The following is a 57,671-nucleotide window of genomic DNA, read 5'->3' as shown; positions in this document are numbered from 1 at the left end:
AGGCTCAGCCTGCTCCCGAACTGATTTGGACGCCCGACCGCTAATCCGCCGACAGGACTTCACACATGAATCAATTAAAAGTAGCCATTGCCGGCGCCAACGGCCGCATGGGCAAAGTATTGGTTGAAGCAGTAAGCAACAATCCGGCCACCGTTTTGAGCGGCGCATTGGAACATGCAGGTTCCGATTCATTGGGGTTGGATGCAGGCCATGCGGTGGGCATCAAAACCGGTGTAACCATTTCTGCCGATATCGACGCTGTGCTTGAGGCCAGCGATGTTTTGATAGACTTTACCCGCCCCGAGCCTACGTTGAATCATTTGCACAAATGCATGGAAAAAGGTGTGAACCTTATCATCGGCACAACCGGGTTCGATGAAGCCGGTAAAGCCGCCATTGCTGCCGCCTCCGAGAAAACCGGCATCGTGTTTGCCGCCAATTTCAGCGTGGGCGTCAACCTAACGTTTCACATCCTCGACACCGTTGCACGCGTATTAAACGAAGGCTACGACATCGAAATCATCGAAGCGCACCACCGTCACAAAGTTGACGCGCCCAGCGGAACCGCGTTGCGTATGGGCGAAGTGATAGCCGATGCCTTAGGGCGTGATTTGAAAACATGCGCCGTTTACGGCCGTGAAGGCCATACAGGCGAACGCGATCCGCAAACCATCGGCTTTGCCACCGTTCGCGGCGGTGATATTGTGGGCGACCACACCGCACTGTTTGCCACGGAAGGCGAACGCGTAGAGATCACGCATAAAGCATCCAGCCGCATGACTTTTGCTGCCGGCGCCGTGCGCGCTGCTGTGTGGTTACAAGGCAGAAAAGGTTTGTTTGATATGCAGGATGTTTTGGGTTTGAAAAACAAATAAGCATGTTGTAGCGGTAATATTGCCGCATTTTAAAAAGCAGGCCGTATAGCCTGCTTTTTTGTTCGATGCCTGTCTGAAAATCTTAAACGAGCCGTGAAACCTAATTACACATAATGAATCAATAAAAAACATATACGTTAGTCGAAAAATATAACCGTTCAGTTGTAAGGATGAGACAGCGTTTTTACATGGTTTTGTTATCTTAAACCTCATGTGTATCCATAAATCATTATTTAAAACAACAAATTAAGTGAAAAAAATCTCTCGAATCGCATTTTTTTGCCAATTGTTTCGATTTTTCAAAAAATGCAATTTGTGTATTAATTCGTAAAAATAAGTTTTGCCAACGTTTTCAAGGTTGTTTAAGGACTAAAATTCATCAAAATTTTAACGCGCAGGGAAAACTGACATGATTAAGCACCAAATCCGCAATATCGCTTTATTTTCAACCGCATCCAGCATCATGCTGGCGCCTGTTTTATTGATGGTTGCAGGCACTGCGTATCTTAATCAAATGCTGGCTGTGAATTGTATTTTGGCTGCTGTTTTATCCGCATTGTTGGTTCAATCCGCTCAAGTCCGAGCCATAACCGGTTTGATTTTATTCGGAATTGCTTTATCTTTATTGATGCCTGCCATGCCGTTTATCTATGTTTTAGCCGGTTCCGCAGCAGGCGGTTTCTTAACATGGTCTGCGCCTTTCCTGTTCAGACAGGAGGAAGAAACCGTTGGCTGATAATGCAGTTTACCGTATCCGCCTGATCGGATTTAAGTGAAAGAACACACAATGCCTGCCTGAAAAGTTTGGTTATTACCGGCTTTTTTCAGACAGGCATTAAAAATTAAGCTGTATCGTTAAATCGCTTTAAAACAGTTAACTCTGCGAACGTACCGAAAACTTGTTGTTTGCAGTATGCTGCTTAGTGACTGCTTTGAATGGTTTAACCATAACAACCACATAAATAAATAACGGGACAATTCATATGGAAAATGCTGTAACTTACAACTTTAACAGTTGGTCAGACTACGAAACATATCTAAAAAACAATGGAATAGGTTGTGAGCAAGTCATTCGTGTGCTTGCTGGGGCCGGTTTGTTGGGTGACAAAGCAGATGTCGATCCAACAACTGAAAGCGCCACCTTTCAACAAGCAGAAAGCATACTTGATCAATTAACCGCCTCACCGAATTACCAATATTTCTGGTTAAATGAGGATGTGTACCACGATGGCAATTGTGGTGAGATTTTCGCTCAAATGCTTTCTTTTGCTGCCCCAGAATGGCAGGTTAGCTGGCAGGCAGGCAGCACAGGCAGCAATGTTGTCGAGTTAAATCCTTTACCTGAGTGGGCCGGCAAGGTTGCAACTACTCCCATACTGATTCAGACAGGCCGTCAAACTTATTTAATCAATGTTTTTTCTGCCAATTGCAAATTCTCCTATAAAGCCATTGCGCAAGAGCTGGTTTATTGGGTAAATGAGCTTTTGGCACACGAGCAAAATTCTACACGCTTATATATCTTCTGCCTTGAAGACGAGGGCGAAGAGGTCGTTCAATTAATCAGAGCGGATAAAGCGCAACAGCAAAATATGGATATTTCATTTCCGTTGAGCCTGCCGCAGTTTGAAATTGAAGCATTCAAGCCCGTTGATATTGCTGCGCAATTGGCCGATATCCGTACCATATACGATACTTGGGTGGCGCAAGGCAGTTATCCGAAGTTGGCAGGCAGCCGCGTACCTTTGCTGAAAACCCATTTCAACATCAGCCGAGAAGCTTACACATGGCTGCGTGATGCGCGTGACGATATGTATGAAATGATGTTGGCCGACAGCAATCGGCTGCCGGAAGCTTTTGCGCCGCTGCGCGGATTATCGGAGCTTGAGCGCATTCGTGAAATTCATAATCTTTTTGTGGCGGTTGCCCGGCAATTTATTTTTGATCAAGATGCCTTTGCATACCGATACAAGCTTTGCCCTTTGTTTACCGCAGAGCAAATGCAGCTTTTGCGCGGGCAGTATGCGAGCGATGAGCAGATGATTGACGCTTTGCTGTCTGACGAAAACCTATACGCTCAAACCAGCCACGGCGCAGAACCTTATTTGCACAAATTGCTGCCGGCAGCTTCCGCATAATCAGGTTTGCGATATTTAAAGTGGAAATGCCTGTCTGAAAATTTTTCAGACAGGCATTTTGCTGTGTGCGTTAAACAATATTGCTGACTCTAAAAAATACTTGGGTCAACTGCGGGTATGCCGAGGGTGCTGTTTTTGAGTGGTATTCCCAATCCAATCACTCAGGCAATTCTGCCGAGCCCATCCGCCGCAATACAATATTTGCCTTGCCGCGTAAGCGTTTGCTTTTGGGATTGTCGGCATAAAACAGCGGTGCGGGTACACGGGCGGTTAGTAGGGCGGCTTGCTGCTTGGTAAGGTTTGCTGCGCTTTTTTTGAAAAAATGTTGCGAGGCAGCTTCCGCGCCGAAGATGCCGTGCCCCCATTCGATTACGTTTAAGTAAATTTCGAAAATGCGGTCTTTATCCGTTGTGGCTTCCATCATGGCGGTAATAGCCGCTTCTTCGCCTTTGCGGATATAACTTTGCCAATCGTTGAGAAACAGGTTTTTCGACAGCTGCTGGCTGATGGTTGAACCGCCGCCTTTAATCCTACCGCTTTGCTGGTTGCGTTTCATGGCGTGGCGGATGCCGCTCCAGTCGAAACCGTCGTGAGCGGCGAATTTGGCGTCTTCAGAGGCAATCAGGGCTTTTTTCAGGTTGGTGGAAATCTGGTTGTAAGGCACCCAGCGGTAGTCTAAAGCCACTTCTTTTCCGATGCTTCGGTATTCGCTCATCCGCATTTTCATAAAGGCGGTTTGGCTGGGCGCGACGGCGCGGTAAGTTAAAATGTTGCCGTACACATAAGCATTGAAGAGAATGAAAGCCATAAAAGGCAAGGCAATCAGCCATTTAATCGCGCCCATGTTTCATCCATTCGATAACGGGGCGGATTTCGGGGGAGAAGCCGCGCCAGAGTTCATAGGAAAATGCAGCTTGTGCCACCAGCATGCCGAGGCCGTCGGCAATGTGCTGCGCGCCAGCATTTTGAGCGAAGGTAAGAAAAGCAGTAGGTTCGCTGCCATACACCATATCGTAGGCCAAAATGCACCGGCCAAACACATCGGGTTGAATATCAGGCACTTGGCCGCTCAGGCTGCCGGATGTGCCGTTAATGATGATGTCGTAATGATTGGGTGGCAGTTTGCCGAATTCTACTGCTTCGATACCGAATTCATCTGCTAAAGCTTGTGCTTTGCTGAATGTGCGGTTGGCAATGGTCAGGCTGTGCGGCGACTGGTCAAGCAATGGGCGGATAACGCCGTGTACGGCGCCGCCTGCGCCCAATAACAGTATTTTTTTGCCCGTAAGCCCGACGGCGTGGTTTTCAACAATGTCTTTAACCAAACCGATACCGTCGGTGTTATCACCTCGGATGCGGCCATCGGGCAGTCGGATTAAGGTGTTGACCGCGCCGGCGGCTGATGCGCGTTCGGAAAGCTCGTTTGCCCAATGATAAGCATCGGTTTTAAACGGCACGGTAACGTTGGCTCCTTGGCCGCCTTGTGCGAAAAATTCGGCGGCCGCTTCGGCAAATGCGTTGGGCTCGGCCAAAATCCGCCGGTATTCGATGCAGGCGCCTTCTTGAGCGGCAAATCGCCCGTGGATTTCGGGCGATTTGCTGTGTGCAATCGGATTGCCGAACACGGCATAATGTGCGGTTGTCATGATATTTCTGCGTTAAGTCGATTTTCGTTATTATGGGGCAAACATTGTATAAGATGAAGCCTGTCTGAAAAGGTTTAACGTGTTCTTTCAGACAGGCATGGTTATCAACCCAAACACCACACATTGATCTGCTACATTCCGTGTAAAATTATCCTTTTGTTTTTGAAAAATTAAAAAAGCTGCCGATTCGGCAAATATGATTTATATTGACGGCGCAAATATGCTCTGAAACAATCCGAGGATAACCGGAATACTTAATGGATGCTGCGGGCAGATTCAAACGCAGCGGAAAAAATATTATTTTACTGAATTTAATGATTTGAGTTTATGGAGAACAACAACATGTCTATCAAAGATGTTGTGCGGTTAATTGAAGAAAACGAAGCTCGCTTCGTTGATTTACGTTTTACGGATACCAAAGGCAAACAACACCATTTTACGATACCTGCCAGCGTTGTTTTGGATGATCCTGAAGAATGGTTTGAAAACGGTCAGGCGTTTGACGGCTCTTCTATCGGCGGCTGGAAAGGCATTCAAGCTTCCGATATGCAGCTGCGCCCAGACGCTTCCACTGCGTATCTTGACCCTTTTTTCGACGATGCCACCGTGGTGCTCACTTGTGACGTTATCGACCCGGCAAATGGCCAAGGCTATGACCGTGATCCGCGCTCCATTGCCCGCCGTGCAGAAGCCTATCTGAAATCTTCCGGTATCGGTGACACCGCCTTTTTCGGCCCCGAACCGGAATTTTTTGTGTTTGACGGCATTGCTTTCGAAACCCATATGCACAAAGCCCGTTTTGAAATCACGTCTGAAAGCGGCGCCTGGAGCAGCGGCCTGCACTTAGACGGTCAAAACACCGGCCACCGCCCGACAGTGAAAGGCGGTTATGCCCCCGTAGCGCCGGTTGATTCCGGCCAAGACTTGCGCTCTGCGATGGTAACGGTTTTGGAAGATATCGGTATTCCGGTTGAAGTGCACCATGCCGAAGTGGGCACCGGTACGCAAATGGAAATCGGCACCAAGTTCAGCACCTTACTCAAACGCGCCGACTGGACGCAAGACATGAAATATGTGATTTGGAACGTGGCACACAATTTCGGCAAAACCGCCACCTTCATGCCCAAACCGATTATGGGCGATAACGGCAGCGGCATGCACGTTCACCAATCCATCTGGAAAGACGGGCAAAACCTGTTTGCCGGTGACGGTTACGCAGGCCTGTCTGAAACCGCGCTTTATTATATCGGCGGCATCATCAAGCATGCCAAAGCCTTGAACGCGATTACCAATCCTTCCACCAACTCTTACAAGCGTTTGGTGCCGCATTTTGAAGCGCCTACCAAATTAGCTTATTCGGCGAAAAACCGCTCTGCTTCCATCCGCATTCCTGCCGTAAACAGCAGCAAAGCGCGCCGCATCGAAGCCCGTTTCCCTGATCCGATGGCCAATCCGTATTTGTGTTTCGCCGCTTTGCTGATGGCAGGTTTGGATGGCATTCAAAACAAAATCCATCCGGGCGATCCGGCAGATAAAAACCTTTACGACTTACCGCCGGAAGAAGATGCACTGGTGCCAACCGTATGCGCCTCGCTGGAAGAAGCACTGGAAGCCTTAAAAGCCGATCATGAATTCTTGCTGCGCGGCGGCGTGTTCAGCAAAGATTGGATTGACAGCTACATTGCATTTAAATCAGAAGATGTGAAGCGTATCCGCATGGCGCCGCATCCGCTTGAGTTTGAAATGTATTACTCACTCTAAAAATATCATCTGAAAAATAATCACACATCAAATAAGCACTTAGGCCCGGATAGTTATCTGTCCGGGCTTTTTTCAGACAGGCATTGGGTTCGTCGGTTTATTTAGAAATCTGATGAGCTTTCATAGCGAAACAATTTAAAAATTGTATGTTCGCCATCCTCGTGCTTGAAAAAATTTACAATGCCTGTCTGAAATATTTCTGCTATAAACCTTTTGATTTTATTTTCATTTTAATAAAAAACGCCCAAAAAACCTGTTTGCTGAAATAAAAATATCAAAGTGCTTTGACAATTTTTAACTCTTCCCCTAATATTCTGCCTTTCGGGCTTTTGTCTTAAAAAGTTCTCAAAAAAACATCAACTAAGGAAAGAAAAAACTTATGGAATGGGTATTCAACAGCTACTATACGCTGATTGCCGCGACCATTGTTTTACTGTTTGGTAAGTTAATGGTTAATAAAATCAAATTCTTAAGAGATTTCAATATTCCCGAGCCGGTAGCGGGCGGTTTGGTGGCCGCTGCGATTCTTTATGCTTTGCATGCATTTTACGGCGTCAGCTTCAAGTTTGAGAAACCGCTGCAAGATGCTTTTATGTTGATTTTCTTTATCTCCATTGGTTTGAGCGCGGATTTCTCACGCTTGAAAGCAGGCGGATTCCCGCTGGTTTTGTTTACTATCGTTGTCGGTTTCTACATCATTGTGCAAAACGTAGTAGGCGTCGGCATGGCCAGCGCATTTGGTTTGGATCCGCTGCTCGGTTTGATTACCGGCTCCATTACATTAACCGGCGGTCATGGTACGGCGGGTGCGTGGGGGCCTTTGTTTGAAAAAGAACATGGGGTGGTGGGTGCGACCGGTTTGGGTATCGCCAGCGCGACATTCGGTTTGGTGTTCGGCGGTTTGATCGGTGGCCCGGTTGCCCGCCGTTTGCTGAATAAAATGGGGCGTAAACCCCAAGGCGACGCCGAGCTGAAGGCCGCGATTCATGCACAAATTGCTGGAGGTGCAGACCAAAATACAGATGATGTGTTCGAGCACCCCGACCAATCACGCCTGATTACGGCCAGTTCAGCCATTGAAACATTGGCTATGTTTGCTGCCTGTTTGGCATTTGCCGAAGTGATGGACGGCATTGACAAGGATTATTTATTCGACTTGCCGAAATTCGTGTGGGCTTTGGGTGGCGGTGTAATCCTGCGCAATATTTTGACCATCGGTTTCAAATTTAACATGTTTGACCGCGCCATCGACGTGTTTGGTAATGCATCTTTGTCGCTCTTCTTGGCCATGGCTTTGCTGAATTTGAAACTGTGGGAGTTGACCGGTTTGGCCGGCCCGGTAACGGCCATCTTGGTGGTGCAAACCATCGTGATGATTTTGTTTGCCTATTTCGTTACCTATAATGTTATGGGGCGTAACTATGATTCAGCTGTTTTGGCGGCCGGTCATTGCGGTTTCGGCTTGGGTGCTACGCCGACTGCGGTTGCCAATATGCAGTCCATTACCGAGCGCTTCGGTCCTTCACACAAAGCTTTCCTGATTGTGCCGATGGTGGGCGCGTTCTTCGTTGACTTGATTAACGTTGTTATCCTGCAGACTTTCGTTAGCTTCCTCAAATAATCAGCAAGCAAACTGAAAAGCACTTGAAACTAGTTACCTGTTTCAAGTGCTTTTTGCTATGATAGCGCTTACTTTTCGATAAATGGAAGCCAGAACATGTATAAAAAACTGCTGACCTTAACTTTTGTTGCCGCATCATTGGCTGCCTGCGGTGACGACAAGCCTAAGCAGAATGTCCAACTCTCATGTAAAGACCCTGCGGTTTTGCAAAACGTGCGTACTTTGATGCAGGACTCGATCAAACAAAAAGCACGCCATTATTCTCAAAATGACAACCGCCAATATGTTGATGCCGATAAAGTTATTGCGGCCGGTAGCGAATTGGATATTAAATTAGAAAATGCCGCCGCCACTAATGAAACCCATCCCGTGTGTTCGGCTCAGCTAAATGTGACCGTACCTTACCAAGTTTTACAGACTGCTTATAACAATGCGCCTTTGATTTACGGGCAGCAGGATATGAATAGCATTCTTCAGCGTCATACGGGCAGCGGCAAAACGGCTTACAATGGCAGCGGCGTGTTCAGCCAAACTTTGCGTTATAAAGCTATTCCGGGTGAAGGTGGTGTGAGTATCAGTTTGGTGGACGACTTGAACAATACGGCTGACGCCGTATCTGCCTTGCTGCTGCCCTATGGTGTAAAAAACCATGTATTGATTAACGGCAAGCCCGTTTCCAAAGAAGAAGCCTTAAAACAGTTACGCAGCGAAGTCAAAGATGCTGATGAACAGCAGCCATCGCCGTTTGAACGTGATCCGCAAAGTATCTTGGAAGATAACAGCGCATCATCTGTGTTTGATTTTTCTGATCATCAGCAGCCTGCCGAAACCATTTCACCCGCAGATACGCACAATACCCCGGGCCTTTCTGCTGCAGAGCTCGATCAGGCGCGCAATAACTATGATGCGGCAGATGGTGAAATCAACCGTATCTGGAACAATATGGATCAAACCGTGCGTAAAGAGCTGGTTGATGAGCAGCGCGACTGGATTAATCAGAAAAACAACAGCTGCCGCCGGGCAGCCGCACGTGCCGGTGATCCGCAGCAGGCGGAATATCTGCAATTGCAATGCAGCACCCGTATGACGCGCGAGCGCATCCAGTATTTGAAGGGATACAGTATCCAGTAAAAAGGGTGTTTGACTGAATGCCTGTCTGAAAAATTGTCAGACAGGCATTCTTATATCTACACTATATAGGCTTTATTGCTTGCAGCTACCGGTTTTCATACCGCTTTTTAAAGAGTAGATATCGCAGTCTTCGGCAAAAGAAAGCGGCCCTTTATAGCTTTGGCGGATGGCTGAGGTGGTGGACGGTTTCGCATTTTCCGTGCGGTGCATAAAATGTGAAAGCACCAAGCTGCGGCTTTTGGTTTTCCGGGCAATTCTGCCGATTTCAGAAGGCGGCATATGCAGTTTTAAAGCAATCGAGTCTTTGCTGCTTTCAGGTACGGCATTGTGGGCGATAAATATGTCGGTGTTTTCAGCTAAAATATCCAGCGTTTTGCCCGTATTGCTGGTGTCGCCCGATACGGTAACGGAACAGCCGTTTTTCTCAATGCGCCAGCCTAAAGAAGGCAGCAGGCCGTGTTCTACCGGAATGGCTTTCAGGGTAAAGCCGCCGATTTGGGTTTCAAACAGTTGGGGCTGGGCTTTGTCTGCATTTACCGCAATGGGTTTTAAAGAAAAGGCAGCATCTCCGGTAAGAAAGTCGGAAAGATAGGGATAAACACCCTGTTCGCCGAAATGGCGCTCGATAAATTCAGGTGTGGTGGGAATGGTGTGGTTGCCGGTAGGGCCGTAGATCGGCAGGTCGCGTTCGCGCTCGGAGAAGAAAGACGCTTTAACCAAAGCAGGCAGATCGTTAGAGTGGTCGACATGGAAGTGGGTGAATAAAAGAGCTTCCAGATCTTTTATGCTGCCGCCGACCCGTTCGAAATTGAGGGAAGCGCCCGCACCGAAATCAATAATAAAGCGGGCTTTGCCGTTTTCCCGCACCAAATAACCTGTGGATGCACGTTTGTCGCTCAATTCCGGCCCGCCCGACCCAAGTACGACCACATCTAAATCGGTATAGTTGCACTGGGCAGCTTGGGCACCTGCGGGCACGATAACCAAGCCGAGTAACATTTTCAGTAATAAATAGGGTTTTAATAAAATAGAGAGCATTTTCCAACCTGTGTTGTTTAAGTTTTCAAAATGAAGAAAAAGGGATGTTTCGACATTTGAAGTCAGATGCCAAAGCGCATCCAAAATTTGCAGATTATATCGGATACAGGATTGCAATACTAAAGGATAATTAGTTGGATTGATGATGGTTGGCGAGATACTAATGCCTGTCTGAAATATTGTTCAGACAGGCAGTTTCGTGATTCTAAAAAACCATACCACCCGCTGTTTCAGGCAACGGGTGGTATGGTTTTTCGGTTTTGAGTATTCGAGGTAAGGGAATTGTTTTAGCTAATAGGCATTCTCCAAAAAGCAGTTTAAAACAAAAAAAGGGAATAGATGTTTGGATGTTTAATGGCTCTCAGCTATGGATAACTGAGTGGTTTTTATTATACACAAACGATAATAATTATCAATACATAAATTAAATAAATTTACTGTATTTTTATAGTGTTTTGAAAAATATAAGAAAAAAATAAATTTAAGTAGTGGGTAATCGATAAAATTTCCGTATCCGGTGTATTTAACAAATTTAAGCAGCGTGTCAAAGCACGTTTAAATCCAGTATAATTATCTATTAATTCAAATCTTTAAATGCGCTCAAACAATATGCAGAATACTTATCAAACCGTTGTGCAAGACCTGCTTGCTGCCAATCAGCTTTCTCCCGAAAGCTTGGCGAAAAGCCTCGGCATTATCGGTGCCAACAAGGTGGATTACGCCGATATTTATTGCCAGCGGATGGCTTTTGAAAGCTGGCATCTGGAAGAAGGAATGGTGAAATCCGGCAGCTTTCAGATCGATCAGGGCGTGGGGGTGCGTGCGGTTTCGGGTGAGAAAACGGCATTTGCTTATGCGGATGATCTAAGTGTGGAAAGCATTGCACGCTCGGCTAATGCAGTGCGCGTGATCGGTTCTAGCGGCGGGGAAGGGCGTGTACATGTGCCTGCTCCTGCTTCGGGCAAAAACGTGCACCAAGCCATCAATCCGATGCACAGCTTGGATTCGGCAGCCAAAGTTGCCCTGCTTAATAAAGTCGAGGCATTAGCCAAAGCGGCTGATCCGCGTATTGTGCAAGTGATGGCCGGGCTGACTTGCGAGCATGACCTGATTTATATCGCCCGTTTGGACGGTAAACATGCTGCCGATATCCGCCCGCTGGTGCGCTTGAGCGTAACGGTTATCGCCAAACAGGGCGATCGCCGTGAAATGGGCAGTTGCGGCGGTGGCGGGCGTTTTGATTTAACGTATTTCAGCGATGAGGTGGTAAAAAGCTATGTCGATACGGCCGTGAAGCAAGCGCTGATTAATTTAGAGGCGCGCCCTGCGCCTGCCGGCGCCATGAAAGTGGTGTTGGGCAGCGGCTGGCCGGGTGTGCTGCTGCACGAAGCGGTGGGGCATGGTTTGGAAGGCGACTTCAACCGCAAAGAAACCAGCGCTTTTTCCGGCCGAATTGGCGAGCGCGTGGCGGCAAAAGGTGTTACCGTGATTGATCAGGGCGATATTGCTGATCGGCGCGGTTCACTCAATATCGACGACGAGGGCAACGAAACCAAACGCAACATTCTGATTGAAGACGGTATTTTGGTAGGCTATCTGCAAGACGAAACCAATGCCCGACTGATGGGTGTGCCGGTTACCGGCAACGGTCGGCGCGAGAGTTATTCTGCCGCACCTATGCCGCGTATGACTAATACGTTTATGGAAAGCGGCGGCCACGATCCTGAAGAAATCATTGCTTCGGTGGACAAAGGCATTTATGCGGCGAACTTCGGCGGCGGGCAAGTGGATATTACCAGCGGCAAGTTTGTGTTTAGCGCTTCGGAAGCGTGGTGGGTCGAAAAAGGCAAGCTGCAATATCCGGTAAAAGGCGCTACCATTGTCGGTAACGGCCCCGAAGTGTTGAAACATGTGAGCATGATTGGCAACGATATGGCTTTAGATAAAGGTATAGGCGTGTGTGGCAAAGACGGCCAAAGCGTGCCGGTGGGCGTAGGCCAGCCGACGTTGCGGATTGATGCAGGATTGACCGTGGGCGGCAGCGAGATGTAACCGAATCAACCGGCTACTCCGACAAAATAAAATGCCTGTCTGAAAAGATGTTTTGGCTTCGCATAAACCTGCGTAGCTCGTTTTCAGACAGGCATTGTGTTTCACCATACAATACAAGTACATCCATAAAGATAACACTCATTATGCACAACACATTCCAATTACACGAAACAGATTTCGCCAAATTACCCGATATTTTTTACACCCGAGTTAACACCGAGCCTTTGGGCGATCCTTATTGGGTGGCGCAAAATCACGATTTAGCCGCAGCGTTAAATTTGCCCAACGACTTTTTCAACGCTCCCGAAACGCTCGACATGCTGGCCGGCAGCGCGAAAAAATATGTGCCGCAGCCCTTGGCAAGCGTGTACAGCGGCCATCAATTCGGCGTGTATGTGCCGCAATTGGGCGACGGCCGCGCCGTGTTGCTGGGCCAAAGCGAAGACGCGCAAGGCAAGGCATGGGAATGGCAGCTCAAAGGCGCGGGCAAAACCCCGTTCTCCCGCTTTGCCGACGGCCGCGCCGTGTTGCGCTCCTCCATCCGCGAATACCTCTGCTCCGAAGCCATGCACGGCTTGGGCATTCCTACCACGCGCGCGCTGTGCATTGCCGGCAGCAATGATGCCGTGTTCCGCGAAACGCCGGAAACCGCCGCCGTGGTTACCCGTATTTCGCCGAGCTTTATTCGCTTCGGTCACTTCGAATATTTCTATCACAAAGGCCTCCACGAATATCTGCAACCTTTGGCCGATTTTTTAATCCGACACCATTTCCCTGAATGCACGCAAGCGGATCAACCCTATCTTGCCCTGTTGCAAACCATTTCCGAGCGTACTGCCGACTTGGTGGCCGCATGGCAGGCGGTGGGCTTTTGTCACGGCGTGTTGAATACCGACAATATGTCGGCGCTGGGGCTGACGATTGATTACGGCCCGTTTGGTTTTCTCGATGCCTACGACCGCCGCCATGTGTGCAACCATTCCGATTCGGGCGGGCGTTATGCTTATAACGAGCAGCCTTATGTGGTGCATTGGAACCTTTCGCGGCTGGCATCCTGTTTCTTGCCTTTGTGCGAAGAAGCCGATTTGGTGGCAGTGTTGGATGCTTTCCCCGACCTTTACCGCAATGCCTATCTGAAAAACATACGCGCCAAGCTGGGTTTGCAAACCGAGCGCAAAGAAGACGAAGAATTAATCACCGATATGTTTAACGTGCTGCAAGGCCGACGCGTCGATTTCACATTATTCTTCAGGCATTTGAGTGAAACGGGCAATATACACGGCGCACCCGTTCCGCCCAAACTCGCCGCTTTGTTCGGCCAACAAGATATGGAAGCGTTCACTTTGTGGCTGGGCGGCTACCGCACCCGCTTGCGGGCGGAAAACAGCGATCTGCAAGCGCGCGCCGTGCGAATGAATAGCGTGAACCCGCTTTATGTGTTGCGCAATTATCTGGCCGAGCAGGCGATTGAACAGGCCAAACAAGGACACTTCGGCGAAATCGAACGCCTGCGCCGCTGTCTGGCCAACCCATTTGAAGAACGTGCGGAGTTTGCCGATTTCGCCGAACCCGCGCCGGAATGGGCAGCAGGTATTTGCGTGAGCTGCTCGAGCTGATGTTTTCAGACAGGCATTGGATTGGTAAGCCAGAATGCCTGTCTGAAACCTTAACCGCCAACCCAACCCCACAATCATGACCGATATTTTCAACGCCTTTTTATTCGCACTCGGCGTGACGCTGCCGAACTTTCTGTTGCTGGTGTTCGGCTGGTATCTGCGCCGCAGTGGGCAGGTGGATGCACATTTTTGCGCGCAGGCAGCCAAGCTGGTCTTCCGCTACGGTCTGCCTTGTGTTTTGTTTGTCAGCCTGATGAAAAGCGAAGTACATTATCGGGAGCAGTTTATGCTGGTGGCGGCAGGCGCGGTTTCGGCGCTGGTGCTGTTTCTGGCCGCCGAGCTTTATGCTTGGCAACGGGTGCCGCAAATCCGCGACAAAGGTGTGTTTGTGCAAGGCGTGTTCCGCAGCAATCTTGCCATCATCGGACTGGCGTTTGTGTCCAATGCTTATGGCAATGAGGGTCTGGCCGCAGGTGCGGTGTACACGGGCGCGATAACCATTCTGTATAACATTCTGGCGGTGGTTACTTTGAGCCGTTCGGCCGAAAGCTCGATCGGGCAGCGGATGAAAGATACTGCTAAAAAGTTATGACCAACCCGCTGATTCTGGCCATTGTGGCCGCTATGTTGTTGCAGCAGCTTCATATCGCTATGCCGCAAACGGTGATGCGAACGGGCGGCTATCTGGCGGATATCGCTCTGCCGCTGGCTTTGATTTGCGCGGGCGCGACATTCGATATCCGGTCCGTTATCCATGCTTCGGATGTTTCGATGCAGGCGAGCATAGGGCGTTTAATTGTGGCGCCAGCCGTGGCAGTGGCGGTCGGGTTGGCTTTCGGCTTCCGCGGCATTCCTATGGGCGTGCTCTTTCTGATGACTGCCACACCGGTAGCGTCGGCCAGCTATGTGATGGCGAAATCGATGGGCGGCAATGATGTGGCGGCAGCCAATATCACCGGTATCACCACGGCAGGCGCTATTTTTTCCGCCGTGGCAGGGATGGTATGGCTGCGTTCGGCCGGTTTGATGTGAGCGGGTTCATTAAAAATGCCTGTCTGAAAATGTTCAGACAGGCATGGTTTTATTCTTCTTCTGTTTGCGCTTCTTCATTTTGAGGCTTGGGCAGGCGCGCAAACCATTTGGCTACCGTTTCATTTACCTCCTCAATGCCTTGTTTTTTCAGGCTCGAAAACAGCTGAACGCTCACTTCTTGACGTTCCATAAACGGTTTTAACGCTTTTTTGACAGAAGACAAGGTTTTAATTTGGTCGTTTTTAGATAATTTATCGGCTTTAGACAATAAAATATGCACCGGCCGGCCGGTTGCTTCAAAAAAATCAAGCATCTGCATATCCAGCGGTTTGAGCGGATGGCGGCAGTCCATAATCAGCACCAGCCCGATAAGTTCTTTGCGGGTTTGCAGATAGTTGCCTAAAAGTTGCACCCAATGTTTGCGTACCGCTTCGGGCACTTCGGCATAGCCGTAACCCGGCAGATCGACCATAAAATTGCCGTCGGAGAGCTCGAAAAAATTGATATGTTGCGTGCGCCCCGGTGTTTTGGAAACATAAGCCAGCCGCACATGGTTGCATAATGTGTTGATAGCGCTCGATTTGCCGGCGTTACTGCGGCCCACAAAAGCTATTTCGGCCGGTGTGTCGGGCAAATCTTTCAAGTGGTTTACGGTTGTGAAGAATTTTGCATTTTGAAATAAATTCATGGCTATGGAAAAATACTGTAAATTTGGTATAGAATATCATATTTAAGATTAGTCGGTTTGATTCGGGCGTAAATAAGCCCGTTGAGTATAGAATAAAAGGGTATTGCGGTTTGCAATGCTGTAATCAGGAGCACTTCCATGAAACGAATTACTTTGTTGGCATTGTCGGTATTGGCATGTGGGGTTACTGCCGCACCTAAAGCCGACGTTGCCAAAGGTAAAGAGATCGCAGCTACTTTGTGTTCGTCGTGCCACGCGACCGACGGTAACAGCGGCATTGCAACCTATCCGCGTCTGGCGGCACAGATGCCGAATTATATTGAAAAACACGCACGAGATATCCGTGATGGCAAACGCACTTGGGGTAATGCCGAGCAAATGCGTGTGTCTCCCGGCATTTCTACGCTGACCGATGAGCAAATCCGCGATGTGGCCGCTTTCTTTGCTACGCAATATCCGAAAGCCGGTGAGGTGCATCCGAAAGAAAATCCCGAGCTGGGCGCGAAGCTGTTCCGCGGCGGTTTGGCTGAAAAAGGCATTCCGGCATGTATGTCGTGCCACGGCCCGAACGGTGCAGGTATGCCGGCGGGCGGCACCGATACTTTGGCTTTCCCGCGCATCGGCGGCCAACACAAAGAATATGTGGTGGAGCAGTTGAAAGCTTATCAAAGCGGTGTTCGTAAAAATGCTATGATGGAAGATATTGCCAAGCGCTTGTCGGCAGAAGAAATGAATGCCGTGGGTAACTTCATCCAAGGCTTACATTAATTTTTAATGGGATAGGCAGGCTGCCTGTGCGGTTTTTCCGTGCGGGCAGCCTGTTTTGTAGTAAAATCGAATTGCTTAATCCACAATATTTTGATGTTGCAAAATATTTCAGACAGGCATAAGTTGCAAGAAATCAAATGCCTGTCTGAAACCTATTTTTCAGATTGTTTCCCGCTACCAATCATATGAACACGCCCAAAAAAACACCACTTATCCGCCGACCATGGTTTGCTTTTCTCAGCTCCATGCGCTTTGCCGTGGCGCTGTTGAGCGTGTTGGGTATTGCTTCGATTATCGGTACGGTGTTGCAGCAGAATCAACAGGCCACAGATTATGTGGTGAAATTCGGCCCGTTTTGGTCGGAAATTTTCCGATTCTTGGGCTTGCATGATGTGTATACTTCAAGCTGGTTTGTGTTGATTATGCTTTTTTTGGTAATCAGCACGGGCTTGTGTTTGTGGCGCAACATCCCGCCGTTTATGCGGGAAATGAAATCGTTCCGCCTTCAAGCTAAAGCCCAGTCGCTGGCAGCCATGCGCCATAGTGTGGAATTGAACCATAATCTCTCGCCGGATGTGGCGGCGCGTTATTTGGAAGTGCAGGGCTTTGTCAGCAAAACCGCCGAGCGTGAAGACGGCTCGGTAATCGTGGCGGCTAAAAAAGGTTCTGCCAATAAGTGGGGCTATATCTGCGCACACGTTGCGCTGATTGTGATTTGCATGGGCGGTTTGATCGATAGCAACCTGCTTTTGAAAATGGGTATGCTTACAGGCCGTATCGTGGCCGATGAAACTTCCATGTTCGCGAAAGATTTCAAACCTGAAAGTGTGATGGGGGAAAACAATATTTCCTTTCGAGGTAATGTAAACGTTATTGAGGGGCAAACGGCGGATGTGGTGTTTCTCAATGCCGATAAAGGCATGCTGGTACAAGATCTGCCTTTCAGCGTTACTCTCAAAAAATTCCATATTGATTTTTACAACACCGGCATGCCGAAAGATTTTGCCAGTGATTTAATCGTAACCGACCGTAAAACCGGTGCCAAATCAGAGCACACTATCCGCGTGAACCACCCGCTTACCGTTGACGGCATCACAATTTACCAAGCCAGCTTTGCCGACGGCGGCTCGGATTTGAAATTCAAAGCATGGGATTTGGGCAATCCAAGCAATCAGTTTGCCGAACTAAATGCCAAATCGATGGCGGCATTTCCGCTGAATCTGGCGGCGCAAAAATATCAGATTGAGTTTGATCAATTTTCAGCCATGAATGTGGAAGATATGAGCGCACCTGCGGAAGCGCAAAAGGATTTTCGCAGTAAATTAAACGATGTGCGTGCCGTGAAGCAGGAAAAGCGCTTTACCAATATCGGCCCTTCCATTATCTACCGATTGCGCGATAGCGCCGGACAAGCTGTTGAATATAAAAACTATATGCTGCCGATTGATCAGGGCGGATCGTATTTCTTTATCACAGGTACGCGCCAAGCTTTGGATGAGCAATACCGTTGGTTGCGCATTCCCGCAGACAATCAGGGCAAAATCGACACATTCATGACGCTGCGCGAGTTAATCAATAATCACGAAGAACGCAGCAAGATTGTGGCGCGTGCCGCAGAAGCCGCGCCGCAAGATGTGCGCCGGCAGTTCGGCCAGGCGGTAAACAATACGTTGGAATTGTTTGCCCGCAAAGGCTTCCCGGGTATCGAAGAATTTATTACCCAAGCATTTCCGGCTGAGCAGCGGGATAAAATGCGGGAATATTATTATAAGATTGTGTATGGCGCGGTAAACGCGACACTGGAACAAGCTGTTGCGGATGGCAAACTGGCGGCTTGGGCGCCGGATAATGCGCGGGATCTTTTTGTGGCACATGTTTTGGAAGCATATTCCGGCTTGAAAGAATATCCCGCTCCGGTGTTGCTGCAGCTAAACGGTTTCAAAGAAGTGCGCTCTTCCGGCTTACAGATGACCCGTTCTCCCGGCGCTTCGCTGGTTTATCTGGGTTCTGTGTTGCTGGTGTTGGGCACGATTTTTATGTTTTATGTAAGAGAAAAACGTGCTTGGGTACTGTTTGACAAAGGCAAGGTACGCTTTGCCATGTCATCCAGCCGCAATGAGCGCGATTTAGAAAAAGAATTTCCCGAACACACTCGACATTTACAAGAATTGGCCGAGGATTTAAACCATGAATAATGCTACCAAAACAGTCAAACTGCCGCAGCATCATTTGCTGCAAGAGCGTTCCTTTTGGCGCAGCCTGAATATTGCCGATTGGTTGTTTGCTGCTTTTATCGTATTAGTTGCGGTGATGGCGCAATTTAAAGTGCCGCACCAGATGGATGTTTATGAGGTAAGCATCTTGTGGGGCAGTGCCGTGGCAACTATTTTATTAGGCTGGTTTTTCAAGCCCATGCGCTGGTTTGTGCCTGTTGCTATTGGTTTGGCTTATGGCGCGGTAATGCTGTATGCCGGTAATTTCGACAACCATAATAAATTTTTGCTGCGCTACTTTTTAAGCAGCCAGTCGGCAATTATGTGGCAATGTGCCACCGTATTTTTGGCATGGTTCTGCTATATAGCCGGCGCGCTGGTGGCTGCCAAGCAGCAACGTAGCACCAACACTTTGCTCGGTATGGGCACTGCATTGGGCTGGGTTTCTGCGCTAGCGGGATTTGCCGGCCTGTTGGTGCGCTGGCATGAAAGCTATCTTTTGCGCCCGGATGCAGGGCACATACCTGTGTCTAACCTTTACGAAGTGTTTATTCTGTTTATGGTCATCACGGCGCTGATGTATCTTTACTATGAAGCCAAGTTTTCCCTGCAGCGGGCCGGGGCGTTTGTGTTTACGTTTATGGCCGGTGTGGTGTGTTTTATCTTGTGGTACAGCATTGCACGCGAGGCGCATCAGATTCAGCCATTGATTCCGGCTTTGCAGTCGTGGTGGATGAAAATCCATGTGCCGGCAAACTTTATCGGCTATGGTGCGTTCTGTATGGCGGCGATGCTGGGCATTGCCGAGCTCGTGGTATTACGTAAAAACGGTGTGAGGTGGCTGCCGGATGCGCAAACCATTGAAGAAGCGATGTATAAGGCGATTGCGGTGGGCTTTCTGTTTTTTACGATTGCCACGATTCTCGGCGCTTTGTGGGCGGCAGACGCATGGGGGCGCTATTGGAGCTGGGATCCGAAGGAAACTTGGGCGTTTATCGTGTGGCTGAACTATGCCGTGTGGCTGCACTTGCGTTTGGTGGCGGGCTGGCGCGGTAAAGTGCTGGCTTGGTGGGCGATTATCGGTTTGTTCATTACGGCTTTCGCTTTTGTGGGCGTGAACATGTTTTTAAGCGGTCTGCATTCTTACGGTACGCTGTAATAAAAACGAAGGGAAAAAATGCCTGTCTGAAACTTTGGGCTGAGCAGCAACTTGCCCTGCCTTTTCAGACAGGCATTTTCTTTTTTGCCTTATCTTGCCCAAACTGTTAAACTCATATCTATTCAATCAACCCAAAGGCATACTTTACATTATGAAAGACGGAGAGCAGAGCAGTATCATACGCGCCTTCGTATATGCCCGATTCAGGCAGCCTGATTTCTTCAGGCTGCTTTTCGTTGTTTAAAAAAGGATATCAAATATCATGGATTTCAGTTGGTTGGCCGATCCGGTAACCTGGCTGGGCTTTGCGACCCTGATTGTGTTGGAAGTGGTGCTCGGCATCGACAATTTGGTATTTGTGGCGATTCTCGCCAATAAGGTAAAACCCGCACACCGCGACCGCGCGCGCGTAACCGGCTTGGTGCTGGCTGTGATGATGCGTTTGGTGATGCTGGGCTTTATGGTGCAGATGATGCGGCTGACCACGCCTTTGTTTGAGATCAGCGGCCATTCCGTGTCGGGCAAAGACATGATTATGTTTTTCGGCGGTTTGTTTCTGCTTTATAAAGCCACCACCGAGCTGCATGAGCGGCTGGAAGGTATAAACCATTATGCCGTAGCCGAGCATCATAAAATTCATGCGCCGTTTTGGGGTGTTGTGGTGCAGATTCTGATATTGGATGCTGTGTTTTCGCTTGATGCAGTAATCACGGCGGTGGCTATGGTGCAGCATATTGAAGTGGCTATGGCTGCCGTGGTGGTGGCAATGAGCATGATGATTTGGGCCAGCAAACCGCTGACCGAATTTGTTGACAAGCATCCTACCGTGGTGATGCTGTGCTTGGGCTTCCTACTGATGATCGGTTTCTCGCTGATTGCCGAAGCGTTTCACGTTGAGATTCCGAAAGGCTATTTGTACGCGGCGATCGGCTTCTCGATTTTGATTGAAATTTTCAACCAAATCGCCAGCCGCAATACCGACAAAAACGCATACAGCGGCCGTTCATGGCGGCAACGTACGGCTGAGAATGTGTTGGGTATGATGGGCATACGCGAAAGCGTGCTGGCCAAAGCAGGCAGTGAATCGGAAGACGACACGCATTTTGAAGAAAATGAAAAATCCATGATTCGCAGCGTGCTCACGCTGGCCGAGCGCCCGATTATGGGTGTGATGATTCCGCGCCGCGACATCGAGCGGCTGGATATTTCGCAAAGCAAAGAAGAGCAACGGGTTAAATTGCAGGAAACGCCGTATTCGCGTTTGCTGGTGGTGGGCAAAGCCGGGGTGGACGAGCCTTTAGGCTATATCAACAGAAAAGATTTGCTCAGTCAGATTTTGGAAAGCGGCGAAATCAATATTCAGGCTGCCATACGCCAGCCGCTGATTCTGCCCGACAGCACCACGGCGCTGGATGCTATCGAACTTTTCCGCAAAAGCAGCGCCGATTATGCTTTGGTGGTGGATGAGTTTGGGGCTGTGCTCGGTATGGTAACCATGAAAGACTTGCTTGAAACCATCGCTGGCGAATTTCCCGAAGAATTTGAACGCGAAGAAGAGCCGGCTTTGCAAGAGAATGCAGACGAAAGCTTTACTGTTGACGGCTCGCTTGAATATGTGGAACTTGTACCGCAACTCAACCTGCCGCCGCAGGATGAAGATACCGAATACCACACGGTGGCCGGCCTGATTATGGAAGAGCTGCACACCATTCCCGACGTGGGCGACTTTATCAGTTTCCACGGCTGGCGCTTTGAGGTGATTGAAAAAGAAGGGCAGCGGATTGAGCGTGTGAAAATTACTAAGTTGCCGGAAGAATAAATGCAAGGCTGAATAAACCATGCCTGTCTGAAACTCACTTTCAGACAGGCATGGTTCATTTTTTGTATCGTCAATCAACTTAAGAAAAAGTACGCACGTCATACTCGGGCTTGACTCGAGTATCCCTAAATTTACTAAAACTCAAGATATTCGGGTCAAGTCCGAGTATGACGGCAAGGTTACCATGTAAGTGGTTTTACTATGTAGGACAGAAAAAGTCGGGATTACAGAAATGCCTGTCTGAAAAGTGGCTTTCAGACAGGCATAGGTTTACCTGTTCAAACAATCAGCACACGTCAACCAACCAGCCGTGTTTGTCTTCGACCACGCCGTATTGGATGTCGGTAACGGCTTTGCGGATGGCGTAGCCGCGTTCCTGACTTTGCACGGGGATTTCTTGGCCGTTGATGACAAACGAGGTGACCGGGGAAATCACGGCTGCGGTGCCGGTGAGGATGGCTTCTGCTCCGTTTTCCACGGCGGCTTTCAGCTCGTCTACGGTGAAGTTGCGCTCGCTTACGGTGTAGCCCAAATCTTTGGCTACGGTCAACACGGAATCGCGGGTCACGCCGTGCAGAAATTCATCGGTAAGTGGTTTGGTGATGATTTCGTTGCCGTTAATCAGGGCGAAGTTGGATGCGCCGGTTTCCTGCACATCGCCGTTGGGGCAGAACAAGACTTGGTTGGCACCGTATTCTTCTTTGGCTTTGAGCACCCAGGGCAGGGCTGAGGCGTAGTTGCCGCCGCATTTCACGCGGCCCATGTGCGGTGCGCAACGCATGTGTTCGGTTTCCACCAAAAGCTTCATGGGGGAACCGACTTTGAAATAGTCGCCCACGGGCGAGGCAAGGATGTAGAGCAAGGCGGTTTCGGAGGGTGTGCCGGCTTTGCCGATAACGGGGTCGGTGCCGATCAGGGTGGGGCGCAGATAGAGGGCGGCAGGTGCGTCGGGAACTTCGTCTGCCGCGCGTTTAACCAGCTCTACCAACGCGTTCAGATAGGCTTCGCTGTCGGGCACGGGCAGGTGCAGCAGGCGGGCGCTTTGGCGCATGCGTTCGATGTTGGCCTGCGGGCGGAATAAAACGATGCGGCCGTTTTGCTGGCGGAAGGCTTTGAGCCCTTCAAAACATTCGCTGCCGTAGTGGATGGCGTGTGCGCCGGGGGATAAGGTGAGATCGTGTGCGGACTGCCAGCGCACGGGTTGCCATGCGCCGTTTTCATAAGCCAATACCGGCATTTCTTGGTGAAAGACGCTGCCGAATACGGCTGGAACGGTTCTGCTCATTGTGTGTAACCCTTAATCGGAAATTCTCAAAGCTATAAAGATACGCTTTCAGACAGGGGTTTGGCAAGGGCTTGCTTGTAATTGGGGTGGGTGTGTGTAGTCGGTTGTAGCCAAGAGGGGTAAAATGCCTGTCTGAAAGGTAGTTTGATTGTTAATGAATGCCTCGCGGCACGTTGCCGGAAGAGGAGAAACCGGCTTTAAATCCGGTTAGCCAAGTGCCGTGGGAATTATAGTTAATATATAAATGTGAATTTTGGTGTGTGGCAAGCCGAGGATATGGATAGTGAAGCGGGCGGCCGTAAATGCCTGTCTGAAAGAATGATATGAAACCTTTTAGCCGTTTGTTGGGTGCTGCCGTTTTTCTGGTGGGCGTGTTTGCGTTTTTGCAAGTGTATGCCGTGCAGGCGATTCTGCCTTTGTTGGTGCGGGATTTGCAGGCAACGGAAGTGCAAGCCGGATTGGCTGTGGGGGCGACTGTGTTCGGTGTAGCTTTGATGTCGCCGTTTATGGGCATGCTTTCTGATGCCGTCGGCCGTAAGGTGTTTATTGTGGGTTCGCTGATTTTTCTGGCGCTGCCTACTGCGCTGCTGGCTGGTGTGCAGTCGATTGAGCAAATGATGGCTTTCCGCTTTTTGCAGGGCTTGGCGGTGCCGGGGATTACGGTGGTGCTGATTGCCTATATCGGTGAAGAGTTTAAAACGGCAACCATGACGCGCTTGATGTCGTTTTATGTGGCGGGCACGGTAATGGGCGGCTTTATGGGGCGCTTTATGCTGGGGCATCTGAGTGAGATTATGGGCTGGCGCTCTGCGTTTTATGTGATGGCGGCGCTCACTTTGAGCAGCGCGTTTTTTGTGTGGAAGCAGCTGCCGGCATCGCGCCGTTTTGTGCCCAAACCTCATTTTAAAACAGCCCTGAACACGCTTTCTGGCCATCTGCACAACCGTTATGTGATTGCCGCTTGCTTGCTCGGCGCCTGTGTGTTGTGTTCGCTGGTGGGCTGCTTCACCTATATCAATCTGCATTTGGCCGCGGCGCCTTATCAGCTCAACAGCGCGGACTTGGCCAATCTGTTTTCCGTTTATTTAATCGGCATGGTGATAACGCCTTTGTCTGCCAAACTGATCAACCGTTTCGGCAGCGCGCGCACCATATTGATGGCGGTGGGCTTGTCTATGGCTGGCATGCTCGGCACGCTTGTATCGCCGCTGGCGGCTGTTATCGGTGCGCTGGTGTTGATGTCGTCCGGCGTGTTTATCACTCAGGCGGCTACCATCAGCTATATTGCGGCCAATGTGAAAGAAGGCCGTTCGCTCGCTTCCGGGCTTTACTACATGGCTTATTACGGCGGCGGTACCATTGGCGCCTGGCTCTGCGGGCTGGCTTATGCGCACAGCGGCTGGCAAGGCGTGGTGTGGGTGCTGCTGGGCGTGCAAACCGCGGCTCTGCTGATTACCTTCAAAGGCATGTTGAGGCCTGTCTGAAAACCCTCGCCATGCTTTTTCAGGCAGGCATGCTCTACACGCAGGCGCAAATTAAGTTATGATGCGCCTTAAGTTTTCATCAACACGCACACTTATGCAGCCCACCATTTTCATCGCCGATCTCCACCTCTCCGATGACACGCCCGAGCTGAACCGCTTATTCTTACAAACCTTAGAAAGCTGGCGCGGCAAAACCGGCGCGCTCTATATTCTCGGCGACTTGTTTGAAGTATGGCTGGGCGACGACATTCTCAGCGAAACCGCACGCCAAACCGCCGCCGCTTTAAAAGCGTTCAGCCAAACCGCGCCCGTATATTTTATCTGCGGCAACCGCGATTTCCTGCTCGGCAAGCGTTACGCCGAAGCAGCAGGCATGACGCTACTGCCCGAAAACCAAATCATCGAGCTTTACGGGCAAACTTATCTGATTACCCACGGCGACGAAATGTGTACCGACGATATTTCCTACCAACGCTTCCGCCGCATCATCCGCAACCCGTGGCTGCGCAAAGCCTTGCTCTCCCTGCCGCAAAGCCGCCGCCGGAAAATCGCCGCCAAAATCCGCACCGCTAGCAAACAGAAAAAGCAGCAAATGGGCCGGACAGCGATTTCCGACGTTACCGAACAAGGCGTGCAGGCCGTTTTAAGCCGGCATCCGCAAGCTCAGGCCATTATCCACGGACACACACACCGACCGCATGTGCACGAGCATGTGTTCAACGGTAAAACGGTCAAGCGTTATGTGCTGCCGGATTGGCATGGTGCACAGGGCGGGTATTTGTCGGTGTCGCCGGAGGGGGTGGAGATGGAGGTATTAGGAGAATGAATATTTTAACTGTTGGATAAAATAAAAAATGGTATGGCTATTTATGAAAAAAGGATAAATATAAATAAGAAAAATTTAATAACGATTAATATTAAATTTTAAGTTACAGTTACATGATTGATTTAGTCCTGTTAATAAATTAATATATTAACTAACTGATAAATAGCAGTTATTTTTTCATAAGCTTATAGGGATAGTATATTTTTAGGAGACTTAGAATGATTGGAACTTTGGGGAATAAAATGTATCCTTCAACATGTAGTTATGCTGCGGTTGCACACCATTTTTTTAATAGGAATATCTTATTGTTTTCTACTTTTGAGGAATGTATGACAGCATTGAAAGAAAGAAGCATTAATATAGGTGTTGTTCCTGCAGCATATCCCAAAATTAATCCTATCATTATGGATGACGATTTACAGGTTGCTGATACGTTCATGTATCGGATTCCTGATTTAGTTCTAGCTGCAAATCAGGAAAATAATATCAGGCATTTTCATCATTTATACTTTCATCCAGCAACAAAATCATTGTTTTCAAAAATTAATAGTCAATTTTCTTTTAAGGAAATAATTCCTGCTGATTCAAATACAGATGCAGCTTTAAAGGTTAAACAATCAGGACGAGAAAATAATCTGTGTATTACAAACGCATTGTGTGTTGCACAACAGGATTTAAAAGCATTACAAATTCTTAAAGAAGGGTTTGTAATGCCGTTTATTTGTTTTACACGAAAGGGGTTTTCTCCCAAATGAGTTTGTATACATTAATTTATTTCTTTGCTTCAAGCCTACTGATTGCCGCTCTGCCCGGGCCAGCGATGATGCTGGCGATACAAGGAGCGCTTAAAAGTGGCTGGCGCAAAGGTATAGAAGTTACAATAGGGATATTATTGGCTGATGCTGTGTTGTTGTTGGCTGTATGTGTAGGTTTGGGAGAGATGATGGCAGGCTCGCCCAAGCTATTGTTTATCATGGGTATTGCTGCTTCACTATATCTACTGTATTTGGGAGGCAGATCGTTATACGAAATTCGTCGTATTGTGGGTAATTTGCCGGAAAGTACAGACAATGCGGGCTGGAAAACAGGTTTTCTGATTACGGTGGTAAATCCGAAAACTATTGTTTTTCTGTTGGCATATTTTCCGCAATTTGTTAAGCCGCAAGAGCAGATACCGGAAAATGTACAGTTGATTGTGTTGTCGGTATTGTTTTTATTGGCGGTCGCGATAGTGATGACTGCTTATGTGTTTACGGCACACGCTGCAAGAAATCAGTTGTCGAAACCAGTTGTTCGTCGTTTGATATCTTTGATGTTCGGGCTGTTATTGATTTACATTGGTCTGGATGGGCTGATTGAGGTTTTCGGTTGATATATTTCTTAAGGATGCGGGCCGTCTGAACATATTTCAGGCGGCTTTTGTGTTGGTTTTATCTTTATTGAAAGAAAACCCCATTAGCCTTGTAAAACCGTTTAAAATAGCCTGCGTTTGGGCGGCTCTGCGCCGGTTTGGCCGCCTTGCTTTGAATACAAAGGAAAAATCATGAACTTCAACGACTTGTTCAACCGAAACGAATTTGCATCACGCCACATCAGCTTTAAAGACGAAGCGGCTTTGCTGGAAGCGCTCGGCGAAAGCAGCATGGCCGGTTTTATCGACAATACCGTGCCGCAAAGCATCCGTATGCCGTCTGAACTCAATCTGCCCGAGGCTTTGAGCGAAGCCGACGCGTTGGCGAAGCTCAAAGATGTGGCGGCGAAAAACAAGGTAAACAAAAGCTATATCGGCTTGGGCTATTATCCGACCCGCCTGCCGAATGTGATTTTGCGCAACGTGCTGGAAAACCCGGGCTGGTACACGGCTTATACGCCTTATCAGTCGGAAGTGGCGCAAGGCCGTTTGCAGGCTTTGCTGAACTTCCAGCAAATGTGTATCGACCTCACCGGCTTTGAAGTGGCGGGCGCGTCGTTGTTGGACGAGGCGACGGCGGCGGCCGAGGCGATGGCGATGGCCAAGCGCGTGGGTAAGTCTAAATCGAATCAATTTTTTGTGGACGAGCGCGTGTATCCGCAAACGCTCGACGTGATGAAAACCCGCGCCAAATATTTCGGCTTTGAGTTGGTGGTGGGCGATTTTCAGACGGCCTCCGAAGGCGATTTCTTCGGTGCGCTGTTCCAATATGTCGGCAAAGACGGCGATGTGCGCGATTTGGAAGCCGTGATAGGCCGTCTGAAAGAAAAAGGCGTGATTGTAGCGGTGGCGGCCGACGTGATGAGCTTGGTGCTGCTGAAATCGCCTGCTTCTTTGGGCGCGGACATTGCTTTGGGCAACACCCAGCGTTTCGGCGTGCCGATGGGCTTCGGCGGCCCGCATGCGGCTTATTTTGCGTTTAAAGACGAATTCAAACGCTCGTCGCCCGGCCGCATTATCGGCGTATCGAAAGACGCTTCGGGCAAACCCGCGCTGCGCATGGCTTTATCAACCCGCGAGCAGCACATCCGCCGCGAAAAGGCGACTTCCAACATCTGTACCGCGCAGGCTCTGCTGGCCAACTTGGCGGGCATGTATGCCGTTTACCACGGCCCCGAAGGTGTGAAACGCATTGCCAACCGCATTCACGCGCTGGCGGCTGCGTTTGCCGACGCGGTGGCTTCAGACGGCCTCAAAGTGGTGCATGAAGTGTTCTTCGACACCGTGGCCGTAGATTGCGGCGCGAAAGCCAAAGAGATTTATCAGGCCGCCTTAAATGCGGGCTACAACCTGCGCCAAGTGAATGACAATGTGTTGGCCGTGGCGTTCCACGAAGAAACGTCCGCCGCCGATTTTGCCAAGTTGGTGGAACTCTTCACCGGAAAAGCACAATGCCTGTCTGAAAAAGCCTCGAGCAAACTTTCAGACGGCCTCTTGAGAAAAGATGCCATCTTGCAGCACCCCGTGTTCAACAGCTACCACACCGAACACGAAATGCTGCGCTATCTGAAAAAGCTGGAAGAGCGCGACTTGGCGATGAACCGCAGCATGATTTCGCTCGGCAGCTGCACCATGAAGTTGAACGCCACCAGCGAAATGCTGCCGATTACTTGGCCCGAGTTCAGCAGCATCCACCCCTTCGCCCCGCGCGACCAAGTGGCGGGCTATATGCAGATGCTCACCGATTTGCAAGATCAGCTCAAAGCCATCACCGGATTTGACGCGATTTCCATCCAGCCGAACTCCGGCGCGCAAGGCGAATACACCGGCTTGCTGTCTATCCGCCGCTATCACGAAGCCAACGGCCAGCCTAACCGCGACGTGTGCCTGATTCCCCAATCCGCACACGGCACCAACCCCGCCACCGCGCAAATGTTGGGCATGAAAGTGGTGGTGGTGAAAACCGACGAGCAGGGCAACGTCGATATCGAAGACCTGAAAGCCAAAGCCGCCGAACATCAACAAAACTTAGGCGCGCTGATGATTACCTATCCGTCCACCCACGGCGTGTACGAAGAAGGCATCCGCGACATCTGCAAAATCATCCACGACCACGGCGGCCAAGTGTATATGGACGGCGCAAACATGAACGCCCAAATCGGCATCATGCAGCCCGCCGAAGTGGGCGCGGACGTGCTGCACATGAACCTGCACAAAACCTTCTGCATCCCGCACGGCGGCGGCGGCCCCGGCATGGGCCCCATCGGTTTGAAAGCGCATCTCGCCCCGTTCGCCCCGAGCCACACCGTATCGCCCGTTGAAGGCGCAACCGACGGCATGAGCGCCGTATCCGCCGCGCCTTACGGCTCCGCCAGCATCCTGCCGATTACTTGGATGTACATCACCATGATGGGCAAAACCGGCATGGAGCAAGCCACCCAATGGGCATTGCTGAACGCCAACTATGTGGCCAAAGAATTGAGCGCGGATTACCCGATTCTCTACACCGGCAAAAACGGCCGCGTCGCGCACGAATGTATCGTTGACTTGCGCCCGCTCAAAGCCGAAAGCGGCATCACCGAAACCGACATCGCCAAACGCCTGATGGACTACGGCTTCCACGCCCCCACCGTGTCGTTCCCCGTTGCCGGCACGCTGATGATCGAGCCGACCGAAAGCGAAAGCAAAGCCGAGCTCGACCGCTTCATCGCCGCACTGAAATCCATCAAACAGGAAGTGTTGAAAGTGCAAAACGGCGTATGGCCGAAAGACGACAACCCGCTGGTGAACGCCCCGCACACCGCCGCCAACGTAACCGACGGCGAATGGACGCACCCCTACACCCGCGAAGAAGCCGTGTTCCCGCTGCCCTATGTTCGCGAAAACAAATTCTGGCCGAGCGTTAACCGCGTGGACGATGTGTACGGCGACCGAAACTTGGTCTGCTCTTGCCCGCCGATGAGCGCGTATGAGGAATAAGCTTTAGTTTGATGTGAGAAGCTAAGTTAAATGCCTGTCTGAAAAAGTTTCAGACAGGCATTTTGTTTGGTAATTCTATATGGAATAGGTGATTTAAAAATCAAATGGGTATCTGGAAAACTTTTTTGATTCGGTTTGGTCGGATAAATATATTCGAAATGAATATTATGTGGTATTTGCCCGAATAAGAAAGCGATCAGCGCATGGCTAAATACGAGGTTAAGGGCATATTGGGAAAATTTAATCAAACCGTTTTAATTTTTTTGGGAGATTTTATCATGGCAGAATCGAAGAGAATTGATTTAACCAACTACTACAATCCATTTGTAGGAAAAATCACTTTACATCCTAAAACTGCTTTAAACCATTATCTGTGGAACTCGCCAACAGAACCAAGTTGGGATGATATACGTAATAATTTGGATGGTAATAAGTGGAGAACTGGAGAGAATGCGAGCAGAAAAGTAATTCAACTTGATGCTAGCGAACATATGACGGTAGGTCCAGGACGTTTTGTTTCTGCTGTGGATTTTCAATATTTTCGTGATTTTTTCAATCATAAAGATTTAGCTCCGGGTACATATACTGTTAATGGTAGAAACGGTTCGAATAATTTGGATAATATATTAGGAGGGGAGAATGCAGCAGATGGCCTTTCTATTAATTTATATCAATACCTTCACCCATTAGGTCTGGATTTTGTAGAACGTGCGTTTGTATTTGGTAGCGAGACATATGAGGTTACTGCAGACAATGCGAACAAAGATCTTTTGTTTATAGTTCATGATGATGGCAGTAAGGAAATTAGGGGGCTAAAAATCACGCCAATAGAGCGCCCAGATGTGGATGAAAATGGGAATATTCAAGGAGATGATAATTTCGATTTTGAGAGCAGCACTCCAGGGATTCAACAGGTAAATAACGGCTTAAAAGTGGAATTGGATCCGCTTAAGACAGGCATAACGGTACCAATTGAGTATACGGGTGATGTAGATGCACTTACTATCACTGGATCTGACTTTTATCTATTAGAGAATAAAAAAGAGGCTTATACGAGTGTTAAATTAACTGTAGGAGATAAGGGTTATTTGGCGTCTGCTGGCGTTTTAAAGCCAATTTTGATGAGCTCGGAGTTCTATAAAAAAGTGTTTAATGAGCTGTTGTGGCGGGAAGCTAAAGAAAAAGTTGAAGATATACGGGAGATATTAGAAAAAATCAGAGAGTCGGTAAACGGCCCGATTGTTATTGATCTTGACGGTGATGGTGTGGAAACAATCTCATCGAATGAAGGTATCCGTTTCGATCATGATAAAAACGGTTCTAAAGAACAAACCGGTTGGGCAGGTAAAGATGACGGGCAGTTAGCGATAGACCTGAATCGAAATGGTAATATTGATGATGGTGGCGAGCTGTTCGGTAATAATACTCTGCTAGCTGATGGTAAAACTAAGGCAGTCGGCGGTTTTGAAGCTTTGGCACAGTATGATAGCAATGATAACGGTTTGGTTGATGAAGGCGATGAGCATTGGAACGATTTGTTGGTTTGGCAAGATGTTAACTCAGACGGTGTTGCCGGTGAGGGAGAGCTGAAATCATTGGGTGAAACTGGTATTGTGTCTATTAACCTAGATTACGATGAAACGGGTAAGCAGGATGAAAATGGAAATCTCCATAAGCAAAGTTCTTTAGCAACTTGGCGTGATGACAATACTACGGATACAGTAGACGTTTGGTTTAGAGCGGAGAGTTTTGTCAATGTGCCTGTTAATAAATTTACGCATACTGAAGAAATCGATCTTCTACCGGAGGTAATTTCTGTATGGGATATCCATAATCTACGTGACGCTATGACGCAAGATGAAACCTTGCTGGCACAAGTGAAAGCGTATATTTCTGATCCGACGCAAGAAAAATTGGAAGATTTGGTTTATCAGTGGACAGGTACGGTTGGGGTCGAGCCGAAAGGTGAGCATAAACATGTGGATATGCGGAAGCTGGCTGTACTGGAAAAGCTGGTAGGTGAATCGTTGGATATAAAATTGAGCAAGGATACTGGCAAAAAAGTGGAAGAAGTATTTGACCAGTTTGCGGATTATGTAGCTGGAAATATCAAAGTTCAAGGGTTATATGATAAACAGATTGGCGGTCAAATGTTGACTGCTGATGCAGATGGTAATATTTCTGCTGATTGGCTATCTGTCAATTTGCATATGGACAAATTGCTGATGGAAAAAGATATTGAAAAGGCTTCAGAGATGGCTGAGGCAATTGTTGATGCGTTGACGTATAACGATCAGCTTTCCGAATATATGATAGGTGCAGCTCAAGGATTTACGGCGGCAATATCCCACTACGGCGAAGTTGGCGACCTGAAAAAACTGGCAGAATTAGACGGTACGGTCGGAGACGACGGCAATAATCATCTGAAAGCCGGTTCGGAACACAACATCCTTTTGGAAGGAGCCGTATTGTTTGGTGACGACGGTAACGACAAGCTCAAGGGTGGTAAGGATAATGATGTTTTAGTAGGCGGTGCCGGCAATGATAAGCTGGAGGGTAAAGGCGGTTCCGACCTATATGTTTTTGAAAAGGATTTCGGCAAGGATAAAATTGATTCGGATGACGATGATGACGGTAGCGACGTTATTCGCTTTGCCGAATACTTGCAGTCTGATTTAAACTTTGTCCGTTCATCCGATAATTTGGTTATTACCACAAAAGAAGGAGATAACGCTCTGAAGGTTGAGGATTTTTTTGAAGACGGTAAAGATGGTGCATCAATTGATTCAATTGTTTTTGCCGATTATTCTTTCCTTGATAAGAATGCAATTAAAGATCTTGCAGAAACGGTTGGAGTTGGATGCGGCGGCAAAGCAACGGATGGGCACAGCTGTTTCAAATATGCAGAAAAACTTTCTGCACCGGCTATGCATTCGTCGCCTGCATTAGATGAAGCAGCAATGGAAATTGTGGGGTAAATTGATGAATAATGATTTCGGCTTTGATTAATTTGCCCAAAGCCGTAATAAACGTTAATTATCCTTAACCATGCCTGTCTGAAAACCTGAATCCGGTTTTCAGACAGGCATTTTATTTTGCCAGGGCAGGCGGGCGGTAAGCCAGGGCTGTTGAGCCGTTGCATGGATCAGGCTGTTTCAGAAAGGAATAAAACAATCGTTGTGCGGAGGAAAACAATATCGGGCAGAATGTTAAATCGCTTAAATGCCTATCTGAAACAACAACTTTTTCAGACAGGCATAGTCGTATTATGAGAATAATTCAAATGCATGAAATGGCATATTAACCCCCACTTAAAACAGGAGAAGATTCATGAGCAACACCGATACTTTGCAAAACACAACAGCGCAACTTGCCGATCAAAACGCAGTGGCTGAAGCCGGCAGAAAGTTGGTGGACGAAAGCGAAGAGCTTCATGTGGTTTTGCCGCATATTGATATCAAAACCGATATTCATACCGGTAATGTGTTGGACAACGCCCATTATTGGGAAGGCACACAGAAAGTTAAAGCCGAGGGTGCGTCTGTAACAGAGTTCACCATAGACGGCAAAACCTATCGTCCGGGAGAGGTTGTGAAAGGTGATGAATCCGGCAAGCTCAAGAATTTCACACTGAACAAAGACGGCTCTTATGTATTGGAAGTTGAAAACGGCGGTCATATCAGCGGTGTGCAAATCGGCTACAAAGTTGACGACGGCGACACCACGGTTGATTCCAAAATCAATCTGACCATTGAAAGCTGGGGCGCCCATCTTGATCCTTCGGATGCGGCGGATATTATTGCCAACGACCGCGACTCGTTTGTTGATGCCGGAGAATGGGTGGATAACGCCACCGGCAAAGTAAGCGGCAATGTACTGGAAAACACAGTCAATAAAGCCGGAAAAGACTTAACGATAGACGGTTTCGTGATCGACGGCATGAAATACAATGCCGGCGATGTGGCGGCGATTTTCGGTATCGGTACTTTTAAATTAAATGCCGACGGCAGCTATGAATTTTCAGTAGAGGGCCAGCGTGTGGATGCTGCCAAAATGCCGGCCGTAAGCTACACCATTAGCAATGGCGAAGGCAAAGAAAATGCCGTGCTTTATATTTCCATCGACCGCAGCAAGATCCCTGATGCTCCCTATGCCGAAGCCAATGACAAGGCGGATCCGATTGTAGATTTGAGCACCACTAAAGTGATGAGCGGCAGAGTGGATGACGGCAATGTGTTGAGCCACTATGAGGGAGACGATAAGCCTTATATTGCCGGCTTCAGAATCGGTAATGCCTATTATGCGGCGGGTCAGACCGTGAAAGTGGAGAACTTGGGCGAATTCACCATGAACCGGGACGGTTCTTACCGTATCAACGCCAGCGAGATTGCCGATGAAAACGCTTGGGTGCCGAGCGTGTCTTATACGGTAACCAACGGTTATAAAGCATCTTCTTCGCTCATGCGTTTCCAGATTGATAAAGATGATCCGTCTGACGAAGATGAAAACGTAAACAGCACAGAGAAAACGGTAACCGGCCAAGTGTTGGAAAATACAAACTATACCGTAACCGAATTTACGGTAAACGACACCGCATATAAAGCCGGCGAAACCGTGCAGATCGAAGGCGTGGGCAGCTTTACTTTGAACGCCGACGGTACTTACACATTGGATGCAAGCAATGCCGCCGCCGGTGTAACCGTGCCCGAAATTGAATATACCGTGAGCAACGGCTTCAAAACCGACACTTCAAGCTTGGAGATTACACTGGGCAGCAGCGCACCGGAACAACCCGCTCCGGAACAACCCGCTCCGGAACAACCCGCTCCGGAACAGCCAGCTCCGGAACAGCCAGCTCCGGAACAGCCAGCTCCGGAACAACCGGCACCGGAACAACCGGCACCGGAACAACCCGGCAACGAAGCTGCCCAAGCTGAATTAGTCGATGAAGATGAGAAAGGCGGCGATATTGGCGGCAATGTGTTGAAGAATGCAAGCAGTACACTGAACGGTCAACCGGTAGGCGAGTTGAGCGTAACAGAGTTTACTGTTAACGGAATGCGCTATGCTGCCGGTGAAACAGCGCAACTTGACGCAGGTAAATTCACGCTGAATGCCGATGGCAGATATTGGTTTGACGCTAACTTATCGCAACCGGGTTATACCTCGCCCGAGATTACTTATACGGTAAGCAACGGCGCGAAAACCGACACATCCACGCTGACCATCTTCTACGATTGGGGTCATTTGGAAGCAGACGGTGCCTTCTCTTATCCGCATGATTATGAAGTGTTGGAAGGCGATAACCGCACAGGCATGCCATTTATCGTGGAGGGCAAACACCATGATACCGAGCTGATTATCGGCGACAACTACAAAGACGCACCGGCAACCGGCGATAAGCTGGACGCAGGCAGCGCGTGGTTCAGTCTGATAAGTGATGTATTGGTGGGCGACCGTTTGAATATCGATTCGTTGGAGTGGCAGTCCGGTACCACCACCATCAAAGGCAGCAGCTACAATGATGTGGAAGAAGGCTTGGATGACTACATGGAAACAGTCCGCCCGGGCGTGGACAGCGACGAGGCCGTGTATAACTATGTGCGTGAAAACTATGCCCAACTGATGGATACCAATCCTCAGGGCGGAGATGATGTTTTAATCGGCAGCCATAGGGACGACATTCTGATAGGCAATGCCGGTAACGACACGCTCACGGGCAACGCAGGCAGCGATACCTTTGTGTTTATGATCAACAGCAACAGCGGTCAAGACACGATTACCGACTTTACCGTAGGCAAAGACAAACTCGAGTTTACTGATTTAGTCGATAACAGCCAGCTGCTTTGGGATGCCGAAAGCCGCGTACTCAGCTTTACCGGTGTACAGGACGGCCAGACCTATGAAAACAGCATTGCTATCCAAAATGCTTCAACCGATACGAAGCTGGAAGATTTGCTGACACCTGCAGCACCGCTTGTTTAACTAGGTAGCATCAAGCAATGCCTGTCTGAAAACTTTTTCAGACAGGCATTGTCGTATTGTAGAACGGTAAGACAAATGCATATTCTTGGCTTATTAAAACAGCACAGCATAGCCGTTTATGCCTACCGTTACGTTGTCGGATACTACAGATACTTGGGAGAATACAAATGGAGAATATTGAATTTAAACATAATCCCCCCGAAAAAGCCGCTAATCATCAATCTGCAACATGGTTTGATGACGGTGATGAATTGCTGCGCTATGTTTTCCCCCGCACAGCGCCTTTGGGCGGTTATGTTCATCAAGGTAATTTGCTGACCAACGCCATTAATAAAGTCGATGGTAAAGAGGTGGGCGGCATTACCGTAACCGATTTCACCTTCAACGGCAAAACCTATAAAGCAGGTGAGTTCATTACCGACAAAGGCGACGGCCGCGTGAACAACTTTACCTTGAACCGCGACGGTAGCTATGTGGTGGAGTTGGCTACTCAAGACTACGGCCGATCAGAAATAGTGTATACCGTGAGCAATGGCAAAGAGAGTGTGAAGTCAACGCTTTACATGTTTGCCGATCAAGATTTTGTAGACACAGGCACCTTGTTCGATAAGGGTGAGTGGGTGGATGCAAACACTGCGAAAGTGACCGGTAATGTATTGGAAAATACTCAAAACCAATCTGAAAACGCATTAAAAATCGATGGTTTTGTTATCAATGGTATGAAATACAAAGTGGGCGAAACTGCTGCAATCTACGGCATCGGCACTTTCAAAATGAACGCCGACGGCAGCTATGAGCTGTCGGTGGAAGGCCAGCGTATTAATTCGCACACAATGCCGGCAGTGTCTTATACCGTGAGCAACGGCGAAGAAGCGGAAGATTCCCTGCTCTATATCAATCTCGATTTGAGCAAAATTCCGCCTGCGCCGTATGCCGAGGCCAACGATAAGGCAAACGCCCATGTCGATCTGAATGCCACCAAAATACTCAGCGGCCGTATCGACAGCGGAAATGTATTGGACAAATATGAGGGTGACGATAAACCTTATATTTCCGGCTTCCGCATCAATAATGCCTACTATGCCACCGGCCAAACCGTGAAAGTGGATAATTTAGGCGAATTCACCATGAACCGTGACGGCTCGTTCACTATCAACGCCAGTGATGTGGCAGATGTAAACAGCCGGATTCCCAGCGTGGCTTATACCGTTACCAACGGATACGGAGCCTCTTCATCGCAAATGCATTTCCAAATTGATAAAAACGCACCGGTAGATGCCGATGAAAACGTTACCAGCGCAGAGAAAAGCGTAACCGGCAATGTGCTGGAAAACACACACTTTACCGTGACCGAATTTACGGTAAACGGCACAAGCCATAAAGCAGGTGAAACCGTACAGATAGAAGGCGTGGGCAGCTTTACGCTGAATGCCGACGGCGCGTATGTTTTGAATGCCACAACAGAATCTCGGGTTAAACTGCCTGCGATTGAATATACCGTGAGCAACGGTTTTAAAACCGATAAATCCAGCCTGCAAATCACCTTGCAAGGCAGCACGCCGCCCGATCCAGCACAGGCTGAATTGATTGACGGCGACGAAAACGAAACCTTTACCGATATTGTTCGAGGCAATGTGCTGGATAATGCCAGCAGCACACTCAACGGCGAAGATGTGGGCACATTAAGCATCACCGGCTTCACGGTCGACGGCATGCACTACAAAGCAGGCGATATCGTGCAGTTTGACACCGGTAAATTCACATTGAATGCCAATGGCTACTATAAATTTGATGCCAATATGTCGTTTACCAATTTTCAGGCGCCGGAGATTGTTTATACCGTGAGCAACGGCGCCAAAACCGATACATCCAGTTTGAAATTCGGCTACGATTGGTCGCATCTCGAGCCCAACGGCCCGCCTGCGCAGCAATTCGAATTTGTTATCAGCGCAGGAGACAACCGTAACGGAGAAGGCGTCGAGTTCAACGGCAGCATGTTGAAATCCGATTTAATGATTGGCGATAACTACAAAAGCGCTTCAGCAACCGATGACAAACTGGTTGCCGGAGAAGGCTTTGTCCGCGCGGCTAACGATATTCTGATCGGCGACCGCATCAATATAGACCATTTGGAATGGGAACCTTTTACCGGCGGCGACAAAATCAAAGGCAGCAGCTATGATGACACACTCAAAGGGCTCACAGATTACCTCGAAGCCATCCGGCCTTCAGGTAACGATTTCGCTGCTTCGCATCAGAAATATCAATATGTGCGCGAAAACTATCTTGACCTGCTCGATACCAATCCCGAAGGCGGCAATGATACCCTGATTGGCGGCCATCTGGACGACATCATCATCGGCAACGCCGGCAACGATACCCTCACAGGCAATGCGGGCAAAGATACCTTTGTGTTCACCATCAACAGCAACAGCGGGCATGATGTGATTACCGATTTCACCAAAGGTTTTGATACCATTAAGTTCAGCGACCTGACCGACCAATCCCAGTTGAATTGGAATGCCGACACAGGCATACTCAGCTTTACCGGCGTTCAGGGCGACCAAACCTATGAAAACAGCATCACGATTCAACATGCTTCGCAAGATTTGAAACTGGAAGATATCATTGCCGCCGCACCGGTTGTGGCGTAAACCCGAATGCCTGTCTGAAAACTTTTACCGCCACGCAGAAATACTGCCGGCTTGTTTTCAGACAGGCATTTTAAAAAACAATGTCCATTTTTATGAAGATTGCCATACACCCTTTAAACGAATTCACTCACCATATCGAAGAGCTGGTGCAAGCCCTGTTTGCCCAATGGCACGATTTTGCACCGTGGTCTTCGCCGGAAAAAATCCGCGCCTATTACCGACAATGCCTCAACCACGAAACCTTGCCTCGCGCCTTTGTTGCGGTAGATGCCGACAGCGGCAGGCTGCTGGGCAGCGCTGCGCTGAAACGGCACGACATTGCGCAACTGCCGCAATATGAATATTGGCTGGGCGATGTGTTTGTGTTGCCGGCTTGGCGCGGAGCAGGCGTGGGCGGCGTGTTGGTGCGTCATTGCCTGTCTGAAGCCAAGCAGCTGGGCATTGAAGAGCTTTATCTTTACACGCCCGATGTGCAGGCGGTTTACGAACGCTATGGCTGGCGCGAAATCGAAACCCGCCGGTACAACGGGGAGACCGTCAGCGTGATGCGTTTGGGTTTAAGGCAATAAATGGAGCATGAATAAACAATGCCTGTCTGAAAACTTTTCAGACAGGCATTAATGATTTAAGCATCGGGCAAGCGGCTCATCCAAATACCGCTGGCCAGGCAAATCACACTGGTAGCTATGCCAATCCACCATTGTTCGGGAAAGCGGACAAACATAATCATGCAGGAAACCGTCATCATCGTCCAAGCGAGGTATTTGGCGCGGCGGGGGATGGCGCGGTTGCGTTCCCAGTTTTGAATCATGGGGCCGAAGTAGCGATGCCGGTGCAGCCAGCGGTGAAAACGCGGCGAGGCGCGGGCCCAGCATACCGCAGCGAGTAAAACAAAAGGCGTGGTCGGCAACACCGGTAGGAAAATGCCGAGTATGCCGAGAGTTAGCGCAATCGCGCCAAAAAGCCAAAAAACAGAGCGGACTATCATAATCTTCCCGTATGTGTGTGCCTGATGGCAGTATATTATTTGTGTTTAACCGGGCAAACCTGCGGAATTTCAAGCTTTTCCCAGCCTTCGTGCCCCATTTCTTCCAACAAAGCGATATTGCGGCCAAAAATCGCTTCGGCATCGGGAAATGCTTCGGCAGCTTTGGCGATACTGTCTTCCCGAATCAGATGTAGCGTGGGGTAGGGCGAGCGGTTGGTGTAGTTAGTGATGTCGTGTTCTTCCGTGCCTTCAAACATGAAGCCGGGGTGAAAGGGCGCGATTTGGATGATGCCTTCCAAACCATTGTCGATAACCGCTTGGTCGGCAAAATCAAGCATATCGTTGAATTGGTGGAAATCAGCAAACAAACCGGGGTGAACCAGCAGGCTGGTTTCGGTTTCTTCCGGAGGCGTTTCTGCCAGAAGTTGCAGCTCGCGGTCGAGGTCTTCCAAAAAGCCGTCAAGATGCTTGGCATGGCTCACGGCGATGCGCACGCGGTTTTTGGCATACGGCGCTTTGGCAAAAGGGCAGAGGTTCAGCCCGATGACGGCTTTTTCCAGCCAAGTGCGGGTATGCTCGATAACGGTTTGATCGGAAAGTGTCATAACACAATATTGCTTTATAAGAACGGGTTGCAATTATAACCATGCCTGTCTGAAAACACACAAAGTATTTTCAGACAGGCATGATTTACGCATGTGCCGGCCGGGAAATAAGCGATTAAAGCAACACTTTTTCAATCCCGCCGTTGTTGGCTTTTTGGACGAACTCGTTTTGCCAGTTGTCGCCGAGGATGTGTTTTGCCATTTCCACCACGATGTAGTCGGCGGGCATGGCGTTGTCGTCGGTGTAGCGGCTCAAACCTTGCAGGCAGGCGGGGCATGAGGTGAGCATTTTTACCCGTTCGCCCTGCGGAAGTTGCTTGAGGTTTTTCTCGATTTCTTCCTGTTTGCGGAATTTCACCTGTGTAGCGATGTCGGGTCGTTTGACGGCAAACATGCCCGATTCGCCGCAGCAGCGGTCGCTTAACACTACTTCTTTTCCCATCAGCTCGCTGGTCATTTTGGTGGCGTTCATGGTTTTGATCGGGCTGTGGCAGGGGTCGTGATACAGGTATTGCTGGCCGCTTACGCCGTCGAGCTTGATGCCTTTTTCCAATAAAAACTCATGAATATCAATGATGCGGCAGCCGGGGAAAATGTCTTCGAAGCGGTATTTTTCCAGCTGGTCGTAACAGGTGCCGCAGCTCACGACTACGGTTTTGATGTCGAGGTAGTTTAAGGTGTTGGCCAAACGGTGGAACAGCACGCGGTTTTCGGTGGTCATCTGTTCGGCTTTGTCGTGGTTGCCGCCGGCGTCTTGCGGATAGCCGCAGCAGAGGTAGCCCGGCGGCAGCACGGTTTGCACGCCGGCATGCCAGAGCATGGCTTGCGTGGCCAAGCCGACTTGGCTGAACAGGCGTTCCGAACCGCAGCCGGGGAAGTAGAACACGGCTTCGCTGTCTTCCGGCAGTTGCGGGTTGCGGATAATCGGCACGGTTTTGTTGTCTTCAATATTCAGCCAAGCGCGTGCGGTTTTGATCGGCACATGGCGCGGCAGCGGTCGGTTGATGAAGTGGACCACTTGTTCTTTAATCGGCGAGCCGCCTGTGGTGGCTTTGGGCGCGGCTTTCTGGCGGCCTGCGCCGATATGGGCTTTCTTGCCCCAGTTGTAGGCCAGATTTTGCAATTTGAAACCGGCTTCCACCACGCCTTTGCGCAACACTTGGATGGTGCGCGGGTCTTTGGCGTTGAGGAAAGCCATACCGGCGGCGACGGCAGGGTTGAATTTGCGTTTGCCGGCTTTGCGCAGATAGTTGCGGATGGCTACGGTAACGTCGCCGAAGTCGATGTTGACGGGGCAGGGCTTCACGCAGCGGTGGCACACGGTGCAATGGTCGCCGAGGTCGTTTAATTCGTCGAAGTGGCGCAGCGATACGCCGCGGCGGGTTTGCTCTTCGTATAAAAACGCTTCGGTCAACAAGCCGACACCGAGGATTTTGTTGCGCGGGCTGTACAGCAGGTTGGCGCGCGGCACATGGGTGCTGCACACGGGTTTGCATTTGCCGCAGCGCAGGCAGTCTTTCACCGATTCGGCGATGGTGCCGAGGTCGGACTGCTCCATAATCAGCGATTCCACGCCAAGCAGCTCAAATGAAGGCGTGTAGGCATTGCGCAAATCCGAGCCGCGCATCAGTTTGTGGCGGTTGAAGCGGCCTTGCGGATCGACTTTGGCTTTGTAGTCCCAGAAGGGCTGCATTTCTTCGTCGGTAAGGAATTCGAGCTTGGTGATGCCGATGCCGTGCTCGCCGGAAATCACACCGTTGAGGCTGCGGGCGATTTTCATGATGCGTTCCACCGCTTTATGGGCGGTTTGCAGCATGTCGTAATCGTCTGAATTCACGGGAATATTGGTGTGGACGTTGCCGTCGCCCGCGTGCATGTGCAGGGCGACGAACACGCGCCCGCGCACCACGCGGCTGTGAATCTTGGCCAAACCTTCCATAATCTTGGTGTCGGCCTTGCCGCTGAAGATTTCAGACAGGGGTTTCATCACATCGGCTTTAATCGACACGCGCAGGCGGAAATCGCGGAAGGCGATGAAGCAGCTTTCTTCGTCTTTCGCTTCGGGCGCAGCATGGACGGCATGGCCGTAGCGTTGTTTGTATTCGCCCAAAGGCGCGTCGAGGTTGTCGAGCAGCCATTTCCAACGCTCTTTCACGGCAGAAACGTGTTGGAATGCGTGTTTGGCGCGTTCGCCCAACAATTCGCTGCTGGGCAGGTCGGTGCCCATTTTGTCCACCGGCAGGCGGCCTTGCAGGTATGCTTGCAGCGCGTTGCACAGAGCCAGTTTGTTTTTAATCGACAGTTCGATGTTGATGCGCTCGATGCCGTCTGAATACTCGCCCAAACGCTCCAGCGGAATCACCACGTCTTCATTGATTTTAAAGGCGTTGGTGTGTTTGGCGATGGCGGCGGTGCGGCTGCGGTCGAGCCAGAAGGTTTTGCGCGCTTCGGGCGTAACGGCGATAAAACCTTCGCCGTCGCGGGCTTGCGCGAGTTTGACGATATGTTCGGCGGCTACGGCTACGGCGGCTTCGTCGTCGCTCACAATATCGGCAATCAGCACCATTTTCGGGCGGCCTTTCCCCGCCGCTTTGGTGGCATAACCGACCGCACGCACATAACGCCAGTCGAGATGCTCCAAACCGGCCAGCTTCACGCTGCCGTGGCCGAGCATATAGTCGCGGATTTCCACGATAGACGGCGTGGCGTTGGCAACCGTGCCGAAAAATTCCAAACACACGGTGCGGATGTATTTCGGCATGGTGTGCAGCACGAAGGCCACGCTGGTGATGATGCCGTCGGTACCTTCTTTTTGCACGCCGGGCAGGCCGCTTAAGAATTTGTCGGTAACGTCTTTGCCGAGGCCGACTTTGCGGAATTTGCGGCCGTCGATTTCCAAACGTTCGGTTTTAACGATGTTGAGGCCGTCTGAATCCAATGTGTGCACATCGAAAACGGCGGTTTCTTCGTCGTGGATTTTGCCGAAGTTGTGGCGTACACGCTCGATTTTCAGCCACTCGCCTTGCGGGTTGACCATTTTCCAATAGGCAAGATTATCGAGTGCCGTGCCCCACAATACGGCTTTTTTGCCGCCCGCATTCATGGCCACGTTGCCGCCCACACAGGAAGCATCGGCGGAAGTCGGGTCAACCGCAAACACCAGTTTGGAGGCGGTGGCGGTTTCTTCTACGCGCCGCGTTACCACGCCCGCGCCGCAATGGATAATCGGATGTTTGCCTTCCAAGCCGGGCAGTTCCACATATTCCACGCCGTTGTGCTTGTCGAGTTTTTCGGTGTTGATGACCGCGCTCATGGCATCAAGCGGCACCGCACCGCCGGTATAACCCGTGCCGCCGCCGCGCGGAATAATGGTCAAATCCAGCTCGATTAAGGCTTTGACCAAAGGCGCAACTTCGGCTTCGGTGTCGGGATTCACCACCACAAACGGATATTCCACCCGCCAGTCGGTAGCGTCGGTAACGTGCACCACGCGGGCGAGGCCGTCGAACATGATGTTGTGTTTTTTAGTGATTTTGGAGAGGCGCGCCAGAATCTGCTCGCGCTTTTTGCGGGTGGTTTCGAAGCTTTCGTCAAACTGCGCTACAGCCCCTTCGGCCGCTTTCAATAATTCGGCAACTTGCTCGTTATCGTCGCGGCGTTTTTGGATTTCGTTTAAGCGGTGGCGCATTTCTTTCACCAAAGCTTCGCGCCGGTTGGGGTGATCCAGCAAGTCGTCCACCAGATAAGGGTTGCGCATCACGACCCAGATGTCGCCCAACACTTCAAACAGCATCCGCGCCGAACGGCCGGTTCTGCGCTGGCCGCGCAAGATTTGCAGCACGTTCCACGCTTCTTCGCCCAAAAGGCGGATCACGATTTCACGGTCGGAATAAGATGTGTAGTTGTAAGGGATTTCGCGAATGCGTTGCTGTGTGGTCATGGCAGGCGGTTCCGTTTTTTCGATTTATTTGCTAATTATAAATTATTGAATTTATTTTGATATGTAATAGTTTGATTTTTTATACTTTGCATATAAGGCTTTCGGGGCCTCAATGTTGGGTATTCTACTTGATTTTTTTACCTGTTTTTTGCTGCTGGGGTATGATGCTGCGCGTATTACCGATTTTTTTGGAAGATGCTAATGTAGTGTAATTTAAGCTTTTTTTCAATTGAAATTTATGGTGAAAGCTTATGTGTTATTTTCATGAAGTATAGAATTTGTTAACAATTTTCAATATCTTGGCAATGAAATCAGTGGCACTTCCTGCTTTGTAAATCGATGGGTATCAGTTAGAATAAACGCTGATTTGAGACATGATGTTTTCAGACAGGCATTGTATCGAGTACATACAATGCCTGTCTGAAAACATCATTAATACAAAAACTTATCGATATTTTAGAGAAAACTATGAGTCAATATGTTTATTCTATGCTGCGCGTGAGCAAAGTGGTGCCGCCGCAGAAAACCATCATTAAAGACATTTCATTGTCGTTTTTCCCGGGCGCGAAAATCGGCTTGCTCGGTTTGAATGGTGCGGGTAAATCCACCGTTTTGCGCATTATGGCAGGCGTGGACAAAGAATTCGAAGGCGAAGCCATCCCCATGAGCGGCATCAAAATCGGCTACCTGCCGCAAGAGCCGGAGCTGGACCCTGAAAAAACCGTGCGCGAAGAAGTGGAAAGCGGTTTGGGCGAAGTGGCTGCCGCGCAAAAGCGTTTGGAAGAAGTGTATGCCGCCTATGCCGATCCGGATGCCGATTTTGATGCTTTGGCGGAAGAGCAAGGCCGGTTGGAAGCGATTATCGCGGCAGGTTCTTCAAGCGGCGGCGGTATGGAACATGAATTGGAAATAGCCGCCGATGCGCTGCGCCTGCCAGAATGGGATGCCAAAATCGGCAACCTTTCCGGCGGTGAAAAACGCCGTGTGGCCTTGTGCAAACTGTTGTTGAGCAAGCCGGACATGCTGCTTTTGGACGAACCGACCAACCATTTGGATGCCGAATCGGTGGAATGGCTGGAGCAGTTTTTGGTGCGTTTCCCCGGCACTGTAGTGGCCGTTACCCACGACCGTTATTTCTTGGATAACGCCGCCGAATGGATTTTGGAGCTTGACCGCGGCCACGGCATTCCGTGGAAGGGCAATTATTCTTCTTGGTTGGAGCAGAAAGAAAAACGCTTGGAAAACGAGGCCAAAACCGAAGCTGCCCGCCTGAAAGCCATGAAGCAGGAATTGGAATGGGTGCGCCAAAACGCTAAAGGCCGCCAAGCCAAATCCAAAGCGCGTTTGGCCCGCTTTGAAGAAATGTCCAACTACGAATATCAAAAACGCAATGAAACACAGGAAATCTTTATTCCCGTGGCAGAGCGTTTGGGCAATGAAGTGATTGAGTTTGTGAACGTAAGCAAGTCATTCGGCGACAAACTGTTAATCGACGATTTGAGCTTCAAAGTGCCGCCTGGCGCGATTGTCGGCATCATCGGCCCCAACGGAGCGGGTAAATCGACGCTGTTTAAAATGATTGCCGGCAAAGAGCAGCCGGACAGCGGCGAAGTGAAAATCGGCCAAACCGTGAAAATGTCGCTGATCGATCAAAGCCGCGAAGGTTTGCAAAACGACAAAACCGTGTTCGACAACATCGCTGAAGGCCGCGATATTCTGCAAGTCGGCCAATTTGAAATCCCCGCCCGCGCTTATTTGGGCCGTTTCAATTTTAAAGGCAGCGACCAAAGCAAGCTGGCCGGCAATCTCTCCGGCGGCGAACGAGGCCGTTTGCACTTGGCGAAAACTTTGCTTTCAGGCGGCAACGTGCTGCTGCTGGACGAACCTTCCAACGATTTAGACGTGGAAACGCTGCGCGCGTTGGAAGATGCTTTGCTGGAGTTCGCCGGCAGCGTGATGGTGATCTCGCACGACCGTTGGTTCCTCGACCGCATCGCCACCCACATTTTGGCTTGCGAAGGCGATTCAAAATGGGTGTTCTTTGACGGCAACTATCAAGAATACGAAGCCGATAAAAAACGCCGCTTGGGTGAAGAGGGCGCCAAACCGAAACGGATTCGCTATAAGCCGGTAACGCGTTGATGGTGAGTTGAGAAGAATGCCTGTCTGAAAACTTTTTCAGACAGGCATTTGTTTAATGCAGCTTAATCATAAACAATTAAGGCGTGATGCCGTTGTTTTTCAAAATTTGGGCAATCTGCTCGCGAACTTTTTGTTGTTTGGTCTCTTCAACCAACTGTTCCCGGATCTGGCCGAAAGGTGGGATTTCAGGGCTTCGTTCTTCTGCGGCGAGTTTAATCAGATAAAACTTGTCTTTGTATCGAACCGGCTCTTTGGTGATTTCGCCGCGTGTCATTGGGGCAATGATTTTGCCGATGGCAGGATCCAGCTCCTGAGAATGAACAAAGTTGTTTGTATGCTGGTTTTGATCAGGGTAGCGTTTGATTAAATCGTCGAAACTGAGGCCTTTTAGCAATAATTCCTGTGCTGCCTTCGCTTCTTCGGGTGTGTTAAAAGCGATTTGCTGGATTTTTACCGTTCTGGCAATCTGGTCGTAAAACTTGCGTACATCGCTTTCACTGACTTCTGTTTTTCGCTCCAGATATTCGGTGTAAGCGCTGGCATATACTTCAGCCTCAATGTTTTTCAATTGGTTTTGTAATTCGGCATCTTTATCTAAGCCTACTTTGACAGCCTCATTTTTTAATACTTCCAAAGTCTGCAAGCGGCGGGTAGCTTGGCGACGGATTTCTTCACCGTCAATATTGCCGCGACGGTTTGGGTCTTGCTCTGCTTGTTTTAAAAACATGGCGGCCATGCTGTCGATGCGGGCTTTGTCAATTTCAGGAGCGGCAAATGCAACACCTGTGAAGGTTAAGGTAAGAGCGGTTAATAATGCTTTTCTTTTCATGATGTTTTCTGAAAACGGTATGTTAGCGGGCGGGTTGGATGTTGGCTTTTTGCACCAAGCTATCTACGGCTTCGGCGATGCGGGCTTCTTGCAGGTCGCTGCCGATACGCTCTTTGATTTGGTCATAAGGCGGGATGGTAATGGTGCGTTTGTCGTTTACATAAAAAATGGCATAAATTCCATTATTGTCTTGTAGCGGTTTCTCTGTATGCGAACCTTTGCGCAAATTGTGAATTGCCTGATACATAGGCGGATTGGCTTGTTGCAGGTCTTTGAGCGGAACATAGGTGGCTACGATGCCGCCGGTTTGCTTGGCTTGGGGATCAATAGAATATTTTGTGGCAACTTCTTGAAAGCTTTTTTTCTTTTTCAACTCGCTGAGGGCTTTTTCGGCATCGCCGCTGTTATTGGTAACGATTTCGCCAAGTTGCACTTCTTGCGTGCCTTTGTAATGGTTGGTCAGCCTGTCGTAAGCCTGTTTAACTTCTGTTTCGCTAACCGGATTTTTTTGGGCGACATCTGCAAAGTAGGCTTGGTTGAGCAGGTCGGTTTCATACATTGCCCATTCTTGTTTGAAGGAAGGCTGTTTGTCAGCCCCAGCTTTTTTTGCGGCTACCCGTGCTTGCTCGGTAGCTTGCTTGTATTCGTTGCTTTGGTCGAGTTTCAGTTTTTTTGCTTCTTGGGCAATTACGGTGCTAACGGCCAAACGGCGGGTGATTTCGTTGCGTAATCCCGGATTATCGGTAATTTGACCGTTGCTTTGTTGTTGGAGGTTTCGGACTACTGCATCTACGGTGCTGCTGTCTATTTTTGTACCATTTACGGTAACAACGGTTTGTGCCATCAGGCTGCCGGAAAGTACGGCGAGAATAGCGGCAAGATAGGTTTTTTGCATGGTTATACTTTCTACGGGGGATTTAGGAGTTAGGAAAAATATTCGTCGGGGGTTAATGTGCGCATGCTTAAAGCGTGTATTAAACCCTGGGAAAAAAGGTCGTGTAGAGCTTCTTTTACCATACGCTGCCGGTTTAGGCGGGATATTTGGTTAAAGCGTTCACTGACTACAGTGATTGAATAATGACCGCCGCCTTTGTTGCCGGCATGCCCTATATGCAAATGGCTGTCGTCCTGAAACTCAAACACTTGCGGATCAAGGAATTGTAAGCGGCTTTGAATAGTGTCTTGTATATCCATATATTGCGTTCAGGATAAAAGTAGGCTGAATTAAAAAACAGCTTTGAAAGGTTTGATCAATATCTCTTCATACACCCCGGCATCCACATAAGGATCTGCCTCGGCCCACGCTTGGGCAGCGTCCAAGCTTTCGAATTTGGCAATAATCAGGCTGCCAGACACACGTTCGGGGTTTTCTGGCAAAGGGTTGGGGCCTGCAGTTAGCAAGTCGCCTTGTGCTTTTAACTGCTCCAAACGGGCAAGATGGGCGGAACGGGCGGCTACTCGAGCTTCATGCACATTTTCTCCGTCGGTTGCCAATAACATGAAATATTGTTTGCTCATTATTGTTGATTCTCCAGAGGAAGATGCCGGCTTAAGTAGAAACCTTGTGCCAGCACAAAGGCCAGCATTAGTCCGGTTGAGCCGTACATTTTGTATTGAACCCACACGGCCTCCCGTGCAGGTGTAAAAGGATAGGCTACAGCCAAATTAATTACGCCCATAATAAAAAGGAAACCGATCCACATATAAGCTAAACGGTTCCAGATGATATCGGGTAGTGTCAGTTCCTTTCCCATCAAGGCCTTAAGTCCGTTTTTTTTCATAAAGTGACTGATGGCAATGGCAGCTGCGCCGGCCCAGAAAAGTAAAGTCGGTTTCCACATGATGAATGCGCCGTTTTTGAAAAGAATAGTGGCGCCACCGAATACTACAATTAAAATTAATCCGACTTTTTGCATGGTATCAAGTTTTTTATGCTTCATCCATGTGAAACCAGCTTGAATAATACCGATTACCAGGGCAACTGCAGTTGCCCAAATAATGTTTTTGGTAAGAGTGTAAGTAAGGAAAAAGAGTATAACGGCAATCAGATCACTTAAAATTTTCATAATGATAGAAAATCGCTTTAATCAATAACCAACGATAAGTTCGTGTAAATAGATAAGTATCATAACAGAGTAGAAAGAGCTTGGGCATCAAGATATGTTAAGAAAGCTTAGGGTGGATATCTCTATTCGCCTAAACTACTTTAATAGAAATTTAAAGTAGCGTTTAAGTTGCAATCGGTCATTATAATCGGAGTAAAAATATCAAGTTTGCTTGGCAATGCAGCCTAATCAAATATATCATAAGGGAGTTATTTTAAATTGCTATCAAATTTCGCAGAGTCATGGGTAATGATTTCTGCATGAATGTGTATACGTGAAAATCCAGCTTAGGGGGCAAGTTTTGAAAATCAACAGTCGTATAAAACTGATCGCATTATCCGTTTCTATGATTGTTTCTTTGGGTGCGGTTGCTGCTCCGGAAACAAATATGCCGGATGCTTCTGCGAAGCAGGAAAAGGGTCATTATACTGTTCGCCAAGGTGAAACTTTGGCTCAGATCGCCGCCCGTTTCCGCCCCGCTGATGCAAGCTTGAACGAAACAATCCGAGCATTGGTTAAAGCCAATCCCAGAGCCTTCAAAAACGGCAATATTAATTTTATCCGTGCGGGCGAGGTATTGGTCATACCTTCATCACTTGAGTTATCTAAGCTGGATGGGCAGCCTGCTATTGATAAAAGAACAGCACCTCCTGCTTCAGATTCAGCTGCAAGCCAAGTTAAGCAATTTCCCGCCATTGTTCCTGTAGAGCCGAAAACTGTAGAGCCGGTTAAACCTGTTGAATTGCCCAAGTCTGCCGAAGAGAAAAAGCCGGTAGAAATAAAAGCATCAGAAAATGTTCCGGTAAAACCGGTGCAGAAAGCAGAAGAGGTTGTTGCTCCGAAAACTGCTTCAGCCGTACAGCCATCAGCAGCTTCAGCGGAAGTTGCTAAAAAAACTCAGCCGGCCCAAGCGGAGCAAACCGATAAGGAAAAAGCAGAAGCTTTACCTCCTGTGGAAGCAGAAGAGAAAGAAAAAAGCAGATCATCTTTGCTATGGGTAGTTTTATTAGGCATCGGTTTGTTGGGGTTGTTTATCTTCAACAAAATGAAAGGCAATAAAGAACCTAAGGGTGTTCTTGTTGACGAGGATCTAAAAGAGCCTGAGCCTATAGAAAAAACAACGCAAACAGTTGCACCAGTTACTGGTACGGCGGCTGCATCTGAAGTTAAGGATGAAGAAGAGAGTATCTTTTTCAGTGATGTAGAGCAGGCGAAACAACCTAAAGAAGTGCCTGCTGGCGAAGTAGATATCGACTTGAGTGCACTAGATGATCAAGGCGGTATTGTTAGCAGTGCGGTAACAAACGATGAAGAAACCAATAAGCGCCGTGATGCAAATTGGGACGAGATTGAGTCGACTGATAGTATCTATGAAGAAGAACCGACAGCTGTAAAAGTTGAGGCAGAAGAAGATATTGTTGATGTAGAGGTTGCAGTAAGCGAAGATGATGAGTCTTCTTCTCGTATAGCTGATGCTGAAGAAGGTAAGCATGCTCCGTTAGAGTTTGATTTGCCGGAAGAGTCCGCCCATGCAGAAGTGGCAGAGGAAGTGCTTGAAGAAACGGAAGAAGTTTTAGCGGTTGAAGCATCTCCTATTTCTGAAGAAGTTGATGTTGCTCCTGAAGAAGTTGAAACTACTCCTGCTGCTACAACGTTTGAATCATCTGTAGTCAGTGAAGGGCAAGTAGAAGAACAGCTTGAGGTCGTTGAATCAGTTCAAGCAGTAGAAGAGCCAAAAGCAGAAGATGCCCATACTTTCTCTGTGTCGGATGTGGAGTCGGAAGCTCAGCAAGTGGAAATCCAACCTGAAGATGATGAAGATCCGTTAAGCCTTGATCAATCTGGATTGGTTGTGGATGCGGGTGATGCTGCAGCTGAAGAAGATTTCTCTAATACACATATTACAGAAGCAGATGATGACACCGTTATTGAATGGGATAGCGTTCAATTTGGGGATGCTGATGGAAATGTAGGTTTTGTTTCAGAGTCTGTGGGTATGACGGCACCCTTGGAAGCTAAATATGAACTGGCTCAAATGTACATTGAGATTGGTGACCCTGATGCCGCTCGCGAAACATTAAATGAGTTGGTAGAGGAGGCCAGCGGTGATATTCTGGCCAAATCTAAAGCACTGTTGGCAGAATTAGGTTAATGCCTGTCTGAAAAGATGTTTCAGAAAAGCCTGAGTCAAGCTCAGGCTTTTTTCTGTATGATGCTTGTCGGTTAGATTTTTAAGAGAATTTTGGAATGCAATAATATATGGATAAGACAATTGAGATTGATGAATATAGGCAAAGATGGGCGCTGATATTGTCTTATGATGGTAGCCGATTTTTTGGATGGCAAAAACAGGCTGAGGGTGTATTAACAGTTCAAAAAGCACTAGAGCAAGCAATCAGCAATATTGCAGGCGAACCAATTAACGTTGTTGCAGCGGGTAGAACCGATACGGGCGTGCATGCAAGCGCTCAAGTGGTTCATTTTGATGCTTTGGTAAAGCGTCCACCGCAAGCTTGGGTACGTGGTGTGAATACTTATTTACCGCAAGGTTTGGCGGTGTTGCGGGCAATAGAAGTAGATTCGCACTTTCATGCGCGTTTTGATGCGACCGGTCGCCGTTACCGTTATGTTTTGCAATCTTCTGCTGTTCGCTCACCCTTGTTAATAGGTAAGGTGGGGTGGACGCATAATGTGTTAGATATAGGTGTGATGCAAGAGGCGGTTGCTTGTTTGGTGGGGGAGCACGATTTCTCTAGTTTTCGAGCATCGCAGTGCCAGGCGAAGTCTCCGGTTAAAACGCTTTATAGTGCGAAATTAAGCGGTCGGCCTTCTTTGATGATGTTGGATTTGCATGGTAATGCGTTTTTGCATCATATGGTTCGAAATATAGTGGGGGCGCTGGTATATGTAGGAAGTGGGCGATTAACTGTACAGCAATTTAAAGATTTGATTGCAGAAAAAAGCCGTGTGAAAGCACCGCCTACGTTTATGCCTGACGGTTTATACCTAACAGGTGTGGATTATCCTGATAAATGGGGCGTGAAGACACCGCCGATACCGGATTGGCTTTGGTCTGTGTAAAAGATAATGCCTGTCTGAATTTTTCAGACAGGCATTCGAGGTAGAGTAGCGAAATTATACGTTGTATAGTTTTGTAAGACTAAACGTGTCAATGTAGAATAAATAATTCAAATTTTATCCTATCAGATAGGCCTATTTAAGAAACCGATATTTGTGAAAGGAGCTGCGAAATGGCTGCCCGCCAAGATATTCTTGATTGGTGTGACGATACCCTGCAAATTGCAAACTTTTCTGATTATGCTCCGAATGGACTTCAAGTTGAAGGTTGTTCCAAAATTGAGAGAATTGTGACTTCTGTAACTGCAAGTCTTGCAGCAATAGAATATGCAGCTGCCCAACAAGCCGATATGTTGCTTGTGCATCATGGCATGTTTTGGAGAAGTGAGCCCGTAACCATTACTGGTTGGAAAAAGCAGCGTATTGCAACTTTGCTGCAACATCAAATTAATATGGTGGGTTACCATCTGCCTTTGGATGCACATCCTGAATTAGGAAATAATGCCCAGCTTGCTAAAAGAATGGGTTGGATTTTAGAAAAACAGACGGGAGAACAAAATTTATTGAATATAGGATGCCTGTCTGAAACCCAGTCTTTAACAGTAGTTGCTGCCATGTTGGCTCATGAATTGGAGCGTGAGCCTATTGTTGTGGGAAATAACTCTAAAGAAATTAAGAAACTGGCATGGTGTACTGGTGGGGCTCAGAATTTTTTCCAACAAGCTATCGATGAAGGTGTAGATGCCTATATCACCGGTGAAATTTCTGAAGCACAATACCATCTGGCTAATGAAACAGGTGTTGCATTTATCAGCGCAGGTCATCATGCAACAGAACGTTATGGCGTGCAGGCTTTAGGCGAAGCGATTAAAAGCCGTTTTGGCGTGGAGCTTCACTATTTTGATGAGCAAAACCCTGCTTAAAATCAAAGTTTACTGTAAAACTTTACGTTATTTTAAATAATGCTTTAAGTCTATAGGCAAAATCGGTTAGAATTATGTAGTTTAATGGCTCGGTATTCCCAAATAATTTAGGACGACTAAATAAATGGATAACAAAGAAATCAACACAAGCCGCCGCCGCTTTTTAACGTTGGCAACAGCAGGTGCCGGCGGAGTGGCAGCAGTCGGCGTGGCAACGCCGCTTTTGGCCAGCTTCTTTCCGTCGGAAAAAGCCAAAGCAGCAGGAGCGCCTGTAGAAATTGACGTAAGCAAAATTGAAGCAGGCCAGCTTACAACTGCGGAATGGCAAGGTAAACCGATTTGGGTGGTAAACCGGACGGAGCAGCAGATTAAAGATCTGCCGACTCTTGACGGTGCGCTGACTGACCCTAATTCAAACGATGAGCAGCAACCGGAGTATTGTAAAAACCCGTTGCGTTCCATTAAGCCCAATATTTGGGTTTCTATCGGCATCTGTACGCATTTGGGATGCTCGCCAACCTACCGTCCCGACATTGCGCCGGCTGATTTGGGTGCAGACTGGAAAGGCGGATTCTTTTGCCCTTGTCACGGTTCGAAATTTGATTTAGCAGGTCGCGTGTACAAAGGTGTTCCGGCGCCAACCAATCTGGTTATTCCGCCGTATAAATATCTGAGTGATACCACAATCTTAGTGGGCGAAGACTAAATATAAAGGGACTCAATCATGGCAAACCAAACCAATAATGAAAACAAATCATTGTTAGGCTGGGTAGACGCACGTTTCCCTTTGTCTAAAATGATGAAAGAGCACGTAACTGAGTATTACGCGCCTAAAAACTTCAACTTCTGGTATTTCTTCGGCTCGTTGGCCATGCTTGTACTGGTCATTCAAATTGTCAGCGGCATTTTTCTGACAATGAACTACAAGCCGGATGGTAATCTAAATTCCTATCATATGCCTGCTGCATTTACTGCGGTGGAGTATATCATGCGAGATGTTTCCGGTGGTTGGATTATCCGTTACATGCATTCTACCGGCGCATCCATGTTCTTTGTGGTGGTGTATTTGCATATGTTCCGTGGTCTGATTTATGGTTCATTCAAAAAGCCGCGTGAATTAGTTTGGGTTTTCGGTTCGTTGATTTTCCTAGCCCTTATGGCTGAAGCTTTTATGGGTTATCTGCTTCCATGGGGGCAAATGTCATTCTGGGGTGCACAAGTAATTATTAATCTGTTCGCCGCTATTCCTGTAATTGGCCCTGATTTATCTACTTGGATCCGTGGTGATTTCAACGTTTCTGATGCTACACTCAATCGCTTTTTCGCCCTGCATGTGATTGCGGTTCCTTTAGTGTTGGTTGGTTTAGTTGTAGCACACCTGATTGCTTTGCATGAGGTTGGCTCTAATAACCCTGACGGTGTTGAGATTAAAAAATTAAAAGATGAAAATGGTATCCCACTTGACGGCATTCCTTTCCATCCGTATTACACAGTAAAAGATATTTTAGGTGTTGTAGTATTCCTGATTGTATTTTGTGCTGTTATGTTCTTTGCACCAGAAGGTGGAGGATACTTCTTAGAAGCGCCTAACTTTGACCCTGCGAATCCGTTGAAAACACCCGCACATATTGCGCCAGTATGGTATTTCACTCCGTTCTATGCAATTTTGCGTGCGGTACCTTCATTTGCAGGTACTCAAGTATGGGGTGTATTGGCTATGGGTGCAGCAGTAGTATTGATTGCTCTATTGCCTTGGTTGGACCGTTCACCGGTAAAATCAATTCGTTACCGTGGCCCGGTTTTTAAAGTGATGTTGGTACTGTTTATCATTTCTTTCATTGGTTTGGGTATTTTGGGTGCCAAAGTAGCAACTGATACGCGCACGATTGTGTCACAGATTCTTAGCATCATTTATTTTGCTTTCTTCTTATTAATGCCTATTTATACTAAAAAGGATAAAACTCTTCCAGTTCCGGAACGCGTTACCATGAGTAGTACACGCAATAAGGTATTATTCTTTGTATATGTTGCGATTACCGTAGTAGGTTCATATCTCTTCGCGACTTTAATTTGATGAGGGCAGTAAAAATGAAAAAAACTTGGAAAAACTGGTTTGCTGCCTTGTTATTGGCAGCGCCGATAAGTATGGCAACCGCAGCAGGTGGTGGCGATTATCCGAAAGTAGAAATTAATTTAGGTGATGAAGTGGCTTTGCAGCGAGGCGCGCAGATTTTCACGAATTACTGTCTTTCATGCCATTCTGCTACAGGCATGCGTTTTAACCGGTTGCAAGACATTGGGCTGACTGAAGATCAAATCAAAACGAATCTGATGTTTACTACTGATAAAGTTGGTGATGTGATGCAATCTGCCATGGCGCCTACTGATGCGAAAAAATGGTTTGGTGCAGAACCACCTGATCTAACATTGATTGCACGTTCCAGAGGGGCAGATTATTTATATGCTTATCTAAGAGGGTTTTATAAAGATCCAACTCGCCCAACAGGCTGGAACAATACAGTATTTGATAAAGTAGGTATGCCACATCCTTTATGGGAGCAACAGGGTGTTAAAGCAGTTGAGTTAGATGATAAAGGTCAGCCTGTATGGGTTAAGGACGAGCATGGCGTTCTGGTACCAAAGCTTCATTGGGAAACAACAGGTTTACATAGCCGCCGTACACCTGATGGTAAAGTTATTGAAAAGGAATTTGATAACTATGCTAAAGATTTGGTAACGTTCTTGGTTTATATGGGAGAGCCAGCTCAATTGCAACGTAAGCAGTTAGGTTACATTGTCATGATATTCTTATTTGCTGTTATGCTTCCTCTGGCATATTTCCTGAAAAAAGAATATTGGAAAGATGTACACTGACTTTAGTAGGTTATATTTAGAAGAAGCGAAACTTTAAGTTTCGCTTCTTTTTAGCTTAATTGCGTGATTAAGCTAAATTAAAGTGGAATCTTGAGTATAGATGATGCTGTTACTGAGTAAGTGGTTTAACTATGAGAAGATATGCCCAAGATGCTTTACTATGTTAGTTTTCCAAAAAACGCAATGCCTGTTTGAAATATAGTTTTCAGACAGGCATTGCGTGCGATTTCGTTAAGCTTTATTTAATGTTTAATTGAATATTCCGAAAGTACTGGGCTCAAAAGCACTGAGCTAAAATTTAGTCTAAATTTATTATTTACTAGCCATTTTCTCATCTTTACACGAATGAGGAAGTTTATTTTAGTGATAATAATAAGTCACGGAATGTATTAGGATCCTTAATAAAAGTCATCTCACCTTCTTGTGGGAAATAAAAGTCTAATAATCTCGACACCCAGAAGCGAACACAGCCAGCACGTTGCGCTATTGGGAAGTAGTTTTTTTCTGTGTTACTGATGGGACGGACACTTTCATAGCCTTGAAAAAATGCAGCCTTTAATTGTGGATCAATTAAATTTTGGGAAGTGCGAGCCCAGTCATTAATTGCAATGGCTAAGTCATACATAAAATTACCATTGCAAGCATAATAAAAATCAATAAATCCAGTTATATCATTACCATTTAATAATACGTTATCTTTAAATAAGTCTGCATGAATAATGCCGCTGGGTAAGTTAAGGGAACAAGAAAAGTGTTTATCAATATAAGCAATCTCAGATTCCAAGAGTTGCGCGTCACTATTCTCTAATACAGGTAACAATTTTTCAGCAGATTTTTTCCACCATTCTATGTGCCTGGGGTTGTTCATGCGCATAGGAAAGGATTGACCTGCAAGATGCATTTTGGCAAGCATAACGCCAGTATTAAAACATTGGGAATCAGTTGGCCAACTGATATTACTACCGCTTAAGCAGCTGACAATACACGCGGGTTTTCCTGCTAGTGTTGAGTCAAACTTGTCGTCCTTTCTTTGTATAGGCAAAGGGCATGCGACGCCAGACTCATTTAAGTGTTTTTTTAATAGAAGAAAAAAAGGAAGTTCTTGTTGTTGCAATGTTTCGAATATCGTTAATACGTATTTACCTAAAGTGGTTGTTAAAAAATAATTACTATTGGTTACACCTTGAGCGATGCCTTGTAAAGAAACAAAATGACCTAACTCATAAAATGTTAAAAGGTCATATATTTCATCATTAGAAACATTGGTATAAACAGACATTTTTGATTTTAATGGAATGAAAAAAGTTAATTGGTAATGATAAAGACCCTAAATGATAGAGTTTTAGAAATTTTAAATACCATCAATGTGGTGATTAATACAACTATTTTCACAAGGCAACTTGATCGTGTCATGGTTGTTGTATAAATGTTTTAATGGCCTACGCTTAAATTAGACTATTATAACCTCGAGTAGTTGGAATAGATAACATTATCTAAATAAAACTTTAAATAATTTATTTTTATTGAGGTGTTCTTTAAGCCTACGATTGTGAAGGATATTTCATATAAATTTTGCTGTTACGTTTGGAAATACTTGATGTTAGAAGCTGTTGGGGTGGACTAAGTGGGCTAAGCTATATTTAGTTTTTCTGTGGAAGCTATTCTAAAATTTTGTCCTGGATCCACTTTATAGTTTGCTGTGATGTTATTGCGTGGAAGGCTCTTCAATTTCTTCCATTTCAATTTCTTCCATAATTTATCGAAAGTTCCAGAAATTCTTGAGTAAATTTATTTATAGAAGTTATATTAATAAACAGGCTGTAAACTAAATTCTCATATAAAACATTTGTTTAGTGTTTGTTGGGTATATTTGAGTTGTTTTGGGTGTTGACGCTGGTTGGGTTGTTGGGTATAGTTCGGTTTCTTCGCTGCTGCTGCAGTGATTCACGAACTGGTTATTATAGCACAAGCTGTTTTGATTGGTTCGCGCTCTTTAACAATACAGATTA

The 57,671-nt window shown here is 48.0% G+C and carries 45 protein-coding genes (1 of these 45 running past the window's edge); 31 read left to right on the top strand and 14 right to left on the bottom strand.

The genetic code is table 11. The features are described 5' to 3' along the window. The 4 genes from AKG09_RS08185 to AKG09_RS08170 all read left to right on the top strand — a co-directional run. Positions 1-44, top strand: the 3' portion of a protein-coding gene (locus tag AKG09_RS08185; RefSeq protein WP_054618962.1) for an outer membrane protein assembly factor BamE. It extends 397 nt beyond the left edge of the window; 44 of the gene's 441 nt are visible here — the last part of the coding sequence; its start codon lies beyond the left edge, outside the window; the stop codon is at positions 42-44. Positions 45-65: 21 nt separating this feature from the next. Beyond that, positions 66-875, top strand: a complete 810-nt coding sequence (gene dapB / locus AKG09_RS08180) for a 4-hydroxy-tetrahydrodipicolinate reductase (RefSeq protein WP_054618961.1) — start codon at positions 66-68, stop codon at positions 873-875. Between the two features lie 409 nt (positions 876-1,284). Next, entirely contained in the window at positions 1,285-1,611 is a 327-nt protein-coding gene (locus AKG09_RS08175; RefSeq protein ID WP_054618960.1) for a hypothetical protein, read from the top strand. A 340-nt stretch (positions 1,612-1,951) separates the two neighbouring features. Further along, positions 1,952-3,010 (top strand): hypothetical protein, encoded by a 1,059-nt coding sequence (locus tag AKG09_RS08170; protein WP_156320825.1) that lies wholly within the window; start codon positions 1,952-1,954, stop codon positions 3,008-3,010. Between the two features lie 157 nt (positions 3,011-3,167). Here AKG09_RS08170 and mtgA read toward each other — a convergent pair whose 3' ends face one another. Next, complete coding sequence (gene mtgA / locus AKG09_RS08165) at positions 3,168-3,854, bottom strand: monofunctional biosynthetic peptidoglycan transglycosylase (protein ID WP_054618958.1); 687 nt, start codon at positions 3,852-3,854, stop codon at positions 3,168-3,170. Then, a complete protein-coding gene (aroE, locus tag AKG09_RS08160; RefSeq protein ID WP_054618957.1) occupies positions 3,841-4,656 on the bottom strand; it encodes a shikimate dehydrogenase in 816 nt (271 codons plus the stop codon). Before aroE ends, mtgA begins: the two co-directional genes overlap by 14 nt. Before the next feature lie 342 nt (positions 4,657-4,998). On the opposite strand from aroE, the gene glnA reads away from it, so the two are divergent. The 3 genes from glnA to AKG09_RS08145 all read left to right on the top strand — a co-directional run bounded on the left by glnA (position 4,999) and on the right by AKG09_RS08145 (position 9,169). Next, a complete protein-coding gene (gene glnA, locus AKG09_RS08155; RefSeq protein ID WP_054619038.1) occupies positions 4,999-6,417 on the top strand; it encodes a type I glutamate--ammonia ligase in 1,419 nt (472 codons plus the stop codon). Between the two features lie 379 nt (positions 6,418-6,796). After that, positions 6,797-8,038 (top strand): sodium/glutamate symporter, encoded by a 1,242-nt coding sequence (gene gltS / locus AKG09_RS08150; RefSeq protein WP_054618956.1) that lies wholly within the window; start codon positions 6,797-6,799, stop codon positions 8,036-8,038. Between the two features lie 96 nt (positions 8,039-8,134). After that, on the top strand, positions 8,135-9,169 hold the full coding sequence (locus AKG09_RS08145) for a lysozyme inhibitor LprI family protein (RefSeq protein WP_054618955.1): 1,035 nt from the start codon (positions 8,135-8,137) through the stop codon (positions 9,167-9,169). A 72-nt stretch (positions 9,170-9,241) separates the two neighbouring features. Here the strand turns inward: AKG09_RS08145 and AKG09_RS08140 are convergent, their stop codons facing one another. After that, positions 9,242-10,207 (bottom strand): MBL fold metallo-hydrolase, encoded by a 966-nt coding sequence (locus AKG09_RS08140; RefSeq protein WP_197272134.1) that lies wholly within the window; start codon positions 10,205-10,207, stop codon positions 9,242-9,244. Between the two features lie 609 nt (positions 10,208-10,816). Between AKG09_RS08140 and tldD the strand changes: the two genes are divergently transcribed. From tldD to AKG09_RS12205, 4 genes are all read left to right on the top strand, one after another. Then, positions 10,817-12,259 carry a metalloprotease TldD gene (gene tldD, locus AKG09_RS08135; RefSeq protein WP_054618954.1) on the top strand — a complete coding sequence of 481 codons (1,443 nt, stop codon included), beginning with the start codon at positions 10,817-10,819 and terminating at the stop codon, positions 12,257-12,259. A gap of 143 nt (positions 12,260-12,402) precedes the next feature. Then, a complete protein-coding gene (locus tag AKG09_RS08130; RefSeq protein ID WP_054618953.1) occupies positions 12,403-13,875 on the top strand; it encodes a YdiU family protein in 1,473 nt (490 codons plus the stop codon). 76 nt (positions 13,876-13,951) lie between these two features. Further along, a complete protein-coding gene (locus AKG09_RS12210; RefSeq protein WP_231623919.1) occupies positions 13,952-14,467 on the top strand; it encodes an AEC family transporter in 516 nt (171 codons plus the stop codon). After that, positions 14,464-14,907: an AEC family transporter gene (locus AKG09_RS12205; protein ID WP_231623918.1), complete on the top strand. Its 444-nt coding sequence runs from the start codon at positions 14,464-14,466 to the stop codon at positions 14,905-14,907. Before AKG09_RS12210 ends, AKG09_RS12205 begins: the two co-directional genes overlap by 4 nt. Positions 14,908-14,956: 49 nt before the next feature. On the opposite strand, the gene yihA is transcribed toward AKG09_RS12205, so the two are convergent. Then, a complete protein-coding gene (gene yihA / locus AKG09_RS08120) occupies positions 14,957-15,595 on the bottom strand; it encodes a ribosome biogenesis GTP-binding protein YihA/YsxC (RefSeq protein ID WP_054618952.1) in 639 nt (212 codons plus the stop codon). A 138-nt stretch (positions 15,596-15,733) separates the two neighbouring features. On the opposite strand from yihA, the gene AKG09_RS08115 reads away from it, so the two are divergent. From AKG09_RS08115 to AKG09_RS08100, 4 genes are all read left to right on the top strand, one after another. Next, the gene (locus tag AKG09_RS08115) at positions 15,734-16,363 is read left to right on the top strand and encodes a cytochrome c (protein WP_054618951.1); all 630 of its coding nucleotides are present in this window, start codon (positions 15,734-15,736) and stop codon (positions 16,361-16,363) included. Between the two features lie 245 nt (positions 16,364-16,608). After that, complete coding sequence (locus tag AKG09_RS08110; RefSeq protein ID WP_082391906.1) at positions 16,609-18,558, top strand: cytochrome c biogenesis protein ResB; 1,950 nt, start codon at positions 16,609-16,611, stop codon at positions 18,556-18,558. After that, entirely contained in the window at positions 18,551-19,735 is a 1,185-nt protein-coding gene (gene ccsB, locus AKG09_RS08105) for a c-type cytochrome biogenesis protein CcsB (protein WP_054618949.1), read from the top strand. Before AKG09_RS08110 ends, ccsB begins: the two co-directional genes overlap by 8 nt. 262 nt (positions 19,736-19,997) lie before the next feature. Then, complete coding sequence (locus AKG09_RS08100; protein WP_054618948.1) at positions 19,998-21,554, top strand: TerC family protein; 1,557 nt, start codon at positions 19,998-20,000, stop codon at positions 21,552-21,554. Positions 21,555-21,840: 286 nt separating this feature from the next. Here the strand turns inward: AKG09_RS08100 and ilvE are convergent, their stop codons facing one another. Further along, positions 21,841-22,839, bottom strand: coding sequence for a branched-chain-amino-acid transaminase (gene ilvE / locus AKG09_RS08095; RefSeq protein WP_054618947.1), 999 nt, complete (start codon positions 22,837-22,839; stop codon positions 21,841-21,843). A gap of 323 nt (positions 22,840-23,162) precedes the next feature. Here ilvE and AKG09_RS08090 point away from each other — a divergent pair, with 323 nt between their 5' ends. From AKG09_RS08090 to AKG09_RS08050, 9 genes are all read left to right on the top strand, one after another. Then, positions 23,163-24,323, top strand: coding sequence for an MFS transporter (locus AKG09_RS08090; protein ID WP_054618946.1), 1,161 nt, complete (start codon positions 23,163-23,165; stop codon positions 24,321-24,323). Positions 24,324-24,417: 94 nt separating this feature from the next. Next, on the top strand, positions 24,418-25,149 hold the full coding sequence (locus AKG09_RS08085) for a UDP-2,3-diacylglucosamine diphosphatase (RefSeq protein WP_054619036.1): 732 nt from the start codon (positions 24,418-24,420) through the stop codon (positions 25,147-25,149). Between the two features lie 218 nt (positions 25,150-25,367). Further along, positions 25,368-25,904, top strand: coding sequence for a prephenate dehydratase domain-containing protein (locus tag AKG09_RS08080; RefSeq protein WP_054618945.1), 537 nt, complete (start codon positions 25,368-25,370; stop codon positions 25,902-25,904). Then, the gene (locus AKG09_RS08075) at positions 25,901-26,521 is read left to right on the top strand and encodes a LysE family translocator (RefSeq protein WP_054618944.1); all 621 of its coding nucleotides are present in this window, start codon (positions 25,901-25,903) and stop codon (positions 26,519-26,521) included. The genes AKG09_RS08080 and AKG09_RS08075 overlap by 4 nt, the downstream gene beginning before the upstream one ends. A gap of 171 nt (positions 26,522-26,692) precedes the next feature. After that, positions 26,693-29,539: an aminomethyl-transferring glycine dehydrogenase gene (gene gcvP, locus AKG09_RS08070; protein WP_054618943.1), complete on the top strand. Its 2,847-nt coding sequence runs from the start codon at positions 26,693-26,695 to the stop codon at positions 29,537-29,539. A gap of 203 nt (positions 29,540-29,742) precedes the next feature. Then, the gene (locus tag AKG09_RS08065) at positions 29,743-32,517 is read left to right on the top strand and encodes a calcium-binding protein (protein WP_054618942.1); all 2,775 of its coding nucleotides are present in this window, start codon (positions 29,743-29,745) and stop codon (positions 32,515-32,517) included. Between the two features lie 352 nt (positions 32,518-32,869). Next, entirely contained in the window at positions 32,870-35,524 is a 2,655-nt protein-coding gene (locus AKG09_RS08060) for a hypothetical protein (protein WP_054618941.1), read from the top strand. Positions 35,525-35,691: 167 nt separating this feature from the next. After that, on the top strand, positions 35,692-38,178 hold the full coding sequence (locus AKG09_RS08055; RefSeq protein ID WP_054618940.1) for a hypothetical protein: 2,487 nt from the start codon (positions 35,692-35,694) through the stop codon (positions 38,176-38,178). A 92-nt stretch (positions 38,179-38,270) separates the two neighbouring features. Then, the gene (locus tag AKG09_RS08050; RefSeq protein ID WP_054619035.1) at positions 38,271-38,747 is read left to right on the top strand and encodes a GNAT family N-acetyltransferase; all 477 of its coding nucleotides are present in this window, start codon (positions 38,271-38,273) and stop codon (positions 38,745-38,747) included. 56 nt (positions 38,748-38,803) lie between these two features. On the opposite strand, the gene AKG09_RS08045 is transcribed toward AKG09_RS08050, so the two are convergent. From AKG09_RS08045 to AKG09_RS08035, 3 genes are all read right to left on the bottom strand, one after another. Further along, positions 38,804-39,166 (bottom strand): YbaN family protein, encoded by a 363-nt coding sequence (locus AKG09_RS08045; RefSeq protein WP_054618939.1) that lies wholly within the window; start codon positions 39,164-39,166, stop codon positions 38,804-38,806. 35 nt (positions 39,167-39,201) lie between these two features. Beyond that, positions 39,202-39,771, bottom strand: a complete 570-nt coding sequence (locus tag AKG09_RS08040; protein WP_054618938.1) for a DUF1415 domain-containing protein — start codon at positions 39,769-39,771, stop codon at positions 39,202-39,204. Positions 39,772-39,886: 115 nt separating this feature from the next. Beyond that, on the bottom strand, positions 39,887-43,711 hold the full coding sequence (locus tag AKG09_RS08035; protein ID WP_054618937.1) for a DUF3683 domain-containing protein: 3,825 nt from the start codon (positions 43,709-43,711) through the stop codon (positions 39,887-39,889). A 468-nt stretch (positions 43,712-44,179) separates the two neighbouring features. Between AKG09_RS08035 and ettA the strand changes: the two genes are divergently transcribed. Further along, positions 44,180-45,853, top strand: a complete 1,674-nt coding sequence (gene ettA / locus AKG09_RS08030; protein WP_054618936.1) for an energy-dependent translational throttle protein EttA — start codon at positions 44,180-44,182, stop codon at positions 45,851-45,853. A 76-nt stretch (positions 45,854-45,929) separates the two neighbouring features. On the opposite strand, the gene AKG09_RS08025 is transcribed toward ettA, so the two are convergent. Genes AKG09_RS08025 through AKG09_RS08005 form a run of 5 tightly spaced genes read right to left on the bottom strand, consistent with a single transcriptional unit; the run spans position 45,930 to position 48,748 of the window. Continuing rightward, on the bottom strand, positions 45,930-46,682 hold the full coding sequence (locus AKG09_RS08025; protein WP_054618935.1) for a peptidyl-prolyl cis-trans isomerase: 753 nt from the start codon (positions 46,680-46,682) through the stop codon (positions 45,930-45,932). A gap of 22 nt (positions 46,683-46,704) precedes the next feature. Then, on the bottom strand, positions 46,705-47,577 hold the full coding sequence (locus tag AKG09_RS08020; protein ID WP_054618934.1) for a peptidyl-prolyl cis-trans isomerase: 873 nt from the start codon (positions 47,575-47,577) through the stop codon (positions 46,705-46,707). Between the two features lie 29 nt (positions 47,578-47,606). Continuing rightward, positions 47,607-47,876, bottom strand: a complete 270-nt coding sequence (locus AKG09_RS08015) for a BolA family transcriptional regulator (RefSeq protein ID WP_054618933.1) — start codon at positions 47,874-47,876, stop codon at positions 47,607-47,609. A gap of 30 nt (positions 47,877-47,906) precedes the next feature. After that, positions 47,907-48,200 (bottom strand): YciI family protein, encoded by a 294-nt coding sequence (locus tag AKG09_RS08010; protein ID WP_054618932.1) that lies wholly within the window; start codon positions 48,198-48,200, stop codon positions 47,907-47,909. Further along, positions 48,200-48,748, bottom strand: coding sequence for a septation protein A (locus tag AKG09_RS08005; protein ID WP_054618931.1), 549 nt, complete (start codon positions 48,746-48,748; stop codon positions 48,200-48,202). Before AKG09_RS08005 ends, AKG09_RS08010 begins: the two co-directional genes overlap by 1 nt. A 313-nt stretch (positions 48,749-49,061) precedes the next feature. On the opposite strand from AKG09_RS08005, the gene AKG09_RS08000 reads away from it, so the two are divergent. The 6 genes from AKG09_RS08000 (at position 49,062) to AKG09_RS07975 (ending at position 55,662) form a co-directional block, all read left to right on the top strand. Beyond that, the gene (locus AKG09_RS08000; protein ID WP_156320823.1) at positions 49,062-50,939 is read left to right on the top strand and encodes a FimV/HubP family polar landmark protein; all 1,878 of its coding nucleotides are present in this window, start codon (positions 49,062-49,064) and stop codon (positions 50,937-50,939) included. 107 nt (positions 50,940-51,046) lie between these two features. Beyond that, the gene (truA, locus tag AKG09_RS07995; protein WP_054618929.1) at positions 51,047-51,868 is read left to right on the top strand and encodes a tRNA pseudouridine(38-40) synthase TruA; all 822 of its coding nucleotides are present in this window, start codon (positions 51,047-51,049) and stop codon (positions 51,866-51,868) included. 170 nt (positions 51,869-52,038) lie between these two features. Beyond that, positions 52,039-52,788 carry a Nif3-like dinuclear metal center hexameric protein gene (locus AKG09_RS07990; protein ID WP_054618928.1) on the top strand — a complete coding sequence of 250 codons (750 nt, stop codon included), beginning with the start codon at positions 52,039-52,041 and terminating at the stop codon, positions 52,786-52,788. Positions 52,789-52,912: 124 nt separating this feature from the next. After that, positions 52,913-53,494 carry a ubiquinol-cytochrome c reductase iron-sulfur subunit gene (gene petA, locus AKG09_RS07985; protein ID WP_054618927.1) on the top strand — a complete coding sequence of 194 codons (582 nt, stop codon included), beginning with the start codon at positions 52,913-52,915 and terminating at the stop codon, positions 53,492-53,494. A gap of 18 nt (positions 53,495-53,512) precedes the next feature. Further along, entirely contained in the window at positions 53,513-54,862 is a 1,350-nt protein-coding gene (locus AKG09_RS07980; protein ID WP_054618926.1) for a cytochrome bc complex cytochrome b subunit, read from the top strand. A 14-nt stretch (positions 54,863-54,876) separates the two neighbouring features. Then, positions 54,877-55,662 carry a cytochrome c1 gene (locus AKG09_RS07975; RefSeq protein WP_197272133.1) on the top strand — a complete coding sequence of 262 codons (786 nt, stop codon included), beginning with the start codon at positions 54,877-54,879 and terminating at the stop codon, positions 55,660-55,662. A gap of 355 nt (positions 55,663-56,017) precedes the next feature. On the opposite strand, the gene thrB is transcribed toward AKG09_RS07975, so the two are convergent. Beyond that, positions 56,018-56,941, bottom strand: a complete 924-nt coding sequence (gene thrB, locus AKG09_RS07970; protein ID WP_054618924.1) for a homoserine kinase — start codon at positions 56,939-56,941, stop codon at positions 56,018-56,020. Positions 56,942-57,671: the final 730 nt, after the last annotated feature.

This window comes from Neisseria sp. 83E34 (assembly GCF_001308015.1).
Lineage (GTDB): Bacteria > Pseudomonadota > Gammaproteobacteria > Burkholderiales > Neisseriaceae > Neisseria.
Note: the sequence above shows the minus strand (reverse complement) of the source record. Positions and strands in the feature narration are given on the sequence as shown.

What these genes read in the sequence shown, in the direction of transcription:
- dapB (WP_054618961.1), top strand. Translation starts at nt 66, where the DNA reads ATGAATCAATTAAAAGTAGCCATTGCCGGCGCCAACGGCCGCATGGGC.
- AKG09_RS08175 (WP_054618960.1), top strand. Translation starts at nt 1,285, where the DNA reads ATGATTAAGCACCAAATCCGCAATATCGCTTTATTTTCAACCGCATCC.
- mtgA (WP_054618958.1), bottom strand. Translation starts at nt 3,854, where the DNA reads ATGGGCGCGATTAAATGGCTGATTGCCTTGCCTTTTATGGCTTTCATT.
- aroE (WP_054618957.1), bottom strand. Translation starts at nt 4,656, where the DNA reads ATGACAACCGCACATTATGCCGTGTTCGGCAATCCGATTGCACACAGC.
- glnA (WP_054619038.1), top strand. Translation starts at nt 4,999, where the DNA reads ATGTCTATCAAAGATGTTGTGCGGTTAATTGAAGAAAACGAAGCTCGC.
- gltS (WP_054618956.1), top strand. Translation starts at nt 6,797, where the DNA reads ATGGAATGGGTATTCAACAGCTACTATACGCTGATTGCCGCGACCATT.
- AKG09_RS08145 (WP_054618955.1), top strand. Translation starts at nt 8,135, where the DNA reads ATGTATAAAAAACTGCTGACCTTAACTTTTGTTGCCGCATCATTGGCT.
- AKG09_RS08140 (WP_197272134.1), bottom strand. Translation starts at nt 10,207, where the DNA reads ATGCTCTCTATTTTATTAAAACCCTATTTATTACTGAAAATGTTACTC.
- tldD (WP_054618954.1), top strand. Translation starts at nt 10,817, where the DNA reads ATGCAGAATACTTATCAAACCGTTGTGCAAGACCTGCTTGCTGCCAAT.
- AKG09_RS08130 (WP_054618953.1), top strand. Translation starts at nt 12,403, where the DNA reads ATGCACAACACATTCCAATTACACGAAACAGATTTCGCCAAATTACCC.
- AKG09_RS12210 (WP_231623919.1), top strand. Translation starts at nt 13,952, where the DNA reads ATGACCGATATTTTCAACGCCTTTTTATTCGCACTCGGCGTGACGCTG.
- AKG09_RS12205 (WP_231623918.1), top strand. Translation starts at nt 14,464, where the DNA reads ATGACCAACCCGCTGATTCTGGCCATTGTGGCCGCTATGTTGTTGCAG.
- yihA (WP_054618952.1), bottom strand. Translation starts at nt 15,595, where the DNA reads ATGAATTTATTTCAAAATGCAAAATTCTTCACAACCGTAAACCACTTG.
- AKG09_RS08115 (WP_054618951.1), top strand. Translation starts at nt 15,734, where the DNA reads ATGAAACGAATTACTTTGTTGGCATTGTCGGTATTGGCATGTGGGGTT.
- AKG09_RS08110 (WP_082391906.1), top strand. Translation starts at nt 16,609, where the DNA reads ATGCGCTTTGCCGTGGCGCTGTTGAGCGTGTTGGGTATTGCTTCGATT.
- ccsB (WP_054618949.1), top strand. Translation starts at nt 18,551, where the DNA reads ATGAATAATGCTACCAAAACAGTCAAACTGCCGCAGCATCATTTGCTG.
- AKG09_RS08100 (WP_054618948.1), top strand. Translation starts at nt 19,998, where the DNA reads ATGGATTTCAGTTGGTTGGCCGATCCGGTAACCTGGCTGGGCTTTGCG.
- ilvE (WP_054618947.1), bottom strand. Translation starts at nt 22,839, where the DNA reads ATGAGCAGAACCGTTCCAGCCGTATTCGGCAGCGTCTTTCACCAAGAA.
- AKG09_RS08090 (WP_054618946.1), top strand. Translation starts at nt 23,163, where the DNA reads ATGAAACCTTTTAGCCGTTTGTTGGGTGCTGCCGTTTTTCTGGTGGGC.
- AKG09_RS08085 (WP_054619036.1), top strand. Translation starts at nt 24,418, where the DNA reads ATGCAGCCCACCATTTTCATCGCCGATCTCCACCTCTCCGATGACACG.
- AKG09_RS08080 (WP_054618945.1), top strand. Translation starts at nt 25,368, where the DNA reads ATGATTGGAACTTTGGGGAATAAAATGTATCCTTCAACATGTAGTTAT.
- AKG09_RS08075 (WP_054618944.1), top strand. Translation starts at nt 25,901, where the DNA reads ATGAGTTTGTATACATTAATTTATTTCTTTGCTTCAAGCCTACTGATT.
- gcvP (WP_054618943.1), top strand. Translation starts at nt 26,693, where the DNA reads ATGAACTTCAACGACTTGTTCAACCGAAACGAATTTGCATCACGCCAC.
- AKG09_RS08065 (WP_054618942.1), top strand. Translation starts at nt 29,743, where the DNA reads ATGGCTAAATACGAGGTTAAGGGCATATTGGGAAAATTTAATCAAACC.
- AKG09_RS08060 (WP_054618941.1), top strand. Translation starts at nt 32,870, where the DNA reads ATGAGCAACACCGATACTTTGCAAAACACAACAGCGCAACTTGCCGAT.
- AKG09_RS08055 (WP_054618940.1), top strand. Translation starts at nt 35,692, where the DNA reads ATGGAGAATATTGAATTTAAACATAATCCCCCCGAAAAAGCCGCTAAT.
- AKG09_RS08050 (WP_054619035.1), top strand. Translation starts at nt 38,271, where the DNA reads ATGAAGATTGCCATACACCCTTTAAACGAATTCACTCACCATATCGAA.
- AKG09_RS08045 (WP_054618939.1), bottom strand. Translation starts at nt 39,166, where the DNA reads ATGATAGTCCGCTCTGTTTTTTGGCTTTTTGGCGCGATTGCGCTAACT.
- AKG09_RS08040 (WP_054618938.1), bottom strand. Translation starts at nt 39,771, where the DNA reads ATGACACTTTCCGATCAAACCGTTATCGAGCATACCCGCACTTGGCTG.
- AKG09_RS08035 (WP_054618937.1), bottom strand. Translation starts at nt 43,711, where the DNA reads ATGACCACACAGCAACGCATTCGCGAAATCCCTTACAACTACACATCT.
- ettA (WP_054618936.1), top strand. Translation starts at nt 44,180, where the DNA reads ATGAGTCAATATGTTTATTCTATGCTGCGCGTGAGCAAAGTGGTGCCG.
- AKG09_RS08025 (WP_054618935.1), bottom strand. Translation starts at nt 46,682, where the DNA reads ATGAAAAGAAAAGCATTATTAACCGCTCTTACCTTAACCTTCACAGGT.
- AKG09_RS08020 (WP_054618934.1), bottom strand. Translation starts at nt 47,577, where the DNA reads ATGCAAAAAACCTATCTTGCCGCTATTCTCGCCGTACTTTCCGGCAGC.
- AKG09_RS08015 (WP_054618933.1), bottom strand. Translation starts at nt 47,876, where the DNA reads ATGGATATACAAGACACTATTCAAAGCCGCTTACAATTCCTTGATCCG.
- AKG09_RS08010 (WP_054618932.1), bottom strand. Translation starts at nt 48,200, where the DNA reads ATGAGCAAACAATATTTCATGTTATTGGCAACCGACGGAGAAAATGTG.
- AKG09_RS08005 (WP_054618931.1), bottom strand. Translation starts at nt 48,748, where the DNA reads ATGAAAATTTTAAGTGATCTGATTGCCGTTATACTCTTTTTCCTTACT.
- truA (WP_054618929.1), top strand. Translation starts at nt 51,047, where the DNA reads ATGGATAAGACAATTGAGATTGATGAATATAGGCAAAGATGGGCGCTG.
- AKG09_RS07990 (WP_054618928.1), top strand. Translation starts at nt 52,039, where the DNA reads ATGGCTGCCCGCCAAGATATTCTTGATTGGTGTGACGATACCCTGCAA.
- petA (WP_054618927.1), top strand. Translation starts at nt 52,913, where the DNA reads ATGGATAACAAAGAAATCAACACAAGCCGCCGCCGCTTTTTAACGTTG.
- AKG09_RS07980 (WP_054618926.1), top strand. Translation starts at nt 53,513, where the DNA reads ATGGCAAACCAAACCAATAATGAAAACAAATCATTGTTAGGCTGGGTA.
- AKG09_RS07975 (WP_197272133.1), top strand. Translation starts at nt 54,877, where the DNA reads ATGAAAAAAACTTGGAAAAACTGGTTTGCTGCCTTGTTATTGGCAGCG.
- thrB (WP_054618924.1), bottom strand. Translation starts at nt 56,941, where the DNA reads ATGTCTGTTTATACCAATGTTTCTAATGATGAAATATATGACCTTTTA.